This window comes from Pseudoalteromonas sp. APC 3355 (genome assembly GCF_030407615.1).
Taxonomy (GTDB): Bacteria; Pseudomonadota; Gammaproteobacteria; order Enterobacterales; family Alteromonadaceae; genus Pseudoalteromonas; species Pseudoalteromonas distincta.
Map to the genome: position 1 here is coordinate 1 of NZ_JASDDB010000016.1, position 57,671 is coordinate 57,671.

At 38.1% G+C, this 57,671-nt stretch carries 44 protein-coding genes; 16 read left to right on the forward strand and 28 right to left on the reverse strand.

Annotated features, from left to right (window positions below; all coding sequences use genetic code 11):
* Window positions 1-270 precede the first annotated feature (270 nt).
* From QMA08_RS17445 to QMA08_RS17465, 5 genes are all read right to left on the reverse strand, one after another.
* Window positions 271-801 carry a YgjV family protein gene (locus QMA08_RS17445; RefSeq protein WP_356783352.1) on the reverse strand — a complete coding sequence of 177 codons (531 nt, stop codon included), beginning with the start codon at window positions 799-801 and terminating at the stop codon, window positions 271-273.
* A 125-nt stretch (window positions 802-926) separates the two neighbouring features.
* Window positions 927-2,390 carry a sel1 repeat family protein gene (locus tag QMA08_RS17450; protein WP_290175044.1) on the reverse strand — a complete coding sequence of 488 codons (1,464 nt, stop codon included), beginning with the start codon at window positions 2,388-2,390 and terminating at the stop codon, window positions 927-929.
* A 23-nt stretch (window positions 2,391-2,413) separates the two neighbouring features.
* Window positions 2,414-3,832, reverse strand: coding sequence for a cellulase family glycosylhydrolase (locus QMA08_RS17455; protein ID WP_290175045.1), 1,419 nt, complete (start codon window positions 3,830-3,832; stop codon window positions 2,414-2,416).
* A gap of 15 nt (window positions 3,833-3,847) precedes the next feature.
* Window positions 3,848-4,162, reverse strand: coding sequence for an L-rhamnose mutarotase (gene rhaM, locus QMA08_RS17460; protein WP_290175046.1), 315 nt, complete (start codon window positions 4,160-4,162; stop codon window positions 3,848-3,850).
* A 10-nt stretch (window positions 4,163-4,172) separates the two neighbouring features.
* The gene (locus QMA08_RS17465) at window positions 4,173-5,090 is read right to left on the reverse strand and encodes a DUF4861 family protein (RefSeq protein WP_290175047.1); all 918 of its coding nucleotides are present in this window, start codon (window positions 5,088-5,090) and stop codon (window positions 4,173-4,175) included.
* Between the two features lie 381 nt (window positions 5,091-5,471).
* Here QMA08_RS17465 and QMA08_RS17470 point away from each other — a divergent pair, with 381 nt between their 5' ends.
* Entirely contained in the window at window positions 5,472-6,935 is a 1,464-nt protein-coding gene (locus QMA08_RS17470; protein ID WP_290175048.1) for a sulfatase, read from the forward strand.
* Between the two features lie 102 nt (window positions 6,936-7,037).
* Here the strand turns inward: QMA08_RS17470 and xylA are convergent, their stop codons facing one another.
* On the reverse strand, window positions 7,038-8,357 hold the full coding sequence (gene xylA / locus QMA08_RS17475) for a xylose isomerase (protein ID WP_290175049.1): 1,320 nt from the start codon (window positions 8,355-8,357) through the stop codon (window positions 7,038-7,040).
* Window positions 8,358-8,387: 30 nt separating this feature from the next.
* Complete coding sequence (xylB, locus tag QMA08_RS17480; RefSeq protein WP_290175050.1) at window positions 8,388-9,845, reverse strand: xylulokinase; 1,458 nt, start codon at window positions 9,843-9,845, stop codon at window positions 8,388-8,390.
* A 282-nt stretch (window positions 9,846-10,127) separates the two neighbouring features.
* Here xylB and QMA08_RS17485 point away from each other — a divergent pair, with 282 nt between their 5' ends.
* From QMA08_RS17485 to QMA08_RS17505, 5 genes are all read left to right on the forward strand, one after another.
* Window positions 10,128-11,159 (forward strand): LacI family DNA-binding transcriptional regulator, encoded by a 1,032-nt coding sequence (locus QMA08_RS17485; protein ID WP_276754916.1) that lies wholly within the window; start codon window positions 10,128-10,130, stop codon window positions 11,157-11,159.
* Between the two features lie 76 nt (window positions 11,160-11,235).
* Window positions 11,236-12,639 (forward strand): sugar porter family MFS transporter, encoded by a 1,404-nt coding sequence (locus QMA08_RS17490; protein ID WP_290175118.1) that lies wholly within the window; start codon window positions 11,236-11,238, stop codon window positions 12,637-12,639.
* Window positions 12,640-12,741: 102 nt separating this feature from the next.
* Window positions 12,742-14,217 carry a sulfatase gene (locus tag QMA08_RS17495; protein WP_290175051.1) on the forward strand — a complete coding sequence of 492 codons (1,476 nt, stop codon included), beginning with the start codon at window positions 12,742-12,744 and terminating at the stop codon, window positions 14,215-14,217.
* Window positions 14,218-14,370: 153 nt separating this feature from the next.
* Window positions 14,371-15,771, forward strand: a complete 1,401-nt coding sequence (locus QMA08_RS17500) for a BNR repeat-containing protein (RefSeq protein ID WP_290175052.1) — start codon at window positions 14,371-14,373, stop codon at window positions 15,769-15,771.
* A gap of 159 nt (window positions 15,772-15,930) precedes the next feature.
* A complete protein-coding gene (locus QMA08_RS17505; protein ID WP_290175053.1) occupies window positions 15,931-17,343 on the forward strand; it encodes a BNR-4 repeat-containing protein in 1,413 nt (470 codons plus the stop codon).
* A gap of 313 nt (window positions 17,344-17,656) precedes the next feature.
* Here the strand turns inward: QMA08_RS17505 and QMA08_RS17510 are convergent, their stop codons facing one another.
* The 4 genes from QMA08_RS17510 to QMA08_RS17525 all read right to left on the reverse strand — a co-directional run bounded on the left by QMA08_RS17510 (window position 17,657) and on the right by QMA08_RS17525 (window position 23,215).
* Window positions 17,657-18,535, reverse strand: a complete 879-nt coding sequence (locus QMA08_RS17510; RefSeq protein WP_290175054.1) for a DNA replication terminus site-binding protein — start codon at window positions 18,533-18,535, stop codon at window positions 17,657-17,659.
* Between the two features lie 157 nt (window positions 18,536-18,692).
* On the reverse strand, window positions 18,693-20,036 hold the full coding sequence (locus QMA08_RS17515) for an ATP-binding protein (RefSeq protein ID WP_290175055.1): 1,344 nt from the start codon (window positions 20,034-20,036) through the stop codon (window positions 18,693-18,695).
* A gap of 78 nt (window positions 20,037-20,114) precedes the next feature.
* A complete protein-coding gene (locus QMA08_RS17520) occupies window positions 20,115-21,113 on the reverse strand; it encodes a site-specific integrase (protein WP_290175056.1) in 999 nt (332 codons plus the stop codon).
* A 689-nt stretch (window positions 21,114-21,802) separates the two neighbouring features.
* A complete protein-coding gene (locus QMA08_RS17525) occupies window positions 21,803-23,215 on the reverse strand; it encodes an FGGY family carbohydrate kinase (protein WP_290175057.1) in 1,413 nt (470 codons plus the stop codon).
* A 342-nt stretch (window positions 23,216-23,557) separates the two neighbouring features.
* Between QMA08_RS17525 and QMA08_RS17530 the strand changes: the two genes are divergently transcribed.
* On the forward strand, window positions 23,558-24,337 hold the full coding sequence (locus QMA08_RS17530; RefSeq protein WP_290175059.1) for a DeoR/GlpR family DNA-binding transcription regulator: 780 nt from the start codon (window positions 23,558-23,560) through the stop codon (window positions 24,335-24,337).
* 194 nt (window positions 24,338-24,531) lie between these two features.
* Here the strand turns inward: QMA08_RS17530 and QMA08_RS17535 are convergent, their stop codons facing one another.
* The 9 genes from QMA08_RS17535 to QMA08_RS17575 form a co-directional block, all read right to left on the reverse strand.
* Window positions 24,532-25,902: an NAD(P)(+) transhydrogenase (Re/Si-specific) subunit beta gene (locus QMA08_RS17535; protein ID WP_290175060.1), complete on the reverse strand. Its 1,371-nt coding sequence runs from the start codon at window positions 25,900-25,902 to the stop codon at window positions 24,532-24,534.
* Between the two features lie 9 nt (window positions 25,903-25,911).
* Entirely contained in the window at window positions 25,912-26,187 is a 276-nt protein-coding gene (locus QMA08_RS17540) for an NAD(P) transhydrogenase subunit alpha (protein ID WP_273606506.1), read from the reverse strand.
* Complete coding sequence (locus QMA08_RS17545) at window positions 26,184-27,350, reverse strand: NAD(P) transhydrogenase subunit alpha (RefSeq protein ID WP_290175061.1); 1,167 nt, start codon at window positions 27,348-27,350, stop codon at window positions 26,184-26,186. The genes QMA08_RS17540 and QMA08_RS17545 overlap by 4 nt, the downstream gene beginning before the upstream one ends.
* 208 nt (window positions 27,351-27,558) lie before the next feature.
* Window positions 27,559-28,389 (reverse strand): 5-dehydro-4-deoxy-D-glucuronate isomerase, encoded by an 831-nt coding sequence (gene kduI / locus QMA08_RS17550; protein ID WP_290175062.1) that lies wholly within the window; start codon window positions 28,387-28,389, stop codon window positions 27,559-27,561.
* 53 nt (window positions 28,390-28,442) lie between these two features.
* Entirely contained in the window at window positions 28,443-29,216 is a 774-nt protein-coding gene (locus tag QMA08_RS17555) for a glucose 1-dehydrogenase (RefSeq protein WP_290175063.1), read from the reverse strand.
* A gap of 39 nt (window positions 29,217-29,255) precedes the next feature.
* Window positions 29,256-30,548 (reverse strand): TRAP transporter large permease, encoded by a 1,293-nt coding sequence (locus tag QMA08_RS17560; RefSeq protein ID WP_290175064.1) that lies wholly within the window; start codon window positions 30,546-30,548, stop codon window positions 29,256-29,258.
* Window positions 30,545-31,048 carry a TRAP transporter small permease gene (locus tag QMA08_RS17565; RefSeq protein WP_290175065.1) on the reverse strand — a complete coding sequence of 168 codons (504 nt, stop codon included), beginning with the start codon at window positions 31,046-31,048 and terminating at the stop codon, window positions 30,545-30,547. Before QMA08_RS17565 ends, QMA08_RS17560 begins: the two co-directional genes overlap by 4 nt.
* Complete coding sequence (locus QMA08_RS17570) at window positions 31,045-32,031, reverse strand: TRAP transporter substrate-binding protein (RefSeq protein ID WP_290175066.1); 987 nt, start codon at window positions 32,029-32,031, stop codon at window positions 31,045-31,047. Before QMA08_RS17570 ends, QMA08_RS17565 begins: the two co-directional genes overlap by 4 nt.
* Window positions 32,028-32,939, reverse strand: a complete 912-nt coding sequence (locus tag QMA08_RS17575) for a sugar kinase (protein WP_290175067.1) — start codon at window positions 32,937-32,939, stop codon at window positions 32,028-32,030. The genes QMA08_RS17570 and QMA08_RS17575 overlap by 4 nt, the downstream gene beginning before the upstream one ends.
* A gap of 343 nt (window positions 32,940-33,282) precedes the next feature.
* On the opposite strand from QMA08_RS17575, the gene QMA08_RS17580 reads away from it, so the two are divergent.
* On the forward strand, window positions 33,283-34,116 hold the full coding sequence (locus QMA08_RS17580) for a DeoR/GlpR family DNA-binding transcription regulator (RefSeq protein WP_290175068.1): 834 nt from the start codon (window positions 33,283-33,285) through the stop codon (window positions 34,114-34,116).
* A 44-nt stretch (window positions 34,117-34,160) separates the two neighbouring features.
* Here the strand turns inward: QMA08_RS17580 and QMA08_RS17585 are convergent, their stop codons facing one another.
* Together QMA08_RS17585 and QMA08_RS17590 are read right to left on the reverse strand one after the other, a co-directional pair.
* Window positions 34,161-34,832 (reverse strand): hypothetical protein, encoded by a 672-nt coding sequence (locus QMA08_RS17585; RefSeq protein WP_290175069.1) that lies wholly within the window; start codon window positions 34,830-34,832, stop codon window positions 34,161-34,163.
* Window positions 34,833-35,037: 205 nt separating this feature from the next.
* Window positions 35,038-36,000 carry a class 1 fructose-bisphosphatase gene (locus QMA08_RS17590; RefSeq protein ID WP_290175070.1) on the reverse strand — a complete coding sequence of 321 codons (963 nt, stop codon included), beginning with the start codon at window positions 35,998-36,000 and terminating at the stop codon, window positions 35,038-35,040.
* Between the two features lie 344 nt (window positions 36,001-36,344).
* On the opposite strand from QMA08_RS17590, the gene QMA08_RS17595 reads away from it, so the two are divergent.
* Window positions 36,345-37,250: a LysR family transcriptional regulator gene (locus QMA08_RS17595; RefSeq protein ID WP_290175071.1), complete on the forward strand. Its 906-nt coding sequence runs from the start codon at window positions 36,345-36,347 to the stop codon at window positions 37,248-37,250.
* A gap of 63 nt (window positions 37,251-37,313) precedes the next feature.
* Here the strand turns inward: QMA08_RS17595 and QMA08_RS17600 are convergent, their stop codons facing one another.
* On the reverse strand, window positions 37,314-38,759 hold the full coding sequence (locus QMA08_RS17600; protein WP_290175072.1) for a sulfatase-like hydrolase/transferase: 1,446 nt from the start codon (window positions 38,757-38,759) through the stop codon (window positions 37,314-37,316).
* A gap of 136 nt (window positions 38,760-38,895) precedes the next feature.
* On the opposite strand from QMA08_RS17600, the gene QMA08_RS17605 reads away from it, so the two are divergent.
* The 5 genes from QMA08_RS17605 to QMA08_RS17625 all read left to right on the forward strand — a co-directional run bounded on the left by QMA08_RS17605 (window position 38,896) and on the right by QMA08_RS17625 (window position 49,191).
* Window positions 38,896-41,679, forward strand: a complete 2,784-nt coding sequence (locus QMA08_RS17605) for an alpha-L-rhamnosidase (RefSeq protein ID WP_290175073.1) — start codon at window positions 38,896-38,898, stop codon at window positions 41,677-41,679.
* A complete protein-coding gene (locus QMA08_RS17610) occupies window positions 41,666-43,117 on the forward strand; it encodes a sulfatase (protein WP_290175074.1) in 1,452 nt (483 codons plus the stop codon). The genes QMA08_RS17605 and QMA08_RS17610 overlap by 14 nt, the downstream gene beginning before the upstream one ends.
* Window positions 43,118-43,126: 9 nt before the next feature.
* On the forward strand, window positions 43,127-44,830 hold the full coding sequence (locus QMA08_RS17615; protein ID WP_290175075.1) for a hypothetical protein: 1,704 nt from the start codon (window positions 43,127-43,129) through the stop codon (window positions 44,828-44,830).
* 39 nt (window positions 44,831-44,869) lie between these two features.
* Complete coding sequence (locus QMA08_RS17620; protein ID WP_290175076.1) at window positions 44,870-45,838, forward strand: heparin lyase I family protein; 969 nt, start codon at window positions 44,870-44,872, stop codon at window positions 45,836-45,838.
* Window positions 45,839-45,903: 65 nt separating this feature from the next.
* On the forward strand, window positions 45,904-49,191 hold the full coding sequence (locus tag QMA08_RS17625; protein ID WP_290175077.1) for a glycosyl hydrolase: 3,288 nt from the start codon (window positions 45,904-45,906) through the stop codon (window positions 49,189-49,191).
* Between the two features lie 226 nt (window positions 49,192-49,417).
* Here QMA08_RS17625 and QMA08_RS17630 read toward each other — a convergent pair whose 3' ends face one another.
* The 5 genes from QMA08_RS17630 to QMA08_RS17650 all read right to left on the reverse strand — a co-directional run bounded on the left by QMA08_RS17630 (window position 49,418) and on the right by QMA08_RS17650 (window position 55,409).
* Window positions 49,418-50,371, reverse strand: a complete 954-nt coding sequence (locus QMA08_RS17630; protein WP_290175078.1) for a hypothetical protein — start codon at window positions 50,369-50,371, stop codon at window positions 49,418-49,420.
* Between the two features lie 13 nt (window positions 50,372-50,384).
* Complete coding sequence (locus tag QMA08_RS17635) at window positions 50,385-51,560, reverse strand: right-handed parallel beta-helix repeat-containing protein (protein ID WP_290175079.1); 1,176 nt, start codon at window positions 51,558-51,560, stop codon at window positions 50,385-50,387.
* 571 nt (window positions 51,561-52,131) lie between these two features.
* Window positions 52,132-53,268, reverse strand: a complete 1,137-nt coding sequence (gene lldD / locus QMA08_RS17640; RefSeq protein WP_290175080.1) for an FMN-dependent L-lactate dehydrogenase LldD — start codon at window positions 53,266-53,268, stop codon at window positions 52,132-52,134.
* Between the two features lie 166 nt (window positions 53,269-53,434).
* Window positions 53,435-54,103: a response regulator transcription factor gene (locus tag QMA08_RS17645; protein ID WP_290175081.1), complete on the reverse strand. Its 669-nt coding sequence runs from the start codon at window positions 54,101-54,103 to the stop codon at window positions 53,435-53,437.
* The gene (locus QMA08_RS17650) at window positions 54,096-55,409 is read right to left on the reverse strand and encodes a DUF4118 domain-containing protein (RefSeq protein WP_290175082.1); all 1,314 of its coding nucleotides are present in this window, start codon (window positions 55,407-55,409) and stop codon (window positions 54,096-54,098) included. The genes QMA08_RS17645 and QMA08_RS17650 overlap by 8 nt, the downstream gene beginning before the upstream one ends.
* Before the next feature lie 178 nt (window positions 55,410-55,587).
* Here QMA08_RS17650 and QMA08_RS17655 point away from each other — a divergent pair, with 178 nt between their 5' ends.
* On the forward strand, window positions 55,588-56,247 hold the full coding sequence (locus QMA08_RS17655; RefSeq protein WP_290175083.1) for a TrkA family potassium uptake protein: 660 nt from the start codon (window positions 55,588-55,590) through the stop codon (window positions 56,245-56,247).
* Entirely contained in the window at window positions 56,244-57,611 is a 1,368-nt protein-coding gene (locus QMA08_RS17660; protein ID WP_290175084.1) for a TrkH family potassium uptake protein, read from the forward strand. Before QMA08_RS17655 ends, QMA08_RS17660 begins: the two co-directional genes overlap by 4 nt.
* Window positions 57,612-57,671: the final 60 nt, after the last annotated feature.

Genomic DNA, 57,671 nt, shown 5'->3' on the forward strand with positions numbered 1-57,671 from the left:
TGAGCAGCCCGGTGACCTTGAACCGCTATTACCTTGGAATATTAAGCAAGGCTAGGTGTCGTTAGCTATACGCTTACAGACTAGTGAAGATTAATGTGGGTTATTCATATGAAGTTATCGAGGTACTTTATCTCAGTACAATACTCAGCTTATAATATGTAAAACTCAAAAAGATTAATATTTACAGTGATATAATCAAGTAGAATAATGAACTAAAGCCATAGGGTAAGGCTTTAGTTTATATTGTATACAGTAAGATAAAATAAGTAATTAAGCTCGTAGGTTGAGTTTATGCAATTTATAAATAGTTGTTAAGTTGAGGATAATTACAGTGGCCTCCAGTAGTATCCCACCTAGTGACCCAACAATAATATTGTTTATAAGCCATAAACATGAGCCTAAAAGCACTACCCAGCGCATCTTGATCCCATTGAGACAAAATAAAGCGTACGTACCTATACACGATCCAGCTATTGCTATGTAGTCTGTCCATTGGCTTACGGTTAGATAACCTATCAACGCGGTAAGTATAATGAATAAGACAGCGACCCACTTTGCTTTTGTTTGCAATGAAGTTGCTGTTCGCCCTGCTGCGAATAAGCAGCATAGTGAGGAAGTTACTGCATTTAATAAGTAAAAGTGTAATGCATGATTTAAGTTCATTAAAATCATCATGATTTTAAAGCGGCGGTCATCTTTTTGGATAAAGCATAGCATTGCTAGGATGTAACTTACAAATCCTAAAGCTTGTGCAAAATAACTATCCAACACATACTCTCCTTTAAATATCGCTAATTGCATGAAGCAGTAATAATTAAACAGCCTTAATAGACTAAAACAGATTTACAGGGAAATAATTGACTGCTTTGGTGATGCTTGAAAGTGCAGCAGGGCATTTATCTAAGATGACGATACCCTAAACTAGGCTATTCGTCTGTTATATACACTGTACCAACAGTCGATTTTTCTAATAGAGACTGCCATTCACGAGTGTCCCAATTTGCAGAGATACCTCTACTAATTGCTGTGCGCATATTTCTAACAAATTGACTAAAATCTCTAGCCTCTCTATCACGATAAGACAACGCCAACAAATAGTAGTACTCAGGATTATTATCATGTTGATGTTCAATATTTTTCAAATCTTGCACGGCAGATTCAATATCATACAAGGACTTATCCTTGGCTGTAAGCTTAATATCAATAGCTCTAATTGCTGAGTTTATATCACCTTTGCTCATTGCAGATGAAAACCAAAATAACGCTTTGCTTTGATCTTGTTGCACCCAAGGGCTTGAGTTCAAAAGCATGCCTAAGCGGTACTCTGCACGGATAAGGCCATATTTGCTCGATTGGGATATCCACTCAATTGCTTCTGGGATATTGCGTTGCTCTCTATAAAGTAACATCCCATACTCATACATAGCACTAGGATGACCTAGTTTGGCGATAGCTAATAATTTTTGTTCAGCCTCTTGCGGCTCTGATGTTAGCCAAGGAAAATTTAATAATGCCATCGCGTATTGATATCGTTCGTTTAATGTTGTTCCTTGTTTTAACTTTTTCGACGTGCGTAATATTTGTGCATACATAGGTTCATTTTTATCAATCAAAATTGATTTTGAATAAACTGCTGCACCAAGAAATACTCTGTGAACAAAACTTATATGTTGATTATTTATTGATGGTTTTGGCTGAGGGAAGAGAATAAACTCGTTTATGAGTCTTTTAGCAGAGCCACCCATGTTTTGCACTTCAAAATAATTACGAATCGAGCCATCGGCAGCAATATCAATATCTAATATTAGATAAGGTTCTTTAGGGGTCGACATATAAGTGGCATCTTCATTTCCACCTTCTTCAATGGCTAAGTTATTTAAATTAGCTATAGAGTCTTCCATAAAGTCTTCGCTATAGAAAAGGTGTTTCAATTTTTCATTTCCATCAAAAGTAACTTTTGAAGGCAATGAGCCTTGTAGGATTACAGGGAAATACTTGGCATCAATAGCTTGTTTACCCAACTTTACTTTATAGTCTTCCATTACTTTGATAAAACTAGCTTTAGAGTCAGTAGAGAGTGTCGCTAGTGTGTTATCTATCACTTTTTGTGCATCAAAATAATCATATTCAGCCGCTAAAGAGTAATAAATGAGGGCATTGACAACATCTTGTTTTACTCCTAAGCCCCTGGCGTACATCCTTGCTAATTGATAATATGCATGTGGATTACCAAGTTTAGCTGCTTCTATATAGCCAGCCTTTGCTAAATCATATTGCTGGGCTGTGAAATAACTGTCTGTTTTAAGAATATCAGCAGCCATTAGGGTTGAGGCATGCACGGCTGCAGCTAATAACAGCCACTTTATTTTTTTCTTCATCATATTTACCATAATGATAGCCACTGTTGTGAGTGTTATTTGCTTATGTTTACTGTTGGATCCGGGGCCTTGTATATTCCGGGCTTAATTTTGATATTAATCTGTGCTTTATTTTTAGGCCATGATAGTAAAACTAGTTGCTGTCTATCATTATCCCAAATAACCTCACTTGGTTGTGTATTCTCGCTTGAGCTATGAACTTCTAAGCCTGATTTTATCGGGCTTTTACTCATAATGAGATCATCACCAATGTAGACAGTAAATCCATCTGGATAATGTCTATCTGCACCAACAAAAATACGTGAAACCCCTTTAGCATTATCACTTGTGATATTTAAATCTAAAGTGCGTGTGGCAAAGTGAAATTTAAAGTTTTTGATGTCACCAGCAATTATTTGTGGGTATGGGCGTGCAATAATATCAGTTATATACTTTCTTTCTACAGTACCAATTGCTTGTTCATCACTGAAAATAGCCCATGTGGAAGGGCCTCCAGGTAAGAAGTTTTGATAACTACGATTGCCTAGAAACCATGCTTTAATAGAGCCAACCCCCATTTCATCGAAAATTTCAGCCGTTTTTATGTAAAACTCAATATAATTGAGTTGCTCTTTGACGGAGTTATCGGTAGTAACAAGGGTAGGAAACCCCCACTCACCAATAAGTATTGGTGCATCTAATAAATTAGACTCTTTATCAAACCGCTCCATTGTAGGGGCTATATAATCTAAATTTTCTTGGTATATATGTGGTGCAAAGACAATATTTTTACGATCTATTTTCTTTGTTATTTCCGCATATTGGTTTTTGTTGATGGCATCGCCTTTATTCATGAAAATAGTTTGTATTAAAAACTGTTTATTGTCGCTGTACGGAATAGCAGCATCGATAATTTTTTCATATAGTGGGATCAAATATTGGTTGGTTAAATTATCGTAAGAGATGTCCATATCTTTTTTACGAGGCTCATTAACTAAATCATATCCAATGACATAATCATTATTTTTAAATGCTTCCCATACATGCTTCCAAGCATTGATGTAGGTTTTTTGTTCGTTATTTTTGTTTAGATATAAATCTTCCCACGAAAAGCCTTTAGCACCATACACGGTCATTTTAAAAACAGTTTTAATACCAGCCTCGCGGCCTAGCTTTGTCGCGCGTTTAACTCTGGCTAAATATTCAGGTTTAAACGTGTTGTCGCCAAGTTCACTTAATTTACCCATTTCAAGTCGAATAACTTGAACATTGGCACCCATTCTTACCATTCTTAAATAGTCTTCAGGGTTGAAGTCCACCGCACCTGCATTGTCATTGGTATTAATGACATAGCCTCTAGGGATCATATGCCTACCATCGTTATCTCTTAAACCGTGTTTAATATCGGCAAAACTGAACGGTGATATTAACCATATTGTGGCTAGTACTAAAACCTTACAAATGCGATGTGACATAACGACTCCTTTATTTTAGTCTAAGTGGAATACTTGTTGGAGAGGTGTAACAACTGGCGAATTGTCAGAGTTTGTTTCCATAATGTCAGACATAAATGCCCACCACTTTTTAACAACTGGTGTAAGTGGTAAGTTGTCCATTGTGTGATTATTTGCTCTTTTCAAAACAGCAAAGAGTGTGTTTGATGATGGCTCATGGAATATTGAGTAATCAGAAACACCTGCATTTTTTAGCTCTATGACTAGCTCTGGCCAAATCTCGTCATGGCGTTTTTTATATTCAGCTTCATGACCGGGCAATAGAGTCATCGTAAATGCAATTTTTTCCATGTGAATATCCTTATTTATTAAAGTTATCTAGGTAACTATGCCATTGCGTTTGCGTTGTTATTTCACCGGCAGCTTCCCAAGCAAATCCTGCATAATATTCAATTGAGCCATTTTTTTCAGAATTGGTGAAAAGCCAAATATGACTTTCATCTTTTGTTTCTTTAGCAATGTGCTTAATGCCTGTGACTTTGCTTGGATCAATAACAACGCCAGTGCCAAGTGCCCTTGAATCAAACGTTTCCCATGCTGAAATTCTGCCAGTCTGCTCATTGTGAGATACAGTCGCTTTTTCGTCGTGGGTTGTAATGCCAATAGCAATTGGAAGGGCTGCTGGTTTACCATTGAGTTTAAACTCAGAGTTTACTTGATATAGGTTTGAACCCATCGGTAACGAAATGGTTTTTGATTCATTTATTAGGCCTAGTGGTGTTTCAAATTCATACTCGAGAGTAAATACTACTTTATCTGGGCCATTAGTAAGGATTTTATAGCTTTTATAGTTATGTGCTGTGTAATCTTTTCCATCAACCCATATGGCTGAGCCACCGACACCACGGCTAATACCTACATGGTATGGGTCATAACCTTCACCAGTATCTCTATGGTAAGAGCCGGTTTTATTAAATGCTTCAGCATACCATTTGTCGATAATTGAATAATCGACTTTTTTGAGCCAAGCGTCAACGCCACTGGCATGTCCTTTTAGTGGAGCTGCAGGGCCATACACTCGAAATGCAACTTTGTCATTTTCCCAAGCAAAGTCATCTTGTCTTTTAGGCACAAACTTAGCGTAAGCCTTAACTTCACTTTTATATACACTTTGACCTTGGGTAGTGGATGAACTTTCATTAGCGCATCCTGATAAAATTAAATAGCTTGCTGCTAAAAGAAGCAAAGGTGACTTTTTTTCTTTAAGTGTTTTATTCATCGTGATTCCTATAAGTTGTGTGCTTTATGACAGTTAGTTTTATTACCTAAGAAAATACTTTCAACCAGCTTATTCGCTAGTAATAGTTAGTGCTTGAAGATGGCGACTTCCACTAAGGAATGGAATAAATAACATTGATAGTTGTAACAACAATTAATACTGCAATTGCATAAATATTTTTCTTATGTAAACGGGCATGTGGTTTTCTATCTTTATTTTTATGCAAATCAGACCCCATATGAGTTACTCCTACTAGAAATAAAATAACCAGCTGTGTAGTTTTGATTGATATTGCATTATTATGATTGCCATTGCAATAAAATGCACCTTTAATGTTTTAAATCAAGAAAAATTGAAAATAAAGGTAAAGGAAAGCCCATTATGAACAGGCGTAATTTTCTTATTAGTAGCGCTAGTATAGCTGCAGTATCTTTAGCTGGATGTGAATTTAATTGGTTAGCACAGTTAAGAAAAGAATACCCAAATGTGTTAATGCTTATTGTTGATGACTTAAATGATTGGATTGGCCCCTTAGGTGGGCATGCCAACACTAAAACTCCCAATATTGATCGTTTAGCCAATATGGGGACTGTGTTTACTAATGCACACGCATCTGCACCGTTGTGTGGGCCATCACGCGCAAGCATTATGACCGGCCTAGCTCCTTCTACAACAGGAATTTATGGGCACGTTGAAGACAATGATATTAAGTCTGCAAATGATAAAGCAAGTCAGTCAATCTTTTTAAGCGAGTATTTTAGTCAACATGGTTATTATACTGCCGCAGTGGGTAAGGTTTTTCATAAGAGAGTAGCTGATGCCAGCTTTGATAAATATGGTGGCCGAGCCAAAGGGTTTGGTCCTTACCCTCCAGAAAGAATGAAATGGCATGATCCCAGAACAAATACCGACTGGGGTGCGTTTCCTGATACTGATGAGCAAATGCCTGATTTTGAGTCCGCACAATGGCTAGCGGAACAGTTAGGAGAAGACTACGATAAACCATTTTTCATGGTTGGCGGGTTTCTTCGTCCACATGTTCCTTGGCATGTGCCAAAAAAGTGGTTTGATATGCACCCTATCGAAGGAATTGAGTTACCACCTTATTTTAAAGGTGACTTAAACGATGTCCCGGAGATTTCAAAAGCTGTAACCGAATTACCTATGATGCCCACTACAGAGTGGGCGATAGAGAATGATGAATGGAAAAATATGGTACAAGCTTATTTAGCTAGTATTTCGTTTGTCGACTCTTGTATCGGGACAGTTTTGGATGCGCTTGAAAATAGTCAGTACGCAGAAAATACCGCAGTGGTATTGTGGGGAGATCATGGCTATCAGTTAGGTGAAAAAAGTAAATTTGCTAAAATGGCTTTATGGGAAAGGGCCACTCGAACACCGTTGATAATTAAACCGCCAAAGTCTTCGACCAAACAAGTGAGTAATCGCCCTGTTAGCCTATTGGATTTGTATCCTACATTGATCAAAATATGTGGTTTGCCCGACAACCCGTTGAATGAAGGGCAGGATTTATCACCCTTGCTAAGGAAGCCCGATGCACAATGGGAGCATGCAGCAGTAACGACCTATGGTCCAAATAACCATGCAATTAGAACAGACCGTTATCGCTATATCCGTTACGAAGATGGAACAGAAGAGTTATACGATCATGAGAATGATGAAAATGAGTGGAACAATGTCGCTGCTTCAGATGAATACCAAGGAATTAAAGAGCGCTTAATTGTTTTTTTACCCAAAGAAAATGCTGAGTGGTCTGTTGTTTCTGATTATACCGGCAACCCATACTTTTCAGAGCTGACTAAAAAAGCATTAATGAAAGATTAGAGATAAAAGCCATAAGAGAGTAGTAACTTGCTAATGGCTTATTTGTATTAGTTTTAATATTGAGCCCTCTTAGCTTTTCTGCTGAGGGGAATTTATTTAAATTTAAACGTAGCGGTTAACAATATTCTCAAGCAGCTCTTGGCGACCAGAAACTTGCTTAGGATCGATGTTGTTCTCGTGTACTAAGGCTGAAAGGCTTTCAAGTGATTGCTCACCATTTAGAATGCTTTGACCTAGGTCTTCTTTCCAACCTGCGTAACGTTTTTCAACAAAGTCAGTTAGCTCGCCACCTTCAATCATTGCTGCTGCATTGAGTAATGCTTTAGCCATCGTATCCATACCGCCAATGTGGCCAATGAATAAGTCATCACGCTCACACGATTGACGACGAAGTTTAGTGTCAAAATTAAAGCCACCCGTTGTAAAGCCACCCATTTTTAAAATTTCGTAAACAACAAGTGTGCACTCAGCTACGTCGTTAGGAAATTGGTCTGTATCCCAACCGTTTTGCATGTCGCCACGGTTAGCGTCAATACTACCCATAATGCCTTCTGCGCAAGCAACTGCAATTTCGTGATGGAAACTATGACCCGCAAGTGTTGCGTGGTTTGCTTCAATGTTTACTTTAATTTCGTCTTGTAAGCCATGCTTATGTAAAAAGCCTGCAACTGTTGCTGTATCGTAATCGTACTGGTGCTTAGTTGGCTCTTGTGGTTTTGGCTCAATTAATAATGTGCCTTTAAAACCAATTTTTTTCTTGTGCTCTACAACCATTTTCAAAAAGCGTGCGTACTGTTCGCTTTCTTGTGCAAGGTCTGTATTTAGTAGCGTATCGTAACCTTCACGGCCACCCCAAAGTACGTAGTTTTCGCCGCCTAAACGATGCGTAATTTCCATTGCATGTTTAACTTGTGCTGCTGCGTATGCATACGTATTAGGATTAGGGTTTGTTGCACCACCGGCACAAAAACGTTGGTTTGAGAATAAGTTAGCAGTACCCCATAGTAGTTTTACACCTGTGCGCTGCATTTCTTTTTCGATAATGTTTGCTATGTGCGTTACGTTATCGTGGCTTTCTTGTAGTGTTTTACCTTCAGGGGCAATATCAACATCATGAAAACAAAAGTAAGGAACGCCCAATTTTTCATAAAATTCAAAAGCTACTTTTACTTTTTGTTCAGCAAGTTCTAATTGATTGCCTACAGGTTGGATCCAAGGACGGTCAAACGTACCTTCACCGAAAATATCAAACCCTGTAGAACAAAAGTTATGCCAGTAACAGGCTGCAAAACGTAAATGTTCTTTCATTGTTTTGCCAAGCACTACTTGGTTTTCGTCGTAGTAACGAAATGCAAATGGGTTTTTAGAGTTTTCACCCTCAAATTTAATTTTTTCAACGTTTGTAAAAAATTGCTCGCTCATAATGTGCTCCATTAATTTTATAATAGTGTATTAAAAGTATGTTTTTACACTTTGATAAAGTGCTTTGTATGTTGTGTATTGTTGTGCGTAAAAGTTTTGCATAACTGGGTCTGGCTCAATTGTTTGCGTTACTTTGCCGTTAACACATACTTGTTGTGCAGGGAGTTGTTCTACTGCTATTCGGGCAAGTCTTGCGGCGCCAAATGCAGGGCCAACTTCTGAGCCTTCTCGGTAAATAAGGGGGCGGTTAAGTACGCTTGCGATGATTTTTCCCCACAGTGGGCTCTTAGCGCCGCCACCAATAACGGTTACATCGTCAATTTGTGCGCCAGCATCAAGCAGAACTTGTTGGCCATCGGCAAAGGCAAAAGCAACCCCTTCGAGTACTGCGCGGCCAAGGGATGCTGCATCGGTATCACTGTCTAAACCAAAAAACACGCCTTTAGCATCGGGGTTATTATGCGGCGTACGTTCGCCAGTTAAATAAGGTAAAAATATCACTGAGCTTGGTTTGCTAAAGTCGCATTTGCTTACTTGTTCAAGTAATGCGCCTTCGTTTTCAAAACCGGTTAATTTAGTGACCCAGGTTAAACAGCTTGCTGCGCTTAACACCACTGACATTTGGTGCCAAGTATTTTCAATGCAATGACAAAAGGTATGTACTGCACCTTCTGGGTTAGGCAGGTATTTTTCGTTGGCAACAAAGTAAACACCCGAAGTACCTAATGATAAAAACGCTTGCTTTGGTTTTACAACGCCTACACCGGCAGCGCCTGCGGCATTATCGCCACCGCCTGCAACAACAGGTACTTGCTCCATTCGCCATTTAGCAGCCACATCAGCGGTTAATTTGCCCGTGATTTGTGTGCCTTCAAAAAGAGTAGGCATGTGTTGCTCTGTTAAGTCGCAAGCGCTAAGCATTTTTTGCGACCATGCTCTTTTTTCTACGTCTAGCCATAATGTGCCAGCCGAGTCAGACATGTCTGATGCAAAATCGCCGGTCATTAAAAAGCGTAGGTAGTCTTTTGGTAACAATACTTTGGCTACTTTTGCAAAGTTTGCTGGCTCATGCTCTTTTAACCACACTAATTTTGGTGCAGTAAAACCAGGCATTGCTATGTTGCCGGTAATATTACGAGAGTTAGGTTCGCGTTTTTCAAGCTCTACACATTGCGCTGCGCTGCGCCCGTCGTTCCATAAAATGGCGGGGCGAATAATACTATTGTTTTTATCAAGCAGTGTTGCGCCATGCATTTGCCCAGAAAGACCTACTGCCTTTACTGACTTTAGTAATGCAGGGTGAGTATTTTTAAGCTCCTCGATTGCGCTAGATGTAGCGAGCCACCAATCTGCTGGATTTTGTTCAGAAAAAAGGGGGGCCGGGCGTGAAACGCTCAAAGAGCCGCTCGCTTGAGCAAGCAATTGGTCTTGCTCGTCTAAAATAATTACTTTTACACCTGAAGTGCCTAAATCTATACCAAGGTACATAACTGTAAATCTATTCTGCTGATTTTGTTAGCGCTAACATTAGTTTATTGAGTTGTCATAAGTCAATAGTAGAATTAATTTATCTATTTTTGCTTTTATACCTTTGCCAATAAATATTCAGTGTTGATTAGTCGGATTATTTGTGGTTTATTGTTAACGCTAACATTTTGGTGTATGTATTGGGATTTAAGATTAGTAGTAAGTAAGTTAAAGTTATTCAACTATGTATAATAAATAACTAAGAAGCGATTTATATCAATACAGTAGTGATAGGTAAAAAACATGGCTGAGCCTAAAAGAGCAAGAATTCAAGATGTAGCAGAGTTAGCGGGTGTTTCCATGATGACGGTTTCGCGTGTGCTTAATCAAGATGTGAAAGTTAGCAACAAAACACGCGAAAAGGTTATGGCGGTTGTTGAGCAGTTAAATTATAGGCCAAATGTATCTGCTAGGCGCTTAGCCAGTAGTAAGTCATTTTTTTTAGGCCTGCTATATGACAATCCAAGTGACTCTTACATTAGTCAGTTCTTGTTAGCAGCTCTTAAAAAATGCCGAACTTTGGGGTACCACCTCGTTGTTGACGAAGCACATGAAGATGTTAACAAAACGATTGAATCGGTGAAACAGTTAATTGATGTTACACGTGTAGATGGCATGATTTTATTGCCGCCTATGTGTGATAACGAAGAAGTGCTAGCGGTGCTTACAAACGCTAATGTACCGTTTGTAAGAATAACCCCCGATACCAAGCTTAATAGTTCACCATATATATGCATGGATGATTATCAAGCCGCTTTTGATGTTACGCAAAGATTGATTGATCAGGGACATAGAAAGATTGCGCATATTATTGGCAATAATATCCAAGGTGTAAGCCGCTTACGATACCAAGGGTATTTAGATGCGTTGCGTTCAAATAAAATTATTACGCCGCCTGAGTATATAGAGCAAGGAAGTTTCACTTATCAATCGGGAATGGAAGCTGCGGTTAAATTACTTGCGTTAGATGATAAGCCAACCGCTATATTTGCTGCAAATGACGACATGGCAGCTGCGGTTATTTCCATTGCACAAAAGCAAGGCGTTGCGATACCAAGCGAATTATCAGTCGTTGGTTTTGATGATACTCAACTTGCTCGCGTTGTGTGGCCGCATATTTCGACGGTTAAGCAACCAATAAATGAAATGGCTGAGTTGGCAGTTACGTTATTATCCTCTGGTAAGTATAGCGATATTAGCAATGTAAAAAATTCGGACTTAAGACACATTTTAGATTTTGAATTAATAGAAAGAGAGTCAAGTTTAATAAAGTAGAATAACTAACAAGGCTAATATTTACAGCTTACTTACTATTCAAAATCTGTATTAATAACAACAACACACACTATGGATATTTATGAATAATAAAGAAAATGTACTATTAATCGTTTTGGTTTGCTTTGTAGCAACCATTGGTGGTTTTTTGTTTGGGTTTGATAGCGGTGTTATAAACGGTACTGTAGATGGCTTACAAACGGCTTTTGGTTCAAGCAGCGCAGGCACGGGCTTTAACGTATCAAGCATGTTAATTGGTTGTGCTATTGGTGCATTTAGCGCTGGTCGTTTGGCTGATAAATTTGGCCGCCGTCTTATATTACTTGTTGCAGCAATATTCTTTATTGTGAGTGCATGGGGGTCAGGCGTTGCTGATACATCGTTTGAATTTGTAATTTACCGAATTTTAGGTGGCTTGGCGGTAGGTGCTGCATCAGTAATGACGCCTGCTTATATTAGTGAAATTGCGCCAGCCCGATACCGAGGCACGCTGTCTACTTTACAGCAAGTGGCTATTATTTTTGGTTTGTTTAGTGCTTTTGTCAGTAATTACTTTTTAGCAAATAGTGCCGGGGGGTCAACGGCATTATTTTGGTTAAACCTAGAAACATGGCGTTGGATGTTTTGGATTGAACTTGTGCCTGCGATCTTGTTTTTTGTTGCGTTATTTTTTATCCCAGAAAGCCCACGTTATTTAATTATGGCTAGAAAAACAGAGGCAGCGATGAATGTGTTGACTCGTTTGTATGGCGCTGAATCTGCTCAGTCAAAACATGACGAAATTGTCGCGTCACTTGCCGATGATAAACACCAACCCAAACTTTCTGATTTAATTGATAAGTCTAAAAATAAATTGCGCCCAATTGTATGGATAGGTATTGGCTTGGCCACTTTTCAGCAATTAGTGGGTATCAATGTTGTTTTCTATTACGGGGCTGTACTTTGGCAAGCGGCAGGTTTTACTGAGTCAGATGCATTGCTTATTAATGTAATAAGCGGAATGGTAAGTATTTTAGCGGTATTCATTACTATGTACTTTATAGACAAAGTGGGTAGAAAGCCATTTTTACTGATTGGATCTATAGGTATGACAATTACCCTTGCTGCTATGGTTTACGCTTTTTTAAACGCAGAAACGGGGACTTCGGGTAACTTAGAGTTAGGTGAACAAGGTGTCGTGGCTTTAGTAGCTGCAAATGCTTATGTGTTTTTCTTTAATTTGTCTTGGGGACCTGTTATGTGGGTAATGTTAGGTGAAATGTTCCCTAATCAAATTCGCGGTTCCGGTCTTGCTGTTGCAGGGTTTGCACAATGGATTGCAAACTTCTTAATTACATGGTCATTCCCTATTATGCTGACTGGTATTGGCTTGGCCGGCGCTTATGGGTTTTACGCAATCTGTGCCCTGATTTCGGTATTATTTGTCTTTAAGTTCTTAAATGAAACGAAAGGCAAAGAACTCGAAGAGATGGGTGGGTAATTCTATATATTTCAGATAACAGTGTGGGGCTAATGAAACCCAAGTCTCACCTTTTGACTCACAATGACATTTATAGTCAGAAAATTATAAGCTAGGAAAAATATGAAATTACATACTATATTCATTTCTTTATGCGTTATTTTATTGAGTGCCTGTGGTGGAAAAGCCAATACTTCTGCTGTTGAGTCACCGCAAACATCTACGTTGAAAAAGCCAAACATTTTAATGATTGTAGTTGATGACTTAGGTTGGTCTGACGTAGGTTACAACCAAACTACTGACTTATTTGAAACCCCCAATATTGATGAACTCTCAAAGCAAAGCTTACGTTTTGATCAAGCTTACGCGGGAGCAGCAAATTGTGCACCCAGTCGTGCGGTTTTAATGTCTGGCCAATATGGTCCACGTCATGGTGTTTATACGGTCTCTCCATCGACGAGAGGAAATGAGAAGACGCGTAAATTAATTCCAATTAAGAATAAGCGTGGGCTAAACCTAGAAGTAATTACATTGGCTGAATCGTTAAAAGCAGCGGGTTATGCGACGGGTCACTTTGGAAAATGGCATTTGGGAGCAAATCCGGATAAACAAGGCTTTGACACAAATGTTGCTGGTAGCCACCAAGGGATGACCTTTCATTATTTTAGTCCTTATAAATTACCTAATATTGAAGATGGACCAAAAGGAGAGTACCTAACAGATCGCTTGACTACAGAAGTAATTGATTGGGTAAAATCTAAAAAGAATGAGCCATTTTTTGCGTACTTACCTTATTATACTGTACATACCCCATTTCAAGCGGTCGCTGATATTGTAAAAAAATATCAGGATAAAGGTATTAAAGATATAAAACAGGCAACTTATGCGGCGATGGTAGAGTCGATGGATACTAATGTTGGCCGTATATTGTCGATGCTCGAGGCTGAAAACTTAGCTGATGATACCCTCGTTATTTTCACCTCTGATAATGGTGGTTACCGCATGTCATCATTTCCTTCACCATTAAGAGCAGGTAAGGGCTCTTATTATGATGGTGGATTACGTGTTCCTTTATTGGTTCGTTGGCCTGATGTGATAACTCCCAATATTGAGCAGACACCAGTTATTAATGCCGATTTTTATCCAACACTTTTGAGCTTTGCTAATGCTGAGCAACCAGACCAAGAGTTGGATGGAATGGATCTGAGCTCACTACTACTAGGAAACGAAACAATTACATCTCGTGATTTGTTTTGGCATTTTCCTATTTATCTTCAAGCACATCATGCATTAACTGACCAAGGACAAGATCCCTTATTTAGAACTCGCCCCGGCAGTGCTATTAGAAGCGGTAATTGGAAACTAATTCAATATTATGAAAATAATGAATTTGAATTGTACGATCTTGCTACTGACCAAGGTGAAACGGTGAATTTAGTCAACAGTGCGCCTGAGAAGTTTAAAGAACTTAAAACAAAGCTACTAAATTGGCAGCAACAAATTGGTGCTGATATACCTACGCAATTAAACCCTAAGTACGATGCTCAGTTGAATGAGCAATTAATTGCTGAGAAGTTATTGCAAATTAAAGAACAGTAAACCGACAAAATATTAATTTACAGTATGTGGTAACACTAAAAACCGATGATGCTTATCTCATTGTGATATAGGATTTTGTTCCCACATTTATATCTAGTAGCTTAAATAGATAACGATATTTAACAGATCTATTTAAATTTGAGAGAATTTATTATGCACTCAAGGCGTACTAATCTTAAAGCTAAGTATATATTTCTTTGTAGCTTATCCTTTTTATCTATTCTAGTGAGTTTTGCATCGCAATCACGTCAACATGAGCAAACAGTTACTTCAATAGCGATTGACCGTGTGTGGTCTGGGCATCGCATTAAACCTTATTTGTTAACTAGAGGGCAGCAACAGTTTGTTGCCTACTATGATGCAAATCGTCAAATGACGGTGGCACATAGGCAGTTAGGTGGTAAATGGAGATACTATAAAGTTGATAGTTGGTTAGGGTGGGACAGTCATAACTATGTCACTATGGAACTTGATTCTGAAGGTTACCTGCATGTAATGGGTAATATGCATGCTGATCCACTTGAGTACTTTCGTATGTCAGAACCATTGAATGTACGCTCTCTTAAGCGTGTGCCTGTCATGGCGGAAAAGTCACTTGAAAAAAGAATGACATATCCAGTATTCCTTCGTAACAAGCAAGATCAACTTATCGTCAAATATCGAGATGGTGGAAGTGGCAATGGTAGCGAAATTTACAACATTTATAATACTCAATCCAAGTCATGGAGCAGGTTACACGCCAATACTTTCTTAGATGGCGAAGGTAAAATGAGTGGTTATTTCGAAGGACCTACACTAGGTCCTGATGGAATGTTCCATTTAATTTGGGTATGGCGCAATACACCAAATGCGGCGACTAATCACAGCCTGTCTTATGCAAAAAGCGAAGACCTAATCAATTGGCAGAATTCAAACGGTGAAGATATTTCGTTACCTATTACTGCTAAAAGTGCTGAAGTTGTTGACCCTGTCCCACCCTTTGGTGGAATGATTAATGGGAATGTAAAAATTGGGTTTGATCATAATAAGCAACCTATCATTTCATATCATAAGTACGATGAAAATGGCGATACTCAAGTTTATGTTGCACGTAAAGACGGAGCAGCCTGGAAGACTGTAAGGATTAGTGATTGGAAAGGGTTTAGGTGGGACTTTGGCGGTCATGGATCATTAGGCCGCTTTAAGGTTAGGCCGTATGCTCCAGAATTACTAGCGGATAATAATATTGGGGTATTAGTAAGACGAAACGATGAAGTAATGCGCTTTATATTAAACCAGCAAAGCTTGGAGACAGTAAGCGTTGAACATGCCGATATTTATCCCCCTATTATCAATGCCGCAATAAAAGCAGCTAACCCTCATTATTCGTTCAATAAAAAGGCTATTAAATTAGAAAGCCAGGTATTTGAGGGCAAGGGAGACTCTTCAGCCTTTGGTAAAAAGTTTTATTTGTCTTGGTTAAATCAACCAGGAAATAGAGACAGTGCTCACCCGTATATTTCCCAACCGAGTGTACTTACATTAACTGGAATTGATGAAAGCCAGATTAAGTAAATTAAATTTTAGGCTTTTGTGCCCTCATCAAATTTTGGTGGGGGCTTTCACCCCTAACCAATCATTAACTTGCATTTTTATCCACATTAAATCATTATCACTCACACACAAATAATTAAGTAACTTAGCACTTAAGCGGTTAATTCACAGGTAACAATAATGAAAAAAATAATCAAACCACTCAGTGTAATGACAACATGCGCTGCAATACTTTTAACTGGTTGTAGTTATAATCAACCAAAGAATGATAACTATGTTGATTACTTTGCTGATAATGCAATTGGTAACCCTTTGGCTATCGTTCAGCACCCCGCAGGGATTTACCGCGATGGCATCACTTATGTCTCATACCAGGGGCCTTTAGAAGATCCCTATGTCGCATCTTATAATCATCAAACCAAAGAGTGGAAAGGTCCATATAAAGCTGGCATAAGTGATATGGGTAAAGACCCATCGAGGAAAAAAATAGACAATCATGGCAAACCAACCATATTAATGGATGATTTAGGCTATGTTCATGTATTTTTTGGTGGTCATGGAGGCATGCCTAAACATGGTAAAAATCCATTGGGTAATATTCACTATGGTAGAAATATTCATGCAGTTACAAAAAAGCCTTTTGACATTAGCAGCTGGGAAGAACTAGACACCATACCTGTATTTGGTACTTATAACCAAGCAGTAAAAATGGATAATGGTGATATTTATTTATTTTATAGGCATGGAGCGCACCGAAGTGATTGGGTATATCAAAAATCAACCGACCACGGCCGTACATTTGAAGAACCAGTTTCATTTTTAAAGCATAAAAGACGCGATGACATTAAAGCAGTTGATAGCTGGTATGCATGGGTTGAAAAAGGAAGAAATGATGAAATTATAATTGGCTACGATTACCATGTTTGCTGGGATGGGAAAGCAGGTATTAATGGGCGAGGTCATACAACTGAACGACATAATGCCTACTACATGACATTTGATACTAAAAATGACGAATGGAAAAATGTTAAAGGTGAGCAATTACCTCTGCCAATCACGCGAGAAATTGCTGATAAAAAAACATTGGCTTTAGATACCGGTGAAAAATGGACTTTTAATGGGACTGTTCACCTAGATTCTAGCGGCTACCCGCATTTAGCAACTAATATCGGCAAAGATATAGGTATGAAAACAGGCGGGCCCAAGCAAACGACGCATATTCGTTGGAATGGCTCAAAATGGATCTCAAGTAATGCAGTTGATTCAAGTGCTGTTACTAGCAATCAAGATACACGAGGGGATTTTATTATTAAAGCCCCACAAGAAGTAAGTTTTATTCTTGAATCAAAAGAGGGTAGTGATGCTGTAATTTCTTATTGGGATAGCAAAGACGGAGGCACTACTTTCAACAAAGGTGATGAATTAATTAGACGCACAAATTCTAATTGGGCGATTACTTCAATCATCAATGATGGGCATCCAGATGCAAGGATGGTGGTGGCTGAAAAGCAAAAAGGTAAAGCCAATAGAAAAGTTTACTTACTAGGTGATAATGGTCCTATTCAGCGTTTAAAGTCTGAAGTAGATCATTAGAGTTAATTGTCATCTACGCTAAAAATAACTAATGATACAACCTAACTCAGAGGATCACGGAAAAGCTAACTCGACACTTTTACGAAGATTTCGTCTAAGATTAGAGTTATGCTTTCTGCTTCCTCTGTAAAAGTTTTATGTCGATCCCAAGTAGAACTAATTTAAAGTAGCTTATTTGATAGAAGTACAAGAGATCTTAATTATTGCTCGTCAGAGGGTGACTTTAAAAAGGCATATATTTAAAGTGAGTTGGGAGCCGATGATATAGTAATTCACCCGCACTTAAAATATACCACGATGCTAGATTAAATCGCTAAGATTGATCAATAAATTCACTAACAACATACAGTCGTTTAATAAGATAATTTTGAAATCGCTTTTTATTCTTCTTATCGATGTAACTTATCAGTGGAGTTATTTTTATAGGTTCGGCGGTAAAGATGATAGCTGGTAGATGGCCATAAAACATAATAGTTTTCGTATCATCAGTAAATGAAATGTTTAGCTTAGGTACGATGGGGAGGGGTCGCTTCACTTTAACGAAGTCGCTAGTATTATTTCTAATTAAATCAACTTCTTTATCTACCCAGGGGGCCCATTCAGATTTAGTTTGCCCTGCCGGAGGATTATTTTTACTTCTTTGTAGGTAGTCTAAAAACTCACTTTTTTTTATTCTACGCATACTGTTCTTATTACACCACGTAAACCCAACGCGCCTTACTGGTGAGGTTGTAGTTTTAATTAAGCGATAAATCTGTAGAGTGATTGCGTTTGGGCATACGCTCTGTAGTAATTCACGTTTTTTTGTATGATTTAGTGCGCTTGAGTTAATTAAACTTTTAATTTTTAATTTTAGGTGATTACATTGATAGACTAGCTCTGAAATACGCTCTCGATGCACTGGGTTTAATTGAATAATTCCTGGTAAACGAAATGGGTATTTCGCAGAGTGTTGGTAATCTGGTGTGAATCTAGAGAATGCCCCCGTAGCCATACTAAGAGCTGTGAAACCGGTAAAAGACTCTGGCTCGATGAATTCCCACCCACTTGAATCAGACACATCACCTGCTACAGCGGGTAACTTATAGCACTGTGCATGAATTACCTCTGTTTCTAATAAAGATTGGTTTAGTAAATTTGTAAATTTTACTAGCTGATTATACGCACAAGCTATTTCCATATATAAAGACATAAAGCTATACCATCATACTAAGTATCAACAATATGCCAGACTTCAGCCCCGATGTATAGTCAGTAATTTAGATATTAACCGTTTAAGGAAGTAGATTTTAGTATGATGGTATAGCGATAATTCTAGTTACCTTTGCTTAATTAGTTAGGGGGAAAGATCATGCCCCCTTTTTAAACTCATTCTGAATATCATCTAAATTGTCTAGTGAAAACCCTCTATATGAAACTCTATAGCCTTTTTTGTTTAAGTTCTGCAGTAAACTCTTAGACTTCAGTATCAGTTTAGACTCACTATATTTTTTGTATTGGCGCTTAACTTCAGCAATTAAAATTTCTTTATCTAAATCGTTAATAGCGACAATATCGATTTCATCTTCACCTTTACTATTCCAATAACTACCAATATTGTTAAATTGCTTTGATTCTATAATAATAGCTTTAAATAATTCCTCTAGCTGGGTACCCGAATACGTATCAAAGTCCCTATATACTATGCGTCTTATGAAGTCGTAGTTCTCTATTTCAACCGCACTTCGGTTACTATATATAAAACGAAACCAAAAGCTTAAAAATTCATCTGCAATCTTATAGCGAATGTCTCTAGAGTTTTCTTTTGCAGTAATCGGCCTGAGCTTGGTAATGATATCAAAATCTTTTTCTAACTTATCTAAGTGTACGCCGACACTCATATCTAAATAACTCTCTATTCGGGGCCGGCTATTGTAGCCACTGGCTATAGCCCCTAAAATATCAAAATATGCACGGTGCTCAGAGCCAAAATCTTCCACAAGTCGATGCATCCCCTCTTTTATTAAAGGCGAACCATTTGAAATTAGTGTGTCAAAAGGTGAATTACCCGCATTAGTTAGCCACTCAAGGTATTTAGGTATACCGCCAGATAAACACCACCAAATAAGCATATCGTTTGGCGTATATTTATCATTATCCTTCATAATTGCTTTTATATAATGCGGCGCCAAAGGATTAACTTTAAAAAAGTAATCATCACGGTTAAGTAATGGCTGCTTTTCATCCTTAAAGATTCTTGTCATTAAATTGTACATAGACCCGCAGCAAACCAAATGCATCATCGATTTATTTTTGTATTCGTCCCATAGGTTTTGTAAATCTGAAAATAGGCTATTATTTACTCGTTCAATATCCTGAAATTCATCAATAACGACTGTAATAGGTGTATGTGTGGAGTAATCGAGTAAGTATTCATATATATCTTTCAAAGACTCGGGCTTAAAGAACTTTGTATTCAATTCATTTTGCAATATAGCTGAAAATTCGCTGACTAACGCACTCTCAGATTTTCGACTTACAAATAAATAAAGGTGTTTCTGCGCAATACCTTGAAAAGCCTCGTTAAGTAAACGTGTTTTTCCAACGCGCCTACGACCAACAACGACACTTAACCGACCTTTAGATTGTTCTATATCATCAGAGATCGTTCGTAACTTATTAAGCTGGACTTCTCTATTATAAAACTTTTGCATATACTAGCCCCTTAAAAACATTGTAATATTTATTACAGTAAATTTTATTACGGTAGCAATCATAAGTATATATCAATATTAAAACAAGCTATTTAAAACATCCTCGTAAGCTTTCTCTTCATCATTAACAATATACAAAGCTGTTGTAACTTCTTTCGCATGGCCTAAAAGCTTACTGATACGACTAATTTTGACTCCTTTATCATCAAGCCAAGTCGCGTAAGATCGCCTTAACGAATGAGGGGCAACTGTATTGTACTTTCTGCATAACTCATAAATTGCATTTCCTGTTAAAAAGTTATTTTCTCTGATAGAAAAACTACCTTTCTTGGATACTTTTATGAAAATCGGGCCGCTCAGTATGCCTCTTATATTTATCCAGTCTTCTAAAGCAGCTTTAGTCACAGGATGAAGCGCTACATACCTTTCTTTGTTACCTTTACCAACTACCTTAATATATTGAGAACTAATAAAAATAGTACGTCGCTTGCTTATTTCTATATCTAAGGAGGAGAGTTGAATATTTGCCAGTTCATTTCTTCTGAGCCCAGTACCTATCAGTAGGTGAAAGATAGCTTTATCTCTTATCAGTTTTACTTTATTGAATGGGTTGCTAGTTTCAATGCGTAGAAGTAAAGCTTGAAATTCATTTCGATCAATTACTTTATGCTTTTTTATACGTGAACCGGTAGAACCTTTAACTTTTAAAACCCCATCTAGCTGTAGGCGAGATATTTGGCCAAGTAAATATGCGTGTTCGCATACGCTTTTGGCTATAGAAACGTAAAGTGAAATGGATTTTGGTGAAAGGTCTTTATCTTTTAGTGTATTAATTAAACTATTTATATCTACAGAAGTTATTTCACGCCAAATAATATCGTAAAAAGATGAATAGTTATTGTGTTTTGCTATTGCTTGTAAGCAACGTATCGCTGTTTGTTTTGAGGTATCAGCATTTAATGAATGTATGTAGTTAAATATCGGACATTTATTATCAACACGTACAGTATGTATTAAATTCTGTTTTATTGCTGGTAATTGCTTATGGTCCATAATTTTTTTTAACCTACTTTTCATAATGCACCCAACTTCCTTCAACATATTAATCTACATATTTATACACTTAAACATTACTTGTGTAAATGTCCATTTACACCATTTAGGCCATTATGTTAAATTGAATGTTATATGTTTTTTTACTCACAATTCCTAACGTATTTTAATTCAATAAACGCATTTAAATAATCAAAGTAGGGCACGGAGGTATATTATGTTAATAAATAAAAGTAATCACCGTCTCTCTCAGAGTAACTGAATAACTCAGTCATAGAATAAATAAAATATAAAAAGAAAAGCGATCTTTGCCATTACAAATTTTTACTAAGTTAATTGGAGTTGAATGGGGTATGAATTACCCAAGAATAGGGGTTACACGAAAGAAGTTGGCTCGCTTAAAAAAGCCTCACTCATACTGCTTAAACATAATATTTTTTTATTTCGATATTTTACTAACCTTTTAAACTAGTGATAGACACCTTGCTATCGAATTAACTTAAAAACATTAAACTGTATAAAAACTCTACTTATAAAAGTAGAGAGCAAAGCTGAGAAGTCCAGTAATTACAAAGCAGAATTTTACTAACTTATCTTAATAATTGCTTATATTTTGATGTTGAGACACATTTTAAACCATTAAGAGCATTTGCCCGCCTAAATTAGGCCTAAAAAAAATAATAAATGGGTCTCAGTAGATTAAAAGCTGATCCCTACAATACTGTAGATCTAGATTCAGCATATTCTCGCCACTGTTTCTTATACCCTGAAAGGTTGCTAAGCTCAGTAGTTGACGAGGGTTCACATTCAATTTCACACTGAACATTGATCCAATCAGATAAATAACCAGCACCTTGTACTGTGCCTGTAGAGTCTTTTGATAAAATCACCTTATTATTGTCTCTTAACTGATTCAAAACAGCGCATAATAAAGGATTCTTCAAAAAAGCGCCTTCGATAAAAATGTCACCTTTGGCGCCCAACATATCCAGTTGGTAATCTATCATTAAAGCACTGTATATTGTTGCTAATGCAATACCACTTACTTTATCTGTATTGGTAGTAAAACCACACATAGCACCTCCAAATGGGCCACTTCCATTACTGAAATCAGGCAATGCAAACACTTGTTGATCAATCACATTTTGAATGTCGTCAACATTAAATTGCTCGCCAAGCCAGGAGCCAGCTCGCTCACAAATAGCTTCAAATTCTCTGCCGCCCATGAAGCGAGCGCAAGCAATCGGCTGCTGCATAGCATCAATATTAGCGAGCATATCTTTATCAGCATCAAGGTTACTGAGTGGGACCTGAGATGACATTAAAATAGTCCAAGTTCCAGTCGATATTACGGTGAAAGGTGCTTTATTTTGGGTCAGTTTATACCTTAAAAAACTCGCATTACTATCATGAATACCGTTAAAAAAGTGGCATTGTGGGTCAAGTCCAAGCTCAGCTATAAGTGAAGATGATACTTTGCCACAATTAAACCAAGCGGGTTTGATATCAGGAAGTAATTTCTCACATCCTAAATAATCCACCAAAGAGGAGTAGGTATTACTCTTAATTGACCATAGATCTGTATGGCAACCCAAGGATGTTATTTCATTTACTCTTTGCCCGGTAAAGCGCCATACCCAATATTGAGGATACATGAGTATATCCGTGACCTTTGCAAACTCATTAGGGAATTTTGCTTTAAGCCAATATAATTGACGGCCTAAATTTAATCCAGCTGGCAATGATGGTGAAAAAGTCTCATTGAAGGAAGGCCTAATACTTTCATATTCAGGGCTTTGCTCATAAACACCTGGGTATTCATAATCTAGAATAGGGAGTACAAGACCATCGGTACCTATCGAATTACGATCAATCAGCGCAGCCGTAGCCCCATGCGTTGTTATATTTATCGCATTGACCCTGTAAATTGGTGTGATCTCCTTAATACCTGCAATCAGCCAACCCCAAATCTCGCTTGTATTAATACTAGGGAAGTGTCCTTCCTTTACTACTGTATTTTTCATTTGTTTGGAAAATACAGAGTTATATTTTTTATCTAACACATGCAGTTTTACATGTGTTTTACCTATATCTATTACCAAAGAATACAGCGTCATTTCAGTCATTTTTATTACTTATTATTAATGTAAATAGAAACACAACCCATCTTTACTAATGCTTTTATCAACTAATTTTAGTCCAAAACGCGTTAGCATAACTAAGACAAGATATTATATGTATCTTAGTTTACACATAAAGAAATTGATTGCAAATGATTAGTTTAGATTGAATTTGAGTAAATTGGTTTTTTGAAAGAATATAATTCATTTACTACATTGGAAATTTAAGCATGTAACTATCCGTAAAACCTATTTTTTCCTTTTTAACTTATATAGTGATAAACTTTTAATACTGTATATGTATTATGAAATACATATAGCCCTTTTTGGTAAATGGAATAGTTATAAATGTTAGAAAAACATAGACAGCAGCTGATTAAAGAAATTGTAGATCGCGAAAGTTTTGTTAGTGTAAAAGTTTTAACTGATAAATTATCTTCATCTGAAGCAACTATTCGCCGAGACTTAACGAAAATGTCTGAACGAGGAGAGATTGTTAAGATTAGGGGAGGGGCTCAATCAAATTCTAATAAGAAAAAGAACATTCAAAGTTCAACATTTGAGATTGATAAGACTAAGCGAACAGATACAAAAAAATTAATAGCAAAGAAAGCTGTAGAGTTATGTGAAGATAATGATTCTATTATTATTAACGGTGGCAGCTCTACATATATGATGGGAGAGTACCTAACCGATAAGAAGTTGAACATCCTGACAAATTCTTTTGTTTTGGCTCACTACCTTTCCGAAAGCAGTGACAATTTAGTATCACTGCCTGGAGGAGAGATTTATCGTGAGCAAGGGATTATACTAAGCTCTTACGAAAAAGATAATACTGAACATTTTCGAAGTTCGATGATGTTTATGGGCACACCAGGAGTAGGTACATTCGGTGTAATGGAGTCAGATCCATTACTAATACTCTCAGAACAAAAACTAAAAAAACAAACGGATAAATTAATTATACTTGCCGATAGCACCAAGCTAGGCAAGCGAAGTAATTTTGTTTTCTGCCCTTTAGAAGAAGTTGATGTGCTCATAACTGATTCAAAAGCGGATAAAGAAATGATTAAGTACTTAAAAAGTAAGAATATCGAAGTCATTATTGTTGAGTCACTAGATGACTAAACCGGAGAGTATTAATTCATGTATTTAAATAATTAATAAACTCTAAAGCCTAACATCTTCACTATTTCAAAATTTTCATTAGTATGTTTCTATATAATGATTCCACATTGTGGAAGCCGAGTATTAGCTTAAGAATTTAAGTTTATGATATAAGAAGTGCCTTCATTATGAGGGCACTCTTGATCTTTTATTACTCAATCAGCAAATTGGCGTACTAAACTATTGAGTGTTTCTTTTGCGTCTCCAAAAATCATCCGACAGTTTGGTTTGAAGAACAGTGGATTATCCACTCCCGCAAAACCAGTGGCCATACCACGCTTAAGTACAAACACGTTTTTTGCTAAATCTGCGTTAATCACCGGCATACCATAAATAGGGCTGCCCACCATCTCGCGTGCCGCCGGATTGACCACATCATTAGCACCAATGACTATCGCAACATCAAATCCTTCTATCCGTGGATTAATTTCGTCCATCTCAAACAATTGCTCATAAGAGACATCCGCCTCCGCTAACAGGACATTCATGTGACCAGGCATCCGTCCTGCAACTGGGTGAATCGCATACGCCACTTCTGCACCATTGTTTTCCAATAACGCTTGCAGCTCTTTCATCGTATGCTGAGCTTGCGCCACCGCCATACCATAACCCGGAATAACCAGTACTGATTGAGCTGCTTCTAACACATAGAAGGCATCATCGGGACTAAGTGGTTTTATTTCACCTTCGATTTTCATCTCATTCGTGTGCACTTTTTGAAAGCCTGACGTCAAGACATTCATCAATGACCGATTCATCGCTTTACACATGATATTTGTTAAAATAATACCACTAGCACCTACCAACGCGCCGGCCACAATAAGTAAGTTATTCTCCAGTGCGAAGCCCGCTGCACACGCTGCTAACCCTGAATAGCTATTAAGTAATGAAATAACCACCGGCATATCCGCACCACCAATTGGCAGTACTAACATCACGCCCATTAACAGTGCTAACCCAATCGCCATGTAATGCCAAGTGGCTATCTCCGGTTGTGAAACAAGTAAATACCCTGACGCTGCAATCGCAAGAATAAGCACTATATTCGCAATAGCCTGACCTTTAAAGACTATCGGTCGTCCCACTATGCGCTCACTTAACTTCGCCCACGCAACAACACTCCCTGAAAAGGTCACCGCGCCTATCAATAGGGCTAAAAAACTCACTATTAGCACAAACACACTGGCTGACGCATCATTCACAATGGCCGCATACGCCACCGCTAAACTTGCTAAACCACCCACACCATTAAACAATGACACAAGCTCTGGCATGGACGTCATTTCTACTTTCTTTGCCGCGAAGACCCCCACTGCTGAGCCAAGCACTATCGCCCCTAAAATAAACTCAAACGAGATAATCTGCTTGTCTAATAAAGTCACCACCACGGCTACTAACATCGCAAGCCCTGACAAAAGGTTACCTCTTCGCGCTGTAGACGGATGGCTTAATAGTTTTAAGCCAAAGATAAACAGCAAAGCACACAGCACATACACGCCGTTTATAAATACTAAATAATCAGTCATCTTTCTCTCCTAGCGCTTTTTAAACATCGCAAGCATACGGTCAGTCACAAGATAGCCACCCACCACATTGACCGTAGCTAACATGACCGCAGCAGCACCTAACCATGTGGCAAGCGCGTGCGACTCACCACCGGCCAAACTCAATGCACCAATCACCGTGATACCCGATATCGCATTCGCACCCGACATAAGCGGAGTATGTAATGTCGCAGGGACTTTACGAATAAGCTCAAAGCCAACAAAGATGGCGAGCATTAATATAAATAAAAGATAAATACCGGTCATGATACTTGCTCCACAGGTTGAGTCTCTTGTTGCGAGCGTAGCTCACTGATTGTTTGATTAGTTATATCGCCCTGATGTGTAATGACCGCACTCTTTTGAATGTCATCTTCAAGGTCAATTACAAAGTGGTTGTTGTCTTTGTGCCAGAACTCACTAACTAAGTTAAATAGGTTATTGGCGTACATTTGTGAGGCATTAAGAGCCACTTCATTTGACCAGTTCCCCGTCCCAATGACTTTGACCCCGTCAATCACAGTGGTGTCACCCGCCACAGAGCCAGCCACATTACCGCCACTCTCCGCGGCCATATCCACAATCACTGAGCCCGCTTTCATTTGCCCAATAGTGTCGTGATTGATTAATAGTGGCGGTTTACGGCCAAACAGTTGTGCCGTCGTGATAACAATGTCAGATTGTGCTATACACTGCGTTTGAGCCGACTGCTGCTTAGCCATTTGCTCTGGAGTCAGTGCTTGTGCATACCCTTGCGCGGTTTGTCCCGTATCACCTAAGTCAATGTCTAAAAACTTGGCGCCTAATGAACGCACCTGCTCTGCAACCACCGTACGCGTATCAAAGGCGGTCACTGCCGCACCTAAGCGTTTTGCCGTTGCTATCGCTTGTAATCCCGCCACACCCGCGCCAATGATAAATACTTTCGCTGGCTTAATGGTGCCCGCCGCTGTCATCATCATCGGTAAAATACTTGGTAATTCCGCTATGGCTTTTGTCACCATAACATATCCCGCCAAGCTGGCTTGTGAGCTCAGTGCATCCATTTTTTGGCAACGCGTACTACGAGGTATCATTTCCATGCTAAAACTGGTGACCTGGTTTTGACACAATAGGTCCACATAGTCGTGGCTATTGAATGGATCTAAAAAGCTAATCACGGTCTTATTTTTAGCGTGCACAACATCCTCGCCTGGTAGCTTATCTACCGAGAGGATCACATCCGCTTGCGCTAAAATTTCAACGCGGTCTTTAAGCACTGTGGCGCCTGCATTAACGTAGTCTTCATCCGTGATGAAAATACCGTCGCCAATACCTGACTCAACAATTACGTCAGCCCCTAACAGCACATACGCTTTGACATTCGCGGGCAATAATCCACACCGCCGCTCTCGGCTAGCGGCCTCTTTTAAACACACTATTTTGGCCATAAATTTTCCTCATTCCTAAATTTAAGGTGCAACAATTCCTCCAACACATTTTGTCGGATAGAAGATAAATACCCACTCGGTGGGTTGTATAGGGTAACCCCAAACAAACAAAGCTAAGAATAGCTTTCCCAAAACTGTTTGGAGATGTAAAGTACCGGCGGTCGCCGGTACATGGGAGGCGAACGCTTAGTTAATATGTATCATCTAATTAACGTAATGCACTCACCTCAATGTGGTCCATATCATCGAACTCTTGGTTTTCACCACCCATAGCCCAAATGAACGTATAGTTAGACGTACCTACACCGCTGTGGATTGACCAGCTTGGTGACGCTATTGCTACTTCACTTTCTATTGGCAATGTACGCACTTCCGTTGGCTCACCCATTAAATGAAATACTTTTTCATCTTTTGGTAGGTCAAAGTACATATACACTTCAGTACGTCTAAAGTGAGTGTGCGGTGGCTTGGTATTCCAAACACTGCCCTTTTTAAGCTCTGTGATACCCATCACTAACTGACAGCTATCCACAATACCTGGGCGAATTGATTGGAAAATCGTGCGCTCATTCGAGGTCTCTTGAGAGCCAAGCTCAATAAACTTTGCCTTACTTTTTGGGACGTGCACGGTCTTAGTAACACGGTGTGCAGGATACGACGCTAAATAAAACTTTGCTGGGTTCGCTTCGTCTTTCGATGAAAACACCACCTCTTGGCTTTCTTTAGCAATATAGAGACTATCGCGGTTATTCATTGGGTACTCTGTACCATCAACGGTAATAAGTCCTTCGCCACCAATATTTATCACACCAGCTTCACGTCGTTGACAAAAATAGTCTGCGGCCAGCTCTTTATGTGTTGGCAAGACTATCGGCTCACCTGCGGGTGTAATGCCCCCAATCACAGCACGGTCAACATCGGTATAAGTTAAATTAATCTTACCGGCTTCAAATAATGGTGCTGTCACAAACGCATCACGTAACTCATCATTACGCATTGTCTTGTAGCTTCTAATATCCGCTGAGAACATAAAGTCCATAATTGCCCCTTTGTATAACTTGTTTATACATTTGAAATTTAAATAATGATGGCTTAGCGAGCCATCCAACCGCCATCAACTAACATGACATGGCCATTTACATAATTTGCTGCATTACTTGATAAAAAGACTGTCGCACCTGCTAGATCTTCTGGTTTACCCCAAATACCACTTGGAATACGAGCCGTAATACTCTCATGACGCTCTTTGTCTTGACGCAAGTTATAAGTGTTATCTGTTTCGAAGTACCCGGGCGCGATCGCATTTACCTGAATATTGCTCGATGCCCACTCGTTTGCTAAAGCTTTTGTTAACTGAGCTACACCACCTTTACTCGCTGCATAAGCTGGCACTGTAATTCCACCTGAGAAGCTCAGTAATGATGCGATATTGATGATTTTACCTGAGCCTTGTTCAAGCATATGCTTACCGGCTTCACGGCAAAATTTAAACACACCATTTAAATTTGTATTGATGACTTCATTCCAATCATCATCTGAAAACTCATGCGCTGGTGAACGTTTAATCGTACCGGCATTATTAACTAAAATATCTATTCGGCCGAACTCACGGATTGTATCTGCAACAGCTTGTTTGATTTGCTCGCCATCACCTTGATCACAACCAAGTGCCAAGCAACTCACACCCTTTTGTTTTAATAAAGAGATAGTGCTTTCAACATTTTCAGCCTTTGAGCCAATGGCTACAATTGTTGCGCCAGCTTCACCCAATGCAATTGCCATTGCTTGACCTAAACCACGGCTAGCTCCGGTAACAACTGCGACCTTATTCTCTAAACCAAACTGTTGTTGTAAATATGTGTTCATTACTAAATTCCTATTAAACGGTTTAAATAAATAGCCTTCTTAGATTAAACCTAAAAGTTGAGGTAAAAACTCACTAATCGAAGGAAAGATTGTGACTAAAACAAGTGCCACTACCATCGCTACGTATAATGGCAATATGGGTTTAACAATCTGACTGATTGAAACCTTACCAATACTGCAGCCAACAAATAGAACGCTACCTACCGGCGGTGTACACAGTCCTATTGATAAATTTAAGATCATCATTATGCCGAAGTGCAGAGGTGAGATGCCTAAACTTTCAGCAACAGGTAAAAATATTGGTGTAAATATCAATACCGCAGGCGTCATGTCCATAAAGGTGCCTATCAATAACAACGTAATATTAATTATTAATAGAATAACTAATGGATTCTCTGATAATGCTAGAAGTGTTTGGCTGATTGTCTGCGGGATCAACTCATAAGACATTAACCAAGACATTGCAGATGACGCACCGATTAACAACATGACAATAGCGGTTGTATTAACCGCTTTAAGTAAAATTGGATAAAGGTCTTTGTAGCTTAGCTCTTTATAAAAAACTAAAGACACAACCAATGAATAAAGTACAGCAATTGCGCCAGCTTCCGTTGGTGTGAAGAAGCCTCCAATGATTCCTCCGATGATTAAAACAATCAAAAATAGGCTTGGAATAGCACCAAATAAGGAAGGCCAAAACGGTCCGATTGACTCATTGGACAACGGCTGAATATTTTTACGTTTAACATATATTGCAGCGCCAGCGATGAGTAACAATGTCACTAAAAGGCCCGGTAAATATCCTGCAATAAACAAGGCAGCAATCGAAACCCCACCACTAGCAAGTGAGTAAATGATCAAAATATTACTTGGCGGGATCAACATACCTGTTGTGGCAGCGGTAACCGTCACAGCCGTGCTAAATGGTTTGTCATATCCCTCTTTTTTCATTGCCGGGATCATAAAACCACCAATAGCTGAAGTCGCAGCTACTGCAGAGCCTGATATAGAGCCAAAAAGAGCACATGAAATGACATTTACAAATGCTAAGCCACCTGGAAGTCGACCTACTAACACTTTTGCAAATTCAATCAACCTAAGTGCGATACCACCTTGCCCCATGATATACCCAGATAAGATGAAGTAAGGAATAGCGAGCAATGCGAAACTGTCTATACCAGCTGTTAGCCTTTGGGCAATTGTAGTAAGCGCAGGTAGTGTATCAATTGTCGCTAACATGGTTACTAATGTGGCAAATATAATAGCCAATGCTATCGGTAAATTAATTAACAGCAAAAGAGCAAAAACACCAAACAAAATTACACTAGTCATATGATGTCCTCCTGCTCTACTGAATAACTTGGAGCATTGAAAAAGAAATAAGTGCTATAGAGTAAAAATAGCAATCCACTTAGGGGTAATACGGTATACACACCGGCCATTGGTAAGTTCAAAACCGCCGAGTGCTGACCCAAAGTCCATGTGATGTGTACTAGATTAAGGCCACCAATTATCAACACAGTGATCGCAAATATAGCCACTAATAGACAACACAGCTGAAAAACAACTTTAGCTTTCGCTGCCGACAGGTTACGTACTATCAGGTCAAAGCCTAAGTGGCTTTGTTCTCGGTAAGCATATGCTCCTCCGAGTAAACTTATCCAAATAAGTAAGAAACGAGCTACTTCTTCAGTAAATGAGCTTGGCTGAGGTAGTACAAACCGTGTTAAAACTTGCCAAGTTACATCAATGACTAATAGCGCCATCATTAAAGCTAATAAAATCCGTAAAAAACGGTCAATTGTGTGTAAGACGTGCTCAAACTGTTTCACTTTGGCTCTCCCATAGCTTTTATATCTTTAATGAGAGGTTCTAGTATCGTACCTTCTAATGATTCATAAATAGGGCTTACGCTCTCTTGAAACAGTATTTTGTCTGCAGTAATGACTTCAACACCCGCTTCTTTTACTTTTTGTAAAGACATCTGGGTCGACTCTGCCCAAAGAACTTTCTGATATTCCGTGGCTTCGCTCATTGCTTGGCTTAACCATTGTTGCTCTTGTGGTTTAAGTTTATTCCACACCTTTGTACCAATAACGATTACGTCAGGGATAGAAGTATGTTCATCTAATAAATAATACTTACTGACCTCATAATGCTTAGAAAAATAAAAGCTGGGGGGGTTGTTCTCTGCACCACCGACTATTCCTTGTTGAAGTGCTGTATATAATTCACCCCAACTAACAGTCGTTGCCGCACCGCCCATAGTGTTAACCATACTTACAGCTGTTTTACTATTCATAACTCTTATTTTTAGCCCCTGAAGATCTTCAGGCTTCTCTACTTTTCGCTTTGTAGAGTAAAAACTACGACTACCTGCATCAAAGTATCCTAAGCCCTTAATCAAAAAGGGAGTACCGGCATCAAGTAAGTCTTGGCCAAGTTCACTATCTAAAGTTTTCCAATAATGTTCATCGTCGTTAAATAAATAGGGGAGGCTAAAAACTTTCATTTGTGGCACAAAAGCTTCAAGCGAGCTCGCAGAAACTTTCGTCATTCCCATACTACCAATTTGGAGGAGCTCAAGGACCTCACGCTCAGTACCCACTTGAGCTGACGGATAGATAATCAGGCGCATAGTGCCCCCTGATAACTCTTGCAGCACTTCATTCATATATACAAGTGACTTATGGACTGGATGTTTAGTATCTAAATGATGGGCTAAGCGAATTGAAGTTTGACTATCATCCTTACTACCGCACGCAGATAAAAGAAAAAGAACAAAAATAGTAGAAGCAAATCTAAAAAATTTCATAAATCACCACCTAATAAACATATATCGCGATTTATGATGGCACCCTTATACATGATGACCGTACTAGCACATTGCTGCCCAGCCTTAATACAAGCTTCGTCGTTTCGCCCTTGTAACTTAGCAGCTATATATGCTCCATTGAATGAATCACCAGCAGCGGTTGTATCAACTGGAGTTAGTACTGTTTCTAATGGATAAAATGTACATGCTTTATCTTTATAAAAATGACAACCGCGGTGACCATTCTTCACAACAACTTCAGAAGTGCCTGAATCCACCCAACGAGTAATACAATCTTCTATTGAATGGGTTCCATATAAAGCTTTTTCATCATCAAAGCTCAGTAATGCAATATCAGTTAACGACATCATCTTCGTAAAAACTTCTATTGCATCATGAGTACTCATCCAATTATTTATCCGGTAATTATTATCAAATATTACTATTCCGCCTTTTTTACGGTATTGAGATAGGCAATTAAATAGCGCAACTAAATCATCTTGAGGGTAAAGGGAAAGAGTTATTCCGCTTAGGAATATCATTTCATAAGATTTGATTTCATCTAATATGACAGGATAATCAGAAAGCATTGTGCGGGCAGGAGAGTTTTGTCTCCAATAGTTAAAGTAACGCTCACCATTTTCATCATTATTAATAATATATAGGCCAGGCAATTTACTGTTTTTAATTCTTACATGGTTAATACCCACACCTTCACTGCGCCAAGCGTCCAGCATATTTTGGCTGTAGGGATCATCACCTAATACGGAAAAATAATCGGCTTCGCCATTGCATCGACATAAATAAATAGCAGTGTTTAAAGTATCTCCGCCGAAGCCCATTTTAAATTGGTCATCACTTTGTTGACTCAATTCAATCATGCATTCACCTAGTACAGCTACTTTCACAATTACATCCTTAGATTAAATCTACATAAGCCACTATCGATAATTCACTGCTTTAGTATTCTTATTGTTCAAGAAGTATTTAGCTGAATGATTCTAACTGCAGGCTATGTGATTGTAAATGATTATATTGAGCGATAATGACTGAAAGTAATATTTTTGTCAAACTCGTAAATATTATATTAAGTGTTTTTTGTCTACTAGAACGCCCACTTAACTAATGGTTAATACGAAAAAGAAGTTAGAGGCTGCATCAAAAAAATCAAATCATGTCAAAAAATGTCTTTTGTGGTCAGGTGTGATATAGTTATATGACTAATTTTTTAATGGTTAATTTCTATTTAATATGAATAAATCTTCTGTAAGTATTGTCACCAATGAACAATCATTACCTATGCTAGAAAAGCATAGGCAACAATTAATCATAGACATTTTAGAGCAACGCCAGTTTGCGAGTGTGCGTAATCTAACTCAGTTGCTAAATGCTTCAGAAGCTACTATTAGACGTGATATTACTAAAATGTCTAAACGTGGTGAAATAACTAAAATTAGAGGCGGTGCAGAATCTATAACAGGAGAGAAGAAGAAAAAAAATATCTCTAGCTCTTCATTTGTTGTAGATAAGACAAAGCAAGCTAATACAAAAAAGCTTATTGCAAAACGTGCGGTTGAGTTATGTTCTGATGGTGACTCCATTATAATCAATGGTGGTAGCTCAACTTTTATGATGGGCGAATACCTTGCTAAGTTACAGTTAAATATACTTACAAACTCTTTTGTATTAGCTAACTACATTACGGAAAATAGTGATAACCAAGTTTCGTTACCTGGTGGCGAAATTTATAGAGATCAAGGCATTATTCTCAGCTCATATGAAAGTGATACCACCGAAAATTATCGGGCTACTATGATGTTTATGGGCACGCCAGGGATAGGGGAATTTGGAGTCATGGAGTCAGACCCATTGCTCATTAGATCAGAACAAAAATTAAAAAAGCAAACTGAGAAATTGGTTATTTTAGCTGACAGTACTAAGCTGGGTCAGCATAGTAATTTTATTTTTTGCCCGCTGTCTGAAGTCGACATTCTAATTACTGACTCGAATGCAGATAAAAAACTAATCAAGGACTTTGAAAGTCAGGGTATAGAGGTAATTATTGTACCCTGCGCCACACCGTAACCTCGAAACAGAAGCCCTTTTGTCTGGGGCTTCTTCTATGTTTATTACCAGTATACTCGCTCAAATCCTGTATTTCTTATGTAATCTCTGTTCTTAGGGTTATCTACTACTACGACTCCTAAAGATTCATTCGCTAATGACGCATCATTAAACTGAGGGTCATCGATAAACACCTTGTCAGGTACCCTAAGAGGATAGTTCTTTTGTTGTAAATATCTGTAAAAAGTATGTATTTTCACATCGCCCATATTAAAACACTCTACGGAAAATTTTTCCCAATTAGTATTAGTTGCTAATATAACAAGCCTATTATATTCAAACTGACTAATTAAGTTTCGCTCCACTAAAGCTGCTGTAAAACCCCTTGCTGCCTCAATATAGTTAGCTGTGCTTAATACGATCAAATCGCAGATCTGTATACTTTGCCTGAGTGCAATAATGGCTTGTTTTGGTACAAAATCCTTATCTATTAAGTCTAGGGTTAGCCTTTTAGCTGTATTAAAGATCTTCTCTTGTGCATTTTCAACACCCCGGAGTAAACCAAGTGCACCTACAAGTAGAGTATGCGAGTTTTCATACGTTTTACTTTTTGCTTCCCACGCTAAAACCATCGCTTTGAAAGCCGTTGGTTCACATAGCTCTTGCATAACTAAGAACCATAAATCATTGCCACTTTTAGTTAAAGTACCGTCAATATCAAATATGTGAGTACGCAAACCCTATATACTCCAGTTTAAATACAATATATAAATCAGCATTATTTTCAGCCTCTTCAACTTCATAAACACAACAAGTTCCAATCATTTACCATATATAAACGATTTCCGTTTAACCTGAATAACCCTGCAAAAGAAACCTAAAGTCTATAAGCATGCAGCTACGACTTATAGGTAGCTTGACGAGCAATTTTTGTATTTAACGCTAAATAGTAGACTTATTATAATATTCAACCTGCTCTTTAGAACCTATAGTTACGGGTACACGCTGATGAAGGGAAGTCGGCTTAATGGTTAAAATTGACTGACCTAAGCTTGTTGCTAAGCCCCCACTTTTTTCTACAAGTAAAGCAAGGGGGTTAGCTTCATATAGCAGCCTGATTTTGCCATTACTATTCCCGCTTCTAGTATCTTGTGGGTACAAGAATAATCCACCACGGCTAATAATGCGGTGAATATCACCTACCATAGCCGCATTCCATCTCATGGAAGAACCTGAAAATGCATCACTTTGATATAAGACCTCATCAAAATAACACTGAACCTTTTCTGGCCAGTAGCGATAGTTTGCAATATTCACTGCGAATTCTTTAGTTTTTCCCGGAATATCGAAGTTATTTTCTGTTAACAGGTAGCCTCCATGAGTAGAGTCTAGTGTGTAACAACGCGTTGGGCCTCCTGTCGTCATAACAAGTAGAGTTGAAGCACCGTAGAGGACATATCCGGCACACACCTGCTCTTCACCTTTTTGAGCAAATTGTAGCTCGCTATCATCAGGTACATCATCTTTTGCTTTGTATATTGTAAAAATAGTGCCTATTTGCCCATTAATATCAACATTAGACGAGCCGTCTAATGGGTCGAATGCAACGATATAAGGTGCCTTTGGTGTAGCAGCAACGACAAAGTCTTCTTCTTCTGAGGCAATGGCGCGAACAGAGTCGTCATTTAGCAGCATATCTTTGAGTAGCTGGTTTGCAATAACGTCCAATTTTTTTTGGACTTCTCCCTGAATATTCTCATCTAAGGTTGAGCCAAGTACACCAGCAAGCGCACCTTGACTAACTCTAAAGGAGATCTCTTTAGAAGCTGCTAGAATTGTTCTAATTAACATAATTAGTTCAATGTTAACGTTGTCTTTTTTTAGAGCTGGTATTAACCTTTCCAATTTTTCACCCTTCGTATTTTACTCAACTTAAAGCAGCTATAAAAAATTTTAGTTGTCAATTTTAAATACTTTTCATAGCAAGATGGTAATGAATCGCTTTAGCTCACTCACCATAAACCAGAGCTTATTTGGCATAGACAGCTTAAGTCGCCCAATATTCAATATCTTGAATATTACCCAGTTACTCCCAATAAAAATAAAAAGCATAAATAGCTTCATTACTTTCTATTCTAGGTAACTAACTGTTGATAATTAAAGAAGACAATATACTACCCATTTTTTTATGTGTATATTCAAGATAAAGTTATAAACTGTTTCCATTAAGGTCATAATAAAGAGGGTTTATGGTAGGGGCTTCAGAATTAGCTATCTTTGCTATAGTTGTTGAGGAAAACTCATTTAGCCAAGCCGCATTAAAAATGGGGCTATCAAAAACAGCTGTTAGCAAAAAAGTATCTGCTTTGGAAAGTAAGCTAAATACTCAGTTACTCTACAGAACAACAAGGAAGCTGAGCTTAACAGATGCAGGTAAACTACTTTATGAATATGCAAAAGGGATCAATCAGCAAGCAAATGATGCATTTAGTGCAGTGAACGAGCTTTCCAAAGAAGTTTCTGGGCATATTGTGATGTCAGTACCTACTATATCAGGAGAGCTGTTGCTGGCCGATTTAGTTGCAAAGTTTTGTAAGAAGTACCCTAAAGTCAGTATAGAGTTACGATTAGAGAATAAACTCGTTGACCTAGTTGATGAAGGAGTTGATTTAGCAATAAGAACTGCTATTTTAACAGACTCATCATTAATAGCAGTTCCGCTGTTAGAGTCAAATTGGGTTGTTTGCGCATCTCCAAAGTATTTAGCCGACGCTGAAGCTATCGTCGATATAAACAGCTTAAAAAAACACAATTGCTTATGTTATGACTTACAAGCTAACGGGAGTAATGAATGGCGCTTTACTCTAAATGAAGGTCTAACTTCAATAATAGTAAATGGCAGTATGTCATCTAATAATGCATTATCATTAAAAAAAGCAGCTCTTAATAACGTAGGCTTAATATACGTGCCTAAGTGTAGCGTCTATGAAGAACTAAAAAGCGGTAAATTGGTACAAGTTTTAAAAAACTATGAAACACGCTCTTTAGGTGTTTTTGCCGTATACCCTTATACACGCCATAAACCAGAGAAGATTACATTACTTATCGATGATATAAAACAAGCCTACCTTTCCCTAAAGCATATTTTTAGCTAAAGGCACTTACTTATACTAAAAATCAGAGGTTTCTTAGTAAAAGAAGCCTCTGATGGGCTAAATTTACTGCCTACTATTTAAAAAGTTAGCTCTTTCTTTAACCTCTATGGTTCTTTGATCTTCATACATTTTAATATATTCACCTGTGCGCTTGCGAAAATATTCAACTTTAGATTTATACTCAGGGAGTGAAGCTAAATTAAATTTCTCTTGGGGATCTTCAAGTAAGTTATAAAGTTGTAAATAGTTATTTTTATAAAAATCCACAAACTTCCAATTGTTTGTTCGTACACCCACCATCGGTGGTATAGATACTCTTTTAGGCTGATACATATGCTCAAAGAAAAACTCGTCTCGCCATAAAGAAACTTGTTCATCTTTAACTAAACTAACTAAGCTACTACCTTGGTAGGTTTCAGGTATTGCAACACTTGCGTAGTCTAAAATAGTAGGGGCTATATCAATGTTAAGCGCCGTTTCTTCAATATTACTCCCCTGATTTTTAGTGTTACGTGGATCGTAAATAATTAGAGGCACTCTCAGGTCCTCTTCCCAACCAAACCATTTACCTGCTAGTTGACGTTCATTAAGGCTATACCCGTTATCGCCCGTATAAATAACAACCGTATTTTTTAGCATATCTAGCTGCTCTAACTGCTTAATAATTTGACCAACACCTTCATCAACCGCACTGATTGCACGATAATGGCGTTTAATCATTTTTTGGTACATTGCGTCATTTGCATACCTGTACTTCCAACGGACACGACCAACAGATTTCTGTAAAAAATCAGGCAATGCTTCAAATGTCGCATCATCAGATAACTTTGCAGGAGGAATCGTTATATCACTATATAAGTTTTCGAATTTTGCTGGGTAGTGATATTGATCCTTTTTGTCACTATCAAGTGCATGAGGGTTCCAAAAGTTAACATTGAGTACCCAAGGCTTAGAAGAATTTTGCACATTTACAATGAAGTCTTTAGCTCTTTGCGCAATATAATGAGTTTGAGGAATTTCGCTACCTTTATAAGTATTTGTTTTTGAATGTAGCAGCGGCTCAAAGTAATCAAACCTTTCTGAAACCTCACCTGATAACTTAATTTCATATTTACCTACAAACCCAGACGTATATCCACTATCTTTTAATTTTTTTGGATAAATATTGTCAGATTCAATAGCACCGGTTGCTGGTCGGCTAAAAGTGAAGTCGTGAGTACGCTCTGTTAGCCCCGTCAATATACTAATACGGCTTGATGCACAAATAGGAGTAGTAACAAATGAATTAGAAAAGCTCACCCCCTGATTTGCTAACACATCTAAATTAGGTGTTTTTATAATAGGGTGGTTTTTGCCTAGCAAATCCCAACGATGATCATCAGCAAGAATAAAAAGAATATTAGGACGTTTATTAATCTTTTTTTCAACATCCTCTCGTTCAGTCCCATTAGAGTTAAACCCTATGGTAATTAAAGTTATTAAAAACAGCGTGTTAAAATACATTTTCATTTTATCCATCCATCAAATTACATCACTACACAGAATAAAAAATCAAAACCAATCACAATGATGACTTATTTAGCTTGAAAATGACAGTTTAAATGTTACTGTAAAAAAATAACCAATTAACATACACACACACAAAATGAATAAATCAAGACAATACAGTTTATTTAATAAGACGTTTGTTAAGGCATTAATTCTCACATTAATTATGTGCTTTAACGCAGCGTGCACCAGTGAAAGAGAAACACCACATTCACAGCAAGCCTATGAACTAATTGCAGCTCCCGTTGAATTAAAAGTAGGCGAAGGCTTTGAATCACCTGTAGGTTATTATGAAAGTAAGCCTCGTTTTTCATGGGAAATTTCGCAAAATACGCATTCAAATTTTCAGTCGGCCTATCAAATTCAAGTAAGTAGTACTTTAAACAAATTTAATACACAACCAGATTTATGGGATAGTAAAAAAGTAAACTCATCAAACACAAGTTGGGTTCAATACCAAGGCTTGCCGCTTAACTCTAGGCAGCAATTGTATTGGCGAGTAAAAGTATGGAATGAAAAGAATCAAGTATCGCAATGGAGTAAACCTCAAAGTATAGAGCTCGGGCTGTTAAGTAACAAAGATTGGCAAGCTCAATGGATTGGACATCCCAACACTCAACAGACTCAAAACCCCTCAAAAAGTACTATCGCAACTCCCCAGTATTTTAGAAAGTCATTCAATATAAACAAAAAAATACAACAGGCTCGCCTTTATATTACGTCTAAAGGTGTATTTAAACCTTTTATTAATGGTGAAGAAGTTTCTAAAATCGATGTAATGACACCGGGTTGGACACCATACAATAAACGAATTGAAACGCTTACATATGATCTGACTGACAAACTAACACAAGGCGAAAATACCTTTGCATCAATATTAGCGGGTGGCTGGTTTTCAGCGCGGATTGCTGATTTAAAAGATACAGATCATATTCACTCCCCTCTTTTACTTGCTCAGCTCGAAGTACAATTTACAGATGGCTCTAAACAAGTAGTTACAACTGATGAGTCTTGGAAAGTAACGCAAAATGGTCCTATTCGTTTTGCAAGTAATTATGACGGTGAGCACTACTCGCAGGCAAAAGAGCAGCCAAATTGGAATAAGCAAAACTTTGACAGTTCTGCATGGCCAAGCGTTTATACAAAAAATTTAGACCCAGCGATTAAACTTAGCCCAAAAAGACACGAACCAATCAGAGTTATCAGTGAGCTATCGCCAATAAAGATATTGAACCTTAGCAAAAGCAGTGTTGTGTTTGATTTTGGTCAAAATATGGTTGGAGTCCCTGAAATTAGCGTACCAGCAGTTGCAAACCAAAAAATAAAAATTGAATTTGCCGAAGCATTGCATATGGGCGAATTTTATACTGACAACTACCGTAGTGCATTATCAACTAACTACTTCACGCCATCAAAATCAGGGCGTATTAAATACAAACCAACTTTTACCTTTCATGGATACAGATACATCAAACTATCAGGATTTGATACCTCAAAAGTCCCTTCTAAGGACTGGGTAAAAGCGCTTGTACAACATTCTGATATTAAACTTTACGATAATTTTAGCTCTTCACATTCTAAGTTAAATAAGCTTTTCAGTAATATTAACTGGGGCCTTAAGAGTAACTTTTATGATGTTCCCCTAGACTGCCCTCAGCGAGATGAACGACTTGGTTGGACTGGCGATGCCAATGCATTTGTTACACCTTCAATGTATATGGCTGACTCATATGGCTTTTGGTCAGCTTGGTTAGAGAGCATGCGTGAAGAACAAACAGATAATGGAAAAATTCCTTTATATATTCCTTATGTTGAATGGATTAAGTGGACCTCTTCAGGCTGGGGCGACGCTGCTACTATTATTCCTTGGGAATTGTACATAATGACTGGTGATAAATCGGTGCTCGCAGATAACTACGACATGATGAAAAATTGGTTAAAGTACCACGAGAGCCAAAGTAATAATCATATTTCTAACATGCAAACGTTTGGTGACTGGTTACAACCTTACCCTAAAGCGCAGGGGAAAAAAGCAAACCGAGGAGATACCGATTTTAGCCTAATTGGTACAGCCTTTTACGCTCGCTCTATTGAGCTAACGCTAAATACAGCCAAAGTACTTAATCGTAAAAATGACGTAGAACAACTAACGGAGTTACATCAACAGATAAAAACCGCCTTTAGAAACACATTTTTTGATCAAAACCTAATACCAAAGAAAGGCGAACCAACACAAACAGCTTACTTACTTGCTTTAGAGTTCAATTTACTTGAGCAAACAGACATTGAAAAAGCACAAGAGCAGCTAATTGAACTTATTCAAAAAGCCGATAATCACCTTCGCACAGGTTTCTTAGGCACACCATTACTAGCTTCAGCTTTACAAAAAGCAGGTCGTAGTGATTTAGTCTATGAATTACTGTTTAAAGAAAGCTATCCATCATGGTTTTATTCAATTAACAATGGCGCAACAACAACGTGGGAGCGCTGGAACTCATATTCGCTAGAAGATGGATTTAACCCGCAAGGTATGAACTCCCTCAACCACTATGCTTATGGCACTATTTCAAGATGGTTTTATGAAGGAATATTGGGTGTTACTCCTATAGAAGCGGGATTTAAAGAGTTTAAAGTATCTCCACAATTTTCTCAGTATCTAAATGAGGTTGGCGGAACAATACAAACAATCAATGGTGCCATTGAACTAAGTTGGACATTAAAGGGGGATCAAGCATCTATTTCTCTCACAGTACCTAAAAACTCTACAGCAATACTAGATTTGGCTCATTTAAGCGATGTAACGGTTTTACAGCAAAGTAAAAACGTTACTCATAAGACAAGATTAACACCAGGTGAGTATGTAATAAATGGCAAAATTTAACGCAATTGCGGCATCATTAATGCTTACACTCACAGCATGCAGTACAAGCCAAAATCAACATGCTTTGGATGATACTAGTGGCAAAGAACCATTAAATGTACTCGTTTTTATGATCGATGATTTACGAAGTGACCTTGGTACTTATGGACACGAGCATGTAAAAAGTCCAAATATTAATAAACTGGCCAATGAAGGCGTTAAGTTTACTAACGCTTATGCACAACAAGCTATTTGCGGGCCATCACGAGTTAGTATTATGACAGGGTTGCGCCCTGAGACAACCGGATTATATACAATTCGAAAAGATGGCCGCTTACGCCCCAATCAACCTGATGTTGTTTCTATGCCGCAGCTTTTTAAAGAAAACGGCTACAAGACTATCAGCATAGGTAAGGTTTATCATAGTGTAACGGACGATCAGGAAAACTGGTCAACGCATATTAAAAAGCTTGATAACTTTTACGCGAATCCTGAAAACGCCAAAACGCGCTTTGCTTATGAAGCCGGCGACGTAGATGACAACTTTTATAAAGATGGCAAAGTAGCAGCGGATGCAATCAATACTCTAAAACAACTTGAAGATGATAAATTTTTAATGTTTGTCGGTTTTAGTAAGCCACACCTCCCCTTTAATGCCCCAAAAAAATATTGGGACCTCTATGATCGAGAACAGTTCAGTGTTCCTAGTAGAGATAAACCAGACAATATGTATAGGCTAGCTCTCACCAAATGGGGGGAACTTCGCATGTATGGCGGTATTCCGAAAAAAGGGGATGTTGATGATGAGCTGACTAAAACGCTTATTCACGCTTACTACGCATCGGTCAGTTACATGGATGCGCAAGTTGGCCGTGTCATGAAAGCGTTAGAGGAAATGGGATTACGTGACAATACAATGGTCGTGTTTATGAGCGATCACGGATACAAGTTGGGCGAGTACGGTGCATGGAATAAACACACCAATATGCAGTTAGATACGAAAGTGCCTCTTATCATCAGCCGAGAGCTATCCCATGATAGTCGCCAAGCTGGTGTAACATCAAACGCACTCGTTGAAAACGTTGATATTTTTCCTTCTGTAGCTCAAGCAGCCGGGCTCCCCATTCCTAAAATAGATGGTAAAAGCTTATTAACCGTAGCTGATAGCCCTGATATGCCATTCAAGAAAGCGGCTTATAGTTTATTTAATCGTGGAAAAATCATGGGAGTAACAGTAACGGATGGCCTTTGGCGCTATACAGAATGGCGTGATGCTAAAACGCAAGAGATTAAGAGTACTGAGCTCTACAATCACACTACCAGCGATGTAGCAACCATCAATGTGTCTGGACAGAGACAATATCAAGCGCTTGAACAAGAGTTAAAAACTCTTTTACATGAAAAATTTCCACAAGACGCTCCATCGTTTTATGAAAAACGTCACATAAAAAACAATTAAGAAACAACAATGAAACTACTTCAACACACACTAATTACACTCTGTATATATATTTCAGGCTGCCAATCGCCAGACGATACATCACTCAAAGATAATACAACCACACAGCAAAATGAAATTGCGCAGACTTTGACTGCTGATTTCACCTCAGATAAAGAAAAGCTAGGTGAGATTTATGATTTTTTTGATATCGCAGTAAGGACCGAGCGTGGTAACCCTAAATCTAAACCAGCTACCTTTGGTCGAAAGGCCAAAGTTAATACTGTTCGCATGTTAGGTGGATGGTACAACCAAGATCTTACTGGTGATACGTATATTTGGGACGGAGAAAAATACGTCTACAATTTCAAAGCGGCGACTGATCGCATTGATAGTTGGCTTGAGAATGATTGGGATATATTTCAGATCGTACTGGATAACCCTCCTTGGGCATTCCAACGTGGCTATACTTTTGTCGAAGAGTCAGATGGCATACACTATTTAGCCAAAGACCGAATCGGCGTATATGGTAACGGTTTACCACCAAAAGGCGCAAAAGCTTGGCATAACTATATTTCAGCATTCATAAAGCACTTAGTTTCAACCTATGGCGAAGAAAAAGTAAATAGTTGGCGATTCAGAATTGGCTCAGAAATAGACACAAGACCACAACACTGGGCTGCAACACAGCAAGAATTTTTTGAACATTATCAAAATACAGTTTCAGCAATAAAATCAGTGCTTCCTAATGCCTTAGTGGGCACTCACTTTAGAGAAGCCACACATAAAAGTAAGTATATTGACTACACAGGTAATACCGAAGATGCTTATGCTCCTAACTTTGTACGTTGGGCAAAACAAAATAATGTACCGTATGATTTTTTAGCTATTTCATATTATCCGCATATCACTCATCCACAAGAAATGGACATGCATGAGGTCTATCAAAAGCAAATAGCCCCGATTCTCGAACACCCTGACTACAACACAAATGCTGACTTTGAAATTCATGAATATAAGTTCATCGTAAAAATGAAACGTGCGGGATTCGTGAGTGTGGCAACGTCACATAACTCCGCATTTTTTGCCATGTTGTCAAAAATGATGCTAGAGAAAAATATAAAAGACATTTACCAATGGGGAAATGCCAGAGATGGCTCGTACAGCCCTGAAGCAATGACGCAACTAGCACTCAACGATATGGTTGGAAATACTTTCTATCGTAATACACAAGATAAAACTCAATCCGACAATGGAAATTACATCGACGGCATATTTTCTCAAAAGCTGAACAACCAAGATATTGATATTCTTATTTTCAGTTTTAATAAAGACAATATGGAGTATCAAAAGCCTGAGCCAATTAAGCTATCAATGCATGTCGATAAACCTGCCGGTACCCAATTTAAATATCGAGTCGCCCAGATTGATAACACGAGTAATATCGATCAATTATTTTTTGCAGATCACCCTGAAGCATTGATAACGCAAAGCCAAGGTGGATGGCGTAAAAACGATGCTCACCCAACAGCTTCGGCCACAAATTCATTAAACGAAACCGGGCTCAAAGTTTATAAAGAAAGCCTATCCAAATATGGACAAATCAACTCCCTTAATTGGGGTGAATGGCGTACCTCTCGAACCAAAAAGAATGGGCAACATGAAAACTCTACAGTAGAGATTAAAAACACCCTCCCTTCTTTTGCCGTGCAAAAGTATCAAGTCCAATGGTAGAGCACTTATAAAAACAAGAATCAGTAGGAATTAAAAATCATGCAAAATAAATACTATCAGTTAGCAGCGTTGTCACTACTTCTATCAGGCTGTGGTACCAACAACCAAACAGAAACTATCTCAGAGGAGCAACACAGCTCACAAGGCTACTCTGTCGGTAAACATAGTGAACGTTCTGATACCGTCACCTATGAGTCATTTGAAAATAAAGGATGGAATGCACAGAATACGACCTTAAGTATAAGCACTCACCAGCCTGGCCTTGATACGTCACTGCCAAAAAACTTTTTATTTACACAGTTTCAGGGCCCTCACTCTTTCTCGATTGAAAACACAATCGCGCGTTATGGAGACTCTTCAGCGAAGCTACATTGGCATCACAATGAGCCAGAAAAATACAATGGTGATCCACAAGTCCTCGACAACACCGATAGAAAAGCAATGCTTCATGGGCACAAAGCTAGTAGCACATTAGCGACTGTTTGGTATGGCTTCAGTGTCTACTTTCCTAGCGAAAAAACACAAATAGAGGGTGATCAAGGAGCTCTATTCTTCCAAATACATGGTGCGAGAGATAAAAATAAAGAGCCAAACCGTATCCCACCACTTTCAATAAATATAATTAAAAATGGCTTTAACATTGGTTACTCTTGGGATAGCAAAAAAATAAGTACCAGTAGCCAAGGTGAAGGAAGACAAGATTTTGACGTACCAGCCAAGTTAGTCGATTACCAAGACCGCTGGGTTGATTTTGTTATCAATGTAAAAACAAATCCTTTTGAAAATAAAGGGGCTATTAATATTTGGGTGGATGGCGAACAAATAGTTGACCGAACAAATATTAAAATTGGCTATAACGATGACATGGGAGTCTACCCCTCATTTGGTTGGTACTTATGGGGTAACTACGCCAATAGAAATAAAGACATGGTTATGTACCTTGATGAAGTTCGTCAAGCCGAAGGGGAAGATATTAACTATCATGACGTTGCGCCTAAAGCTAACTAATAATGCGTTCTAAAGTGGTTAAGCTAAACACTAAATTAGTACCGTAAGTTTTTATAGAGAACAATATGAAATTTAAATCACATACCATTATGCCATTAGCTGTAGCTGTATTTTCGTTTAATACACTAGCAGAGCAAATATCCTCTGAAGTGTTTAAAAATCCGACCCCAAATTACTCACCTAAAACTTGGATGCATGCCATGAACGGTAATATGAGTAAGCCAGGATTTACTGAAGATTTTAAAGCTATGAAAGAAGCAGGTATTGGCGGTGCTATTTTTTTTCATGTGCACCGTCGTAATAAACCCTATTCATCTGATGGCCCTATTCGTTTTGGAACAGACGAGTTTTATGATCACATTGTTCATGCTGCCGCACAAGCTGATAAAAATGATATTGAGTTTGGTATTCATAACGCCGATGGCTGGACTTCAAGTGGTGGGCCTTGGGTAACCCCTGAAATGTCAATGAAGCGTATTACTTGGTCAGAACAAGCAGTGCAAATAAATCAAGATGGTACTAAGATTCTTCCACCGCAACCTGGCTTTTATGAGCAGTTTTATCGCGATGTCGCCGTTATTGCGCTACCCGCAAATAAATATAATCAAAGTAATGCCTTTGAAAATGCAAAAGTGACCGTCTCAGATCCTACATTAAACCCTGCTTTACTGACTGACAATGACTGGGATAGCACGTTAACGTTCAACCAAAACAAAGAAGATAACTACTGGGTACAAGTCGAAGTTGATCAGCCAACCACATTACGCAGTTTACACATTGAAATCCCAAACCGTCATGGTGATGCGGCCTTGCAAATATCTGCTGATGGTATTAATTTTACCACCGTCGTTAAAAAGTTAAGGCGCCCTCGCCCAGGTGCTAGATTATGGGCTTTTAGCCCGCAACTTGTTAGTGATAAAACAGATGGCTATAAAGCTAAATATTTTCGCTTAGTTTTCGATAAACCAATTACACTTAAACGATTCGACTTATGGTCTGTACCACGAATTGATGATTGGTTTTCAATGAATTCGATGGAACGGGGCCGCGTAAGTTTAGCACCAAAAATCAATCCGTTAGCAATAACCAAAGCAAAAGATGTTTTAGTATTAAACCGTGGCGAGTTACCCAAAAATGGCATAAAACTCCCTAAAGGAGACTGGCGCATCTTGCGTTTTGGTTATACCAGCACCGGCGCTTATAACGTCCCCGCCACTGTTGAAGGCGAAGGGTTAGAAGTGGATAAATTTGATGCCAAAGCCCTACAGTTTCACTTTGATGCTTTTGTAGGTAAGTTAATGAAAAAAGTGCAAGCAAAAGGCATCAAGTCACTTAAAACTACTGAAATTGACAGTTATGAAGTGGGCGGACAAAACTGGACCGCAGGTATAGAAAACACTTTCCAAGAAAAGTTTGGTTACGACCTTATCAAATGGTTACCCTTATTAACCGGCCGTGTGATTGAATCACCTGAGCATACGGGAGCTATTTTACAAGAGTTACGTCAACATCAGTCTGATTTAATGGTTGAAAACTACTTTGGTGAATTTACCCGTTTATCTCACCTATATGGTTTAGAGGCATACATTGAACCTTATGGTTGGGGGCCATTTGATGAACTAGCCTCAGGTGGTAAAGCAGACCGCTTAATGGGTGAATTTTGGGTAAAATCATTCCCAGGAACAGATAAGGTCTATCATGGGCGAACCAGTGCTGCTATTTCATCTGGTCATATTTACGGTAAAAAAATCATTTCCGCGGAATCATTTACCTCAACAACCGTAAACTGGAAAGGTCACCCATACTTCTATAAGCATCATGGTGATCATATGTGGGCACGAGGCATTAACGAAACCATGTTCCATCGTTTTGCCCATCAGCCTAATAATCATATTAAGCCAGGTATGACAATGGACTCAATTGGGTCTCATATCGATCGTACTCAAACATGGTGGAATAATGGTGGCACGCATTGGTTTAAATATTTAGCCCGCGGATCTTACCTATTACAACAAGGTGTGCCAGACGCCGATTTTTTAGTGCACTTAGGTGACGTGGCACCAGTACGAGGAAATAGCGGTGTTGAAATACCCGCAGGCTATGGACACGACTTTACCAACACCGATGTTTTGCTTAATCGTGTCAATGTAAAAGATGGTTGGTTAGTCCTACCTGAAGGCACACGCTATAAAGCGCTTTACCTCACTAAAACTCATTACCTTCACTTAAAAACGTTAAAACGTATCCAAGAACTCGTTGCAGCTGGTGCAACTGTCATTGGTAGTAAGCCAAAAGAAGTTATTGGTTTTAGCGAATGGCAAAATAGAACCGAATTTAACAAAATTGCTAATAAACTTTGGCCAAACACCTCAAACACTATAAACCCATACCAAAAAGGGATTGTAAGCAACGCCACTCTTGAAGAGTCTATTAAGCAGTTAAAATTACAACCCGATTTACTGATAAACGATGAACCCGTCAAAGTATTTGCTAAACGTCGGATTGATGGGAACAACTTATACTTTTTTCATAGTGAAAAGCCAGAATTTCAACAAATCACTGTCGATATCCGTGACGGAGATGGTACTCCAGAAATCTGGAATAATAATGATGGCACAATTGAGCAGATCAAAAGTTTCCGCAGGACCGGTAATCGAATCATCATTGATTTAGCACTTGAACCTTACGCCAGTCGTTTTATTTTGATCCGTCGAGATAGTAAAGCACCACAATACACCGGTGCCTACTCTCAACTGGTTAAGGATATATACCTAAACGCTGAAAAAGCAGCGAAAATAAAAGAGCTGTCTGGCCCGTGGAATATTAAGTTTGATCAAAAATTGGCAGGTCCAGGATTAGTTACATTTGATAAATTACAAGATTGGAGCACACGCTCAGAAGAAGGTATCAAGCATTATTCTGGCACCGCTCAGTATTCCAAATCGTTCTCTATTACTAAACAGCAAATCAATGCTGATAAAGCTATTTATCTTGATTTAGGTGAGGTGCAGCAAATAGCTGAAGTCACACTCAATGGTAAAAAGTTAGGCACATTATGGAAACCACCGTTCGCTTTAAACATCAGTAAAGTGATCAAAGCTGGTAACAACGAACTCGAAATAAAAGTAACCAATACATGGGTTAACCGATTAATTGGTGACGAAGCCCTACCAGATACTAGTGGCTATAAAATGACAGGCAAAACGGTGCCTTGGCTCAATGCAAATGAGCCACCGCCAAAAAGCGAAAGAGTTACATTTACCGGCTTTAATTTCTTTACAAAAGAGAAATCTAAAATCCTACAAACCTCTGGATTAATTGGTCCTGTGCGTGTTGTTCAGTTAAATGATTAACACATGTATACAAGCACACAATTTCACAGCGCAATATTAAAGTTTAATATTGCGCTTGGACATGCTAGCGTCCCTAAAATAAATATTGTGCAAACTATAAGTTAATATTCGGTTTAGCATCTGCTATAAATAATTGATACAGAGTTTCTGTTCACAATTGGAAATTTTATGCAGTTAGACTTCTGTGTTTTAGTAAATTTATGATTTAGCATTATTGCTAATACTATTAAATATCTAACAACGTCAAAATATCGGAAATAATAAGCTTATTATTAGTGCTCTGTGAAGGGTCATTGCCCATATAAGATAGCTGGCTAACTAAAGCCTCGATATTCCCTAGTTTAGATTGATCAGATATTGCTAAGTTTCTAATAACAGAAAGAATATGATTGCTTGCTTCAGATCTAACTAATAAATCGTATACCGAAAAATCAGCATTAGAAGTATTGTTCAGTAATACTTCTAATGCTGTATTTTTTATATTGGGATTTTCTGAATACTCGTATAGAGCTTTAATAGAGTCTTGATGTGAATTTGCTAATTTACTGTATGCTGCATCGGCTAAAAATTTTAATAATTGAAGCTGTTCAATTTCACTTAAATATATATTAAACACTGTATTCAACAGTTGTGTTTGCGCATCTGTATCATCTAATTCAAATAACAAGTTAATTGCAAAAACGCGATTTTCAACAATATCGTGATATAGCAACTCCTCTATCACTGCTTTAATTTGCTCTGTTGTTCCATGCGCTAAAATTCTTTGTAAGTAAATACGATGCTCGCCATGCGGCAAATCAGCTAGTGTATTAAGTAATTGATAATAAATATCAGATTGAGATGCTGCTAACTGAGCCACTTCAATCATTGTGGCCTCCGACGATGAAATTATATCGTCATTTGGCATAGGGTTACCTAACCTTTCTATCCAGCTGTGTATATCTTTAGTATGTCTGTTAATTCTGGGATCTTGTTTATGCAAAATGGGCGGCGGTATAATAATGTTTTTTTCTACCAATAACGCCTTTTTTAAATAGGTATCTTCTGAGTCATCAATACTCAATCTCTTCAAATCATCTGGTGCGTCATAAGTCAATTGCAGTGCTTGCTGCGCGCAGAGTGATACAAATAAAGTTACACCTAATAAAAGTGCAACTTTACGTAATGTTATTATAAACACTAACAAGTAACCATTATTCGTTTGCAGAACGAATATCGATGTAACTGTTGTAGGTATTACCTGTGATACTAATAGGTGCATTACCTTGCTTAGACAATGCAATTACTGTTTTATTGCGTCTTTGCGAAGTTGAGCCATCAGCACTGAAATTATTATTTCTCATCTGATTTAAAGTACCATCAAGGTTCTCAAAAGTTACACCTCTATATTTACCGCCACCGCCTAACGCACTTTCTGAACCAGCAACTTTGCCACCTAAGTTAATAATGGCGTTACCATTTACTTTCGAGTTACGCGTATTTTCTAATAATATCCCTCTTACCGAGCGATTGATTTCGTTATTTTCAATTGTAATATTAGACGCCACACGGCCAGGTAAATTTTGCTTAATGCTAAGCCCAACTGCAGTGTCTACAATCTCGTTACCGCGCATCACTATGCCATCAGCACCACGCTTAGAAGATATACCGTCATATGCACGCTTAATAATATTATTTATTAAGTGGTACTCACTTCGCATATTCGCATTCTGTCCATTAGCAGATACATAAATACCCGCATCGCGAATACCGTAAAACTCACTGTTTCTTACTTCACCACGTTTTACAGAGCTAATAAATACACCACTGTCACCGCCCGCATCCGAAAAAACCTTTCCTGAGCCTAACGTTCCGCGCATGAGCACATCATCAACAAGTGCGTTATCTATTCGCTGAGGTCCATTTGTCCATGCCCCCCTTATAGATAATGCATCACCTGTTTTCTGAACTCCTTGCCTAGAAGATGGTACAAGGCTTTGAATTGGCACAACGGCTGAGTTATCAGATTTTGAAAACTCAAAATAACCACCTTTCCAACTTACATTTGCGTTTCGCTTATTAGAATAACGACATTGATCAGAAGCGCTTTTCACCGCATCAATACTAAACATGTCTCCATCAAGTCCAGCAGCCGAAGTAAAGGTAGCTCCTGATGCATTCACCGTTAAATCTTTTCTAACAACGATAGTAATAGGTTTAGATATAGTAAAATCACCAGTGATTGTAATTGGAACACCGGTATTAGTAGCTCTTTGCAACGCCTCAACAAGTTGTGAATAATTTCCGCTGGCGGGATTAAACGGCTTTTTGGTGCAACTATTTTGCACAGCTTGCGCTAAACCTGATGTCGCTGACAGCGATAGAGCCATACTAAGGAATCCCAAAAGTTTTATTTTTTTCATTTTATACCTTGCATTAATTGATTGAATATGACTAAAAACCAATTATTTTGACTTAAATGGATTGTTATTGAATATTACGAAATTAGCAAATATTTAACAAGTAAAATCGTTCCCAAAATAGATGCAGTGTAGGATGTGGTTTTTGCAGTAAAAATATACATATACGAATGTATTAGTAGTGAGTTATACGTTTTCCAATTAAAGGCTTTATGAAAACATATATTGAAAAAATAATTTGATATAATGAATAATGTATTCATTATTAGAATTTTCGCATATGTAAACATTGATAAATTTACTTAGCTTCAGTTACAAAAAATAATCTGTCTGATTTATTCTTGCTCTACTAGACAAAATTCTTGTTTGGTTAAAGAATTCTATATTTGATCGTCTTCATTGAATTATTCAATACAAAATAAATCGCTAGAATAGCGTGAACCATACTTAATAAAAAATATGGTGCATTGAACGCATTTTGTTTTTCATATAATTAATAGAAACCCTAATAAATAGGTTTTCCTATAGCTCAGAACAACTATTAATATGAAACCAAAGATTGCGGACCCAAATCATTTATTGACTTTGCGCCAGTCAATGTCATGGCTACTCTCATTTCTTTTTCGTAAAGGTCTAGTAGATGCTCAACACCTTTTTGACCATTTGTCGCTAAGGCATATATGTAAGAGCGACCTAACATAGCGGAGTCAGCGCCTAAGGCCAACATTCTTACAACATCAAGTCCATTTCTGATACCTGAGTCTACGAGAATTTTAATATCACCTTTCACTGCATCAGCAATTTTAGGTAGTGCTCTTACCGACGACATAACACCATCTAATTGCCTACCACCATGATTAGAGACTACGATACCATCAGCGCCGAATCGAACGGCATCTTTCGCGTCTTCTTCATCTAAAATACCCTTAATGATCATTGGACCATCCCAAAAATCTCTTATCCACTCAAGATCTTTCCAGCTAATCGATGGGTCAAAGTTGTTACCAAGCCAACCAATATAATCGACTAAAGACGTTTTTTCGTTACGATATGCAGAAATATTTCCAAGATCGTGAGGTTTACCCATTAAACCCACATCCATAGCCCAGCGAGGATGTGTCATAGCTTGTAATATTCGTTTCGATGCTGCGAATGGACCACTCATGCCAGAGTGCATATCTCGGTACCGCGCACCTGGTACAGGCATATCTACTGTAAATACAAGGGTTTTTACGCCAGAAGCCTTTGCTCTTTCGAGCGCATTTTTCATAAAGCCTCGGTCTTTCAAAACATACAACTGAAACCACATTGCGCGGTCAATGTTAGGAGTAACTTCTTCAATTGGACACACTGACACGGTAGACATTGTAAAAGGGATACCTTTATTTTCAGCAGCCTTAGCGGCTTGAACTTCCCCACGCCGTGCATACATGCCTGTTAAGCCTACAGGTGCCAAAATTAAAGGTAGGTCTAACTTCTCCCCAAATAGTTCTGCACTTAAATCTAAGTCAGACATATCTTTTAAAACACGCTGCCTTAAGGCTACATCAGATAAATCTTGTACATTTCTGTTTAGAGTATGTTCTTTGTATGAGCCTCCATCAATATAATGAAATAAAAAAGGAGGTAGTTTAGCTTTAGCAGCTTTGCGGTAATCTGTAGAGGCTGAAATAATCATTTTACTTCCAATAGAACATATAGTTATTGTGTATTGGATAAATATACGCCACTTAATATTGACTGTATATTAGCAATAATAAAAAAGACTGTTTCTTAAATACGGCTAATAGCTTAACTTTTATTCAACCACGGTGTTATTTCATACGCTTTATATTTAAAAATTTTCACTCTACTAATCTATACCCTACTGCAGGTTCAGTTAGAATATGTACTGGGTTAGCAGGGTTAACCTCTAGCTTTTGCCTAAGCTGTGCTATGTGGACACGAACATATTCAGGGCGTTCAACATATTGCTCACCCCAAACATCACTCAAAATAGCGTTATGTGTTAAAACTTTATCCTTATTTTGAAACAACAAAAGTAAAATTTTATATTCTTTGTTAGTCAGTTTTACTTCGTTGTTGTTACGCATCACTATATGCTTATGAGGATCAATGGTTATTTGCCCGCATTGCAATACCATACTTGGCTGCGTATTAGCCCTTAATAGTACTCGCATTCTAGCTAACAACTCATTTGCACTAAAAGGCTTTGTAATATAGTCATTAGCCCCATTATCCAGAGCGGTTACTTTTTCAACTTCACCATCACGAGCAGAGAGAACTAATATTGGGATTTGACACCATTGACGTGCCTCAATTAACCAAGCTTGACCATCCATATCAAGTAGTCCTAAATCTAGCAGGACTAAATCAAAGTTTTGCTCACTCATTAACGCAAACCCATCAAGCCCTTTGGCTCGGATAAATACGTTATACCCACTAGCTTTTAATAGTGTTTTTAAAAAACTTTGTAATGGTGGTGAGTCTTCAAGAATCAAAACATTAGCCATGCTTACCTCCCCAGCTTAGAGTTGCTGTAGCTATTTTCGTTTGGGCATCCATTCTTAACATAAACTCACCTTGATGAAACTTTGCAACTACATCACAAATTACACTGCCGAGCCCAACACCTTCATCTGCACTAGCCCGTTTATTCACTATTTGGTTACTAACTGATATTTGATAATGCACTACATTATCGGTTTCCTTTGTAGTAAATTGCACTGTGGCTACACCATCTCCATAACGCGCAGCGTTTTCGAATATATTTGCGAGCGCTATTTCAAGCAGCGTTATATCACCTAAACATTCCATAGCCTTATCAAACGCTAGATCTAAATTAAAGTTGCTCAATTGCTGTTGCCTACGACCCTTAGCCTCTGTAACTAAGGTGTGGACATTAATCGTTTGCCATACTAACTGTTCACCGATTTTATTTACTCGGCTTAACTCCATTACTTTATTGAAGTGCTGATTTAAAATTTCACTTTGTTCATAAATATTTTTTGCTTGCTCAGTAATGATGTCCTGATTTAATTCGATATTTTCATCGGCTAACATACTCGATGAGCCCATAATAGTCGCCAGAGGTGTTCTTAAGTCATGCGATAAGCTACGAAGCAACGCGTTTTTAGCTCCCTCCAACTCAGCTTTTACTTGCATAGCAGCGGATTCACTTCTTAGTATTGAGTTTTCGTGAACCTGAAATAACAATGACAGCGCAGTATCTATAAATGCTCGCTTTTCTGTTGTCAGCCTCGTATTGGTATAAAATCCGCCCCACTGACTATTATGTTTAACAGTAAAATACTCTTCACAATTTTTAGCAATATCTTCTTCACTACCCCACTTTAGTGAAATACCTAAATGCCCCTTTATCGCTTCAGTAAATACTGTGCGTTGCTGAGCTATATCATCTAGACCATTGAGTACTTTGGCTAACTCGTATAAACACCGAGTGTTATTAGCATGTAATTGAGTATCTCTAACATTCTTGCTTAGCTCTCCAGCTAAATGACTAATCATTAACCCTACAATCAGCATGACAATAAAGGTAACTAAGTACTCAATTTTTTCGATATGAAACGTAAAATAAGGCGTCACAAAAAACCAGTCAGTACATGCCACACTCACTAATGTTGTTATCGCCGCCAAAGCCGCATTTTGACGCACAGCTACCCATGCGACCCAAAGTAATTGCAACATAACAATATCGGTTGTGGTTAACCAATCTCGCATAGGGAAAATAGCTAATACAATCAAAATAGGTGTGACTGTAGTTACAAAAAGCCCTTTAAAACACGTATCAATATTCATTGTGCACTCTCAAAAACGCTATGTTTATAGGTTACTTCTTTTTAAAAGGCTCTGTATAAAGTTTTTATAAAGATTTTTAAACCCGGTATTAAATCTTTGTAAAGTTTATGTCTATTAGCGTGTTTATTTTTTTAAAGGCCTTAACCTTTGTCGTGAAGTACTTTTTTAAGGAATCAGCATGGCACAATTTACAGTTATAGGGCTAGGTAGTTTTGGTGTTACAGCTTCGCTTGAGCTTACAAATCAAGGGCATCATGTATGTGCTGCCGATATAAGCGAAAACACCATTAACATGTATGCTAATCAATTAAATTATACCGTTATTTTAGATGCCAGTGATGAGAGCCAACTTGCCCGGCTAGACTTAACCAGTTCTCAAGCTGTATTGGTAGCAATTGGCGAAAATATTGAGGCGAGTATTTTATGCGTCCTGCATTTAAAAAACTTAGGGGTTAAACAAATATGGGTAAAAGCGTGCTCTAAAAGCCATCATCAAATTTTAAGTCGACTTGGTGTATCTCGTATAATTCACCCAGAAGAAGAAATGGGCCTGAGAGTAGCAAATGCACTTAACTATCCGATGGTTAATCAATACTTTGCGCTCACACAATCTACTTTCATTGTTGAGCTTGCCATCGATTTACATTTATCGGGGCGCACAATTGGCTGGCTTTTAAAAGAACGTAATTCAGATATAAAACCCCTCACATTGCGCCGAGATGACAGTTTTAATACCGAACTTAATTTAGATACCGAACTACGTCATGGCGACAGCCTTGTGCTATTGGGATCTAAACATTACCTAACAAAGCTCACTAAACGGTTCAAAGCGCTATGATTAACTGGCAAGCTAATGTACTCCCCAAACAATTTAATCACCGTTTAAATCGCCTTAAAAAACCAATTAACCCTCCTTTAATCTTAACATGTGGGTTTATTGTACTGATTGTTTTAGGCACTGGTTTATTATTGTTACCCATTGCAAGTGTTCAGCCACTTACTTTTATGCAAGCACTTTTTACTGCCTCTTCAGCGGTTACAGTAACAGGCTTGGTAGTGGTTGATACAGGAACAGTGCTTACTACATTTGGCCAAAGTGTTGTTATGGTGCTTATTCAAATTGGCGGAATTGGTTTTATGACTCTCGCCGTTATTTCTTTCTTAACAATGGGAAAAAACTTAGGACTAAAACAGAGATTACTTGCAAGCCAGGCATTTGATACCGGCGATTTAAATGGCGTAATACACATAGCAAAGTGTGTTGTATTATATTCTTTAATCATTGAAATTATTGCATTTTTACTGCTTTTCATCAATTGGATAGATAAATATAGTGTAACGCAAGCTGCGTACCACAGCCTTTTTTATACTATTTCTGCATTTAATAATGCAGGATTTGCACTTCATAGTGATAGCTTAATTGCTTTTAAAGGAGATGCAGCAACAAACTTTATTATTAGCGGTTTATTTATTGTAGGAGGGATAGGGTTTACTGTTTTAATCGATATTTATCAGCAGCGTCGTTGGTCTAGATTATCCACCAACACACAGCTGGTACTCATAGCAACGGCAATTATAAATAGCTGTGCATTTTTACTTATTTTTTTATTTGAATCTTCAAACCCTGCTACGCTTGCCTCTTTACCTTTTGATGAGCAAATATTGACAGCATGGTTTCAGGCTGTGACACCACGTACAGCAGGCTTTAATACCTTGAATATTAGCGAGCTCACCGCCGATTCTACATTACTTATGTTGCTGTTAATGATAATAGGTGGCGGCTCAGTAAGTACAGCAAGCGGTATAAAGATAGGCACATTTATTATTTTACTGCTGGCCATGTATAGTTACTTACGCCAAAAACCACAAGTCACCGTATTCAACAGGCAGCTAAGTGACAAGCTTGTTATAAAAGCACTTAGCGTATTAGTACTATACTTGTTCACCGCTTTTTTAAGCATCATGGTCATCAGTAAAATAGAGCAAGCTTCGCTTTTAGACATCACTTTTGAAACAATTTCAGCACTCAGTACTGTAGGTTTATCTCGCGACTTCACAAGTAGCTTAAGTACACCAAGCCAAATGGTTATTATTTTACTAATGCTTATAGGAAGAGTAGGGCCGCTTACGTTTGCTTACTGTTTCACTAAACCTAAACTTCAGCATCTTAAATTTGCAAAAACGACAGTCCAGATAGGTTGATACTTACTAATATTGGACGATTATTGAATAGAATTTGAGGGTAGCTTGAATAACACTGAA

Bases quoted from the DNA above. Each gene is read 5' to 3' on its own strand.
- QMA08_RS17455 (WP_290175045.1), bottom strand. From the start codon at position 3,832: ATGTCACATCGCATTTGTAAGGTTTTAGTACTAGCCACAATATGGTTA.
- QMA08_RS17595 (WP_290175071.1), top strand. From the start codon at position 36,345: ATGGTAGGGGCTTCAGAATTAGCTATCTTTGCTATAGTTGTTGAGGAA.
- QMA08_RS17615 (WP_290175075.1), top strand. From the start codon at position 43,127: ATGAAACTACTTCAACACACACTAATTACACTCTGTATATATATTTCA.
- QMA08_RS17500 (WP_290175052.1), top strand. From the start codon at position 14,371: ATGCACTCAAGGCGTACTAATCTTAAAGCTAAGTATATATTTCTTTGT.
- QMA08_RS17520 (WP_290175056.1), bottom strand. From the start codon at position 21,113: ATGAAAAGTAGGTTAAAAAAAATTATGGACCATAAGCAATTACCAGCA.
- QMA08_RS17485 (WP_276754916.1), top strand. From the start codon at position 10,128: ATGGCTGAGCCTAAAAGAGCAAGAATTCAAGATGTAGCAGAGTTAGCG.
- xylB (WP_290175050.1), bottom strand. From the start codon at position 9,845: ATGTACCTTGGTATAGATTTAGGCACTTCAGGTGTAAAAGTAATTATT.
- QMA08_RS17650 (WP_290175082.1), bottom strand. From the start codon at position 55,409: ATGAATATTGATACGTGTTTTAAAGGGCTTTTTGTAACTACAGTCACA.
- QMA08_RS17560 (WP_290175064.1), bottom strand. From the start codon at position 30,548: ATGACTAGTGTAATTTTGTTTGGTGTTTTTGCTCTTTTGCTGTTAATT.
- QMA08_RS17495 (WP_290175051.1), top strand. From the start codon at position 12,742: ATGAAATTACATACTATATTCATTTCTTTATGCGTTATTTTATTGAGT.
- kduI (WP_290175062.1), bottom strand. From the start codon at position 28,389: ATGGACTTTATGTTCTCAGCGGATATTAGAAGCTACAAGACAATGCGT.
- QMA08_RS17635 (WP_290175079.1), bottom strand. From the start codon at position 51,560: ATGGCTCTATCGCTGTCAGCGACATCAGGTTTAGCGCAAGCTGTGCAA.
- QMA08_RS17580 (WP_290175068.1), top strand. From the start codon at position 33,283: ATGAATAAATCTTCTGTAAGTATTGTCACCAATGAACAATCATTACCT.
- QMA08_RS17535 (WP_290175060.1), bottom strand. From the start codon at position 25,902: ATGACTGATTATTTAGTATTTATAAACGGCGTGTATGTGCTGTGTGCT.
- QMA08_RS17525 (WP_290175057.1), bottom strand. From the start codon at position 23,215: ATGACTGAAATGACGCTGTATTCTTTGGTAATAGATATAGGTAAAACA.
- rhaM (WP_290175046.1), bottom strand. From the start codon at position 4,162: ATGGAAAAAATTGCATTTACGATGACTCTATTGCCCGGTCATGAAGCT.
- QMA08_RS17445 (WP_356783352.1), bottom strand. From the start codon at position 801: ATGCAATTAGCGATATTTAAAGGAGAGTATGTGTTGGATAGTTATTTT.
- QMA08_RS17530 (WP_290175059.1), top strand. From the start codon at position 23,558: ATGTTAGAAAAACATAGACAGCAGCTGATTAAAGAAATTGTAGATCGC.
- xylA (WP_290175049.1), bottom strand. From the start codon at position 8,357: ATGAGCGAGCAATTTTTTACAAACGTTGAAAAAATTAAATTTGAGGGT.
- QMA08_RS17465 (WP_290175047.1), bottom strand. From the start codon at position 5,090: ATGAATAAAACACTTAAAGAAAAAAAGTCACCTTTGCTTCTTTTAGCA.
- QMA08_RS17605 (WP_290175073.1), top strand. From the start codon at position 38,896: ATGAATAAATCAAGACAATACAGTTTATTTAATAAGACGTTTGTTAAG.
- QMA08_RS17660 (WP_290175084.1), top strand. From the start codon at position 56,244: ATGATTAACTGGCAAGCTAATGTACTCCCCAAACAATTTAATCACCGT.
- QMA08_RS17645 (WP_290175081.1), bottom strand. From the start codon at position 54,103: ATGGCTAATGTTTTGATTCTTGAAGACTCACCACCATTACAAAGTTTT.
- QMA08_RS17540 (WP_273606506.1), bottom strand. From the start codon at position 26,187: ATGACCGGTATTTATCTTTTATTTATATTAATGCTCGCCATCTTTGTT.
- QMA08_RS17470 (WP_290175048.1), top strand. From the start codon at position 5,472: ATGAACAGGCGTAATTTTCTTATTAGTAGCGCTAGTATAGCTGCAGTA.
- QMA08_RS17450 (WP_290175044.1), bottom strand. From the start codon at position 2,390: ATGGTAAATATGATGAAGAAAAAAATAAAGTGGCTGTTATTAGCTGCA.
- lldD (WP_290175080.1), bottom strand. From the start codon at position 53,268: ATGATTATTTCAGCCTCTACAGATTACCGCAAAGCTGCTAAAGCTAAA.
- QMA08_RS17570 (WP_290175066.1), bottom strand. From the start codon at position 32,031: ATGAAATTTTTTAGATTTGCTTCTACTATTTTTGTTCTTTTTCTTTTA.
- QMA08_RS17655 (WP_290175083.1), top strand. From the start codon at position 55,588: ATGGCACAATTTACAGTTATAGGGCTAGGTAGTTTTGGTGTTACAGCT.
- QMA08_RS17610 (WP_290175074.1), top strand. From the start codon at position 41,666: ATGGCAAAATTTAACGCAATTGCGGCATCATTAATGCTTACACTCACA.
- QMA08_RS17515 (WP_290175055.1), bottom strand. From the start codon at position 20,036: ATGCAAAAGTTTTATAATAGAGAAGTCCAGCTTAATAAGTTACGAACG.
- QMA08_RS17510 (WP_290175054.1), bottom strand. From the start codon at position 18,535: ATGTCTTTATATATGGAAATAGCTTGTGCGTATAATCAGCTAGTAAAA.
- QMA08_RS17600 (WP_290175072.1), bottom strand. From the start codon at position 38,759: ATGAAAATGTATTTTAACACGCTGTTTTTAATAACTTTAATTACCATA.
- QMA08_RS17555 (WP_290175063.1), bottom strand. From the start codon at position 29,216: ATGAACACATATTTACAACAACAGTTTGGTTTAGAGAATAAGGTCGCA.
- QMA08_RS17505 (WP_290175053.1), top strand. From the start codon at position 15,931: ATGAAAAAAATAATCAAACCACTCAGTGTAATGACAACATGCGCTGCA.
- QMA08_RS17620 (WP_290175076.1), top strand. From the start codon at position 44,870: ATGCAAAATAAATACTATCAGTTAGCAGCGTTGTCACTACTTCTATCA.
- QMA08_RS17545 (WP_290175061.1), bottom strand. From the start codon at position 27,350: ATGGCCAAAATAGTGTGTTTAAAAGAGGCCGCTAGCCGAGAGCGGCGG.
- QMA08_RS17625 (WP_290175077.1), top strand. From the start codon at position 45,904: ATGAAATTTAAATCACATACCATTATGCCATTAGCTGTAGCTGTATTT.